Genomic DNA, 53,491 nt, shown 5'->3' with positions numbered 1-53,491 from the left:
CGCATCGTTAATTAACCTTTAACACTACCTGCCGTTACGCCTTCAATGATTTTCTCCTGCAATATGGCGTAGATCACAACAACCGGTACAACACTGTATACAATGCCTGCTGACATCTGGGCATAATTCATCTGATACTGATCACGAAACTGGACCATGCCGACAGGCAGTGTACGCAGTTTATCAGTGGATAAGAAATAGTTGGCGAGTAAAAATTCGTTCCAGTTGCCGAGGAAATTCACGATAAACACCGTAACAATGGCTGGAACTGTAAGGGGTATCACTATTCTAGCAAAGATACCCGGAGCTCTCAACCCATCCATAACCGCCGCTTCCTCAATTTCTCCAGGGAGCGACCGCATAAAGGCAGCCAAAATAATAATCGTGAACGGAATTGCATTCGCAACATATGGAATAATCAACGCCAGATGGGTATCCAATATGCCGAGCTTGCGTACAAGTAAGTATATTGGCAGCATGAGCGCATTGTTTGGAATCAGCATGCCCGCCAGAATGAGACTGTAGAAAAACATGCTCCATTTACGGTGTCTCATACGTGTTATAGCAAAAGCAAACATGGCACCAAGCACAATGGTTCCGATTGAGGACAAGACCGAAATGTACATACTGTTCCAGAAATACGTTCCAATCTTGGCATTTACCCAGGCTTCCACGTAGTTATTAAACTCCCAGGTGGAAGGCAGACCAAACGGATTCAGTGCAATCTCGTTGTTATCCTGCTTAAATGAAGAAAAGATTACGAATAAAAAGGGAAACAGAATTGCAAGTAGATACAACATCAACAACACATGAGGTATACTGCCTTTTATGCTCTTTGCCATCAATATTCCACCCTTTCGTTGTGTCTCGCCACCAGCAACTGATATACCGCGGTGAGCACAAGCGTCAGAGCAAAGATCAGAACCGCAATCGTATTGCCATAGCCGTATTTAAAGTTGGTAATCGCATATTTGATCATATACGTAGCAAGCACTTCGGTAGAGCCTGCGGGTCCACCTTTGGTCATAACCAGAACAATGTCAGCTGCCTTCATCGCTCCGGCAATGGACAACATAATGACGACGGAAATGATAGGTCTGATTAGTGGTAATGTAATTTTAAACGCTCTTTGTACAGCTGTGGCACCATCAATGGCTGCCGCTTCATCCAGATCTTTTGGAATAGCCAGAATGGCCGCCAAAACCATGACAATATAGAATCCCGTCCATTGCCAAGCATTGGTTACGAGAATAGATATCATTGCGAACCGGTTATCAGACAGCCAATAGACCGGCGAAATGCCTACGGTTCCAAGTAACTGATTCAACAGGCCGATGTTAGGCTCGTAGATGAAGCCCCACAGAATACCGATGACTGCCGTTGACATAATGGACGGCAAAAAAACGGCTGTTTTGTACAATCCTTTCAATTTCTTTACGTTCGCAATGAGCAGGGAAAACAGCACAATGATAGGCACCTGAATCAAAACGGAAAATGCGATAAAGAAACCGTTATTACGAGTAGAAATCCAAAAACGTTCGTCTGTCAGTGCTTTTGCATAATTGGACAGTCCCACAAAACGCGGCTCTGCGGATACCCCGTTCCAACTGGTCAAACTGTAATAGAGTGAACTGCCGATAGGATACAGGAAAAACATGATAAACAAGATCAGTGCCGGCAACACAAACAACGTATAGATCAACGGGCTGCGGAGTGAAGTATTCATGATCTACCTCCTTCAGTGACTTCAACTTCTTATGCTCATATATAGAGCAGATTCCTCAGCAGTAATTCTTTAGAACGGACCAAGGGTTATACCCCGGCCGTGTTCCAACCGGGGTAAACCAGCATGGTGTTAATAGGTACGCTTCTTTGCTTGAAAGATCATTTATTCTACGGAAGCATTAGCCTCTTCCTGAACCTTTTGCAATTCTTCAGCCATTTTCTCTGGCGTCGTCTGTCCACCAACCAGCTTCTGAATTTGCAGGTTGCCGATCTCTGTCGTAACATCAGCTTGAACGAGTGCATCAAATGCCGGGAACGAAGTCTGGGATGCATTCAGAACAGCTACGATTTCTTTCATCAAATCGTCGGTGATGCTGTCTGTCAGCACTTTTTCATCCAGTTTCATCGCCGGTAACACACCATCTTCTACGAGCCCACGTACTTGCATATCTTCGTTGTAGAAGTTTTTGATAAAGGCTTTAACAGCCGCCAGCTTCTGCGGGTCATCCGCAGCCGCTGCGGAGAAACCGTATCCATTATTGACGTCACGCATCAGGGCTGTCTGATCTCCTACACCGTTCTCTACCGGAGGCATATTGAAGAAACCAACTTTGCCAATGAGCGACTCTCCGCTCTGCCCTTCCTTAAATACAGATGATTTCCACGTTCCGTCATACATCAGAATCGCTTCACCGCTCGTAAATTGAGTTGTATATTCAGCATATTCATAGCCAAGCTCGCCTTTTTTGAAGTAACCTTTATCCACCCATTCCTTATGTTTCGCAAATCCAGCTACAACGCCTGGATCGGTCCATTTCGCTTCACCTGTAGCAAACTTCGCTGTAATATCAGGTCCGGCGTAACGGGACCACAGATGGTTCGTTAACATGAGTGGAACCCAGCCTGCTTTGGAAGCAGAAGCAAGTGGTACCTTGCCATCAGCCTTGATTTCAGCGAGCATATTATCCATCTCAGCCATTGTTGAAGGCGCTTTCCAACCTTTTTGCGTAAAATACTCTTTGTTGTAGAAGAATCCTTCACCCGATCCCCCAATAGGCAGTCCGTACACTTTGCCTTCATAGGTGAATGGTTCAAGTGATGAAAATTGGTCCTGAATGCCCAGTTCTTGCAGAATCGGCGTGAGATCCAACAACATGCCTTCTTTGGCATATACTTTGGAGTCCGGACTACCAAACAATTCGAAGATATCCGGCGGATTGCCCGCTGCCATCTCCCCACGAAGTTTCTCCTTGCGGTTTACATCGGATTCAACTCCGTCCAGTGTAAAGGTAAGGTTAGGTACTTCGCTCTCCACTTTGGCCACGACGTCCTGCAGAATGGCCAGCCTTTTTTGTTTGTCGGCACCCACCTGAGTGTGACGGAGAAGCATCTCAACCGGTTCCTTGCTTGTCTCTGCAGGCGTATTGCCTGCTCCCTGCTGTGGTTCGCTGCTTGAGCTTGAACATCCCGCCAGCGTCCATGAAGTGATAAGCAATAATGAAAGCAGTAATGTCATTCCTTTTTTCATTCGTATGACCCTCCTCAAGATATTGAGCATTTGGCTTTACACTCTGATTATAAAAAGTTGTAGCTTACATCGTAAGGATGACAATTCATCAATTGAGGGATAAAATCCTTCACTGGACAAATAATCTTGCATTTACAATTGATAACAGCAAAAAAACAGCCCCTGCGAAACATGTTCGCAAAGACTGCTTGGTTGGTAAAACTGTATGTTACGTTTACTTATTGGAGTAAACCATGCCAGCTGTTTCCGTACGACCTTGTTCAATCAAACGATACGCCCGCTCTACTTCCTCATCACTTGGAGAAGGAACACCATCGAGCGGATATGCTTTCCCAAGCGCCTGCCATTTGTAAATACCCATCTGATGATAAGGCAGGATTTCGAACTTTTCGACTCCATTTAGCGTTCCAATAAACCGCCCCAGATTGAGCAAATCTTCTTCCTCGTTGTGAATCCCCGGCACATACACGTGGCGAATCCACATTTTTCGTCCATTGTCTGATAACCACTGTGCGGTTCGCAACGTTCTCTCGTTGGATTTGCCTGTCAGCTTGATATGTTTCTCATCATTGATGTGCTTCAGATCCAGCAGAACCAAATCCGTGTTATCTAACAAATCATGAATCCGATCCGGTTCATTAAAACCGTTACTATCCAGTGTAGTGTGCAATCCCCAGCGGCGTTTCGCTTCTTTGAAAACTTCGGCTACAAAATGAGCCTGCAATGTCGGCTCCCCGCCGGATACCGTAAGTCCTCCGCCAGAACTGCGATAGTAGGACAAGTATGGCTCGATTTCAGCCAGTACCTCCTCCACGCTCATTTCCCTGCCACCATCCAATGCCCATGTATCCGGATTGTGACAATACTGGCATTTGAGCAGACATCCCTGCATAAAAAGCACGAAGCGGATGCCTGGGCCGTCAACCGTCCCGAAAGTTTCGAGTGAATGAATATGTCCGTTAACCATGCTGCCTCTTCCTTTCTGTATCCGCATCCGCTGTGCGTTATTATGGAGATTCTACTGCTTTGAACCGTTGAGTTAGGTCCAAATTACATCGAACCGTGGAAGGTCCGGTTAATAACATCGAGTTGTTGCTCACGCGTCAGTTTGATGAAGTTAACCGCATAACCGGATACCCGTACAGTCAGCTGTGGATAGTTTTCTGGGTGATCCATCGCGTCAATCAACTGCTGACGATCAAATACGTTCACGTTCAGATGGTGTGCCCCTTGACCAAAATAACCGTCCATCATGGCAACCAGATTGGATTTGCGTGTGTCTGACTCTTTTCCCAGTGCCTTAGGCACGATGGAGAATGTGTTAGAAATTCCATCAAGGCTGTGTTCATACGGCAGTTTGGCTACAGAGCCTAGAGATGCCAATGCACCTTTTTTATCACGACCATGCATTGGGTTTGCCCCTGGTGCAAACGGTTCGCCCGCTTTACGACCATCCGGTGTTGTACCTGTTTTCTTGCCATACACCACGTTGGATGTGATCGTCAGTACGGATTGAGTTGGAACCGCATTACGGTATGCTTTGTGTTTGCGAATCATGCCCATGAAACTTTCTACCAGTTCTACTGCAATGTTGTCCACACTGTCTTCATTGTTACCGTAACAAGGGAACTCGCCTTCAATTTCAAAATCAATTGCGATGCCTTGTTCGTTGCGAATCGGTTTAACTTTGGCATATTTGATCGCACTCAGGGAGTCTGCTGCAACCGAGAGACCGGCAATACCACAAGCCATCGTACGAACGATGTCGCGGTCATGCAGGGCCATTTCGATACGCTCATAGCTGTATTTGTCATGCATGTAGTGAATGACGTTGAGTGAGTTCATATACAGTTTGGCAAGCCACTCCATCATCGGTTTGAAACGTTTCATAACTTCATTGTAATCCAGTACTTCACTTGTGATTGCCGGATATTCAGGTCCAACTTGTGCTCCCGATTTCTCGTCACGACCGCCGTTGATAGCATACAGCAAGGCTTTTGCGAGGTTTGCACGAGCGCCGAAGAACTGCATTTGTTTCCCGATCTTCATTGCAGATACGCAGCAAGCAATACCATAATCGTCTCCGTAGATCGGACGCATCAGATCATCATTTTCGTACTGGATGGAACTCGTTTCGATAGATACTTTCGTACAGTATTGTTTGAACGATTCCGGAAGCTTGGTGGACCAGAGTACCGTCAGGTTCGGCTCAGGTGCAGGACCAAGGTTGTTCAGGGTGTGCAGGAAACGGAAGCTGTTTTTCGTAACACGGGTTTCTCCATTTACGGACATGCCTCCGATAGATTCAGTTACCCATGTTGGGTCTCCACTGAACAATTCATTATAGTCCGGCGTACGCAGGAATTTGACGATCCGCAGTTTCATAACAAAATGGTCAACCAACTCTTGAGCCTGTTCCTCAGTTAACAAGCCTTCTTGCAAATCACGTTCAATGTAGATATCAAGGAACGAAGAAACACGTCCAAGGGACATCGCCGCACCGTTTTGCTCTTTGATCGCAGCCAGGTAACCGAAGTAGAGCCATTGGAACGCTTCTTTTGCGGTTGTGGCTGGCAAGGAGATATCGAAACCGTGCATTTCGCCCAGTTGTTTTAACTCTTGCAATGCACGAATCTGTTCGGACAGTTCTTCACGCAGGCGAATGACATCTTCATCAATCACGTCGACTTCAAGTGCATTCAGTTCGCCTTTTTTATTCCGAATCAGGAAGTCTACGCCATAGAGAGCTACCCGACGATAGTCACCGATGATGCGGCCACGGCCGTAAGCATCTGGCAGACCGGTAATAATGCCTGCTTTACGTGCTGCACGCATGTCGGATGTGTAAGCATCGAATACGCCTTGGTTATGTGTTTTGCGGATGTTCGTAAATATATCAATGACGCCTTGAGGCATTTCGAAGCCATATGCTTCACAAGCATCAATCATCATGCGGATTCCGCCGAATGGCTGAATGGAACGTTTGAATGGAGCATCCGTTTGAACACCAACAATCTGCTCTTTGGATTGATCCAGATACCCTGGTTGGTGAGAAACAATGGTTGCTGGCGTGTTTACATCAACATCGAGTACCCCGCCGTTATCGCGTTCTTTTTTGGTTAGATCGGATACGATATCCCATAAATCTTTCGTATTCTGGGTTGCACCTGCAAGAAATGCTTCGTCGCCATAGTAAGGTGATAAGTTGCGTACCAGAAAATCATTCACATCTACGGATTTCGTCCATGTTCCTTTGGTAAAGTTTCTCCAGCCTGTTTGTTGTTTGACATCTTTTTCGATCACCGACATAGTAATCCCTCCACAAATTTGGATTTCCGGACACATGACAGGATGCTTCACTCGTCTCATCTGTGCCCAGAGCCGCGATTAATGTGATTAATTTCACATGTGAGCCGGAACATGTTCTCTCTACTTGGGAACCGGAACCGCGGATGAATGTTTTTCTTACATTTTCAGTATACTTCTTCGTTCTTTCAGCATCTGTGATTTATATCACAAAGTCCGTGACCATCCTCACTTCACCTATGCTGTATCAAGGTGAAGGTAACAATTTACACAGGATCACTGCGTGGCAGAACACTCTTCCGATCGCTGTTATCCCCAGATTTTTTTGATTCTCTTTGAAAAAGGTAAAATCCGGGGATAAAGGCGAACGCTTCGCTTTTTCAGGTTATTTCTACCCCTCCGTTGTCGTGTAAAGCGTTAAATTCAATGGCTACCCCAAGGATTCCGTTTACCTTTTACGGGAAAGACGGCAATCGGGGCTCCCCTTACGGGGAACCCTGAGTATATCTGCCTAAACCCTGCTGTTGCTTTAATTGTTATTCAAACTTGCCGTAGAAAGCATTGCGGTATACATCTGCCAGTTCAGTTACGAGCGGCATTTTTGGATTGGCGGTTGTACATTGGTCCTCGAATGCACGGTCTGCCAAATAATCCACATGTGCTTCAAAGTCTTTGGCATCAAATCCGATTTCCTGGAACGACTCTTCAATACCCAATGTTTTGTTCAGTTTGCGAATCGCATTGATGAGGCTGGTAACGCCTTCTTCTGTCGTACGTGCAGGCAATCCCAGAATGCGGGCAATTTCGGCATAACGCTCATCTGCAACAAAGTGCGAATATTTAGGGAACGATGCAAACTTGGTCGGTTTTTTCGCATTGTAGCGAATGACGTGCGGCATCAGGATCGCATTGGTACGTCCATGTGCGGTATGGTACTGACCGCCCCATTTGTGTGCCAAGCTGTGGTTAATACCCAGGAATGCGTTGGCAAAAGCCATACCGGCAATCGTCGAAGCATTATGCATTTTCTCACGAGCCAATTTGTCACCTTGCAGCGCCGATTGCTCGAGGTATTGGAATACCAGTTGAATCGCTTTGATCGCGAGACCATCCGTGTAATCATTCGCCATGACAGAAACATACGCTTCGATCGCGTGAGTCAATACGTCCATACCTGTGTCCGCAACAGCGGTTTTAGGCAGAGAATATACGAATTCCGGGTCTACGATGGCGACGTCTGGTGTCAATTCGTAGTCGGCCAGCGGATATTTGGTATTTCCTTGATTTTTGTCTGTGATAACCGCGAACGATGTTACTTCCGAACCTGTGCCCGAAGTTGTAGGGATGGCGACGAATTTCGCTTTCACGCCGAGACGTGGATATTTGTAGATCCGTTTGCGGATATCCATGAATTTTTGTTTCAAGTCGTTGAAGTCCGTGTCCGGATATTCATAGAACAACCACATCGCTTTGGCAGCATCCATCGGTGATCCCCCGCCAAGTGCGATAATGCAGTCTGGCTGGAAGCGACGCATCATTTCCGTTCCGCGGTCTACCGTTGTTGTAGATGGATCGGGTTCTACATCTGAGAACACTTCAATGGCTACCGGCATTTGACGTTGACGCAGATAGTGCTCTACTTTTTCCACATAACCGAGTTTGACCATCATCGCATCCGTAATAATGGCTACACGTGTGATGTCCGGCATTTTGGCAAGATACTGTGTTGCACCTTTTTCGAAGTAGACTTTGTTCGGCACTTTGAACCACTGCATATTCACGGTACGGCGAGCCACCCTTTTCACGTTAATTAAGTTCACAGCGGTTACGTTGGAAGAAGTCGAGTTACGTCCGTACGATCCGCAGCCCAGTGTCAGTGACGGCATGTTGGTGTTGTATATGTCACCGATGGCGCCGTGTGTGGATGGTGAATTCACGATAATCCGTCCGGTTTGCAGACGATCTGCGAATTTGCCAATCACTTCTTCGTTCGTCGAATGAATAACGGAGGAGTGACCCATGCCGCCAAAAGCAACCACTTCTGCTGCACGCTCAATCCCTTCAGCTGCCGTTTTCACTTTGTAACAAGCCAGTACCGGGCTTAGTTTCTCAGCCGACAATGGAAATTTCGTGCCTACCCCTTCAATCTCGGCAACGAGAATTTTGGTGCCAGCAGGAACCTCGATGCCGCACATTTTCGCAATGCTGACTGCAGATTGACCTACAATCGCCGGGTTCACCGCACATTTCTCAGCGTTAATCGCACCTGCGGTCAGTTTGGCAGCCTCATCCTTGTTAACGAAGTAACAGCCATTGGCAATCATTTTCTTTTTCACTTGATCGAAGATCGGTTCTTCAATGATGACCGCTTGCTCGGAAGCACAGATCATACCGTTATCAAACGATTTGGACAAAATCAAATCCGTTACCGCTTGGTTGATATCTGCACTTTTCTCGATAAAGCAAGGTACGTTCCCTGGCCCTACGCCCAGTGCCGGTTTACCACAGCTGTAAGCGGCCCGTACCATGCCTGATCCGCCTGTCGCCAGAATGAGCGCTACATCGTTATGATTCATCAGGGCGTTTGTACGATCCATGGAAGGATCATCAATCCATTGGATACAGTCCGCTGGAGCGCCATGCTTCACCGCAGCTTCAAGCAGAATTTTGGCGGCTTCCCGGCTACAGTTCTGTGCAGATGGGTGGAAGCCGAAGATGATCGGGTTACGCGTTTTGATGGATATCAGTGCTTTGAACATCGTGGTGGATGTCGGATTCGTTACTGGAGTAATCCCCATGATGATGCCGACAGGCTCCGCAATTTTCTGGAAGCTTTCGTATTCGTTATCTTCAATAACCCCTACTGTTTTGTCATATTTGATGCTATGATACACATATTCTGTTGCAAATATATTTTTGGTGATTTTATCCTCATACACACCCCGGCCTGTTTCTTCCACAGCCATTTTGGCGAGCATCATATGTTTGTCCAGACCTGCCAGCGCCATTGCTTGCACGATGCGGTCAATCTGTTTCTGATCCATGGACATGAATGCTGCGTGTGCTTTATTCGCTTTGTCAATTAACGTTTGAATATACTGACCTGCTGTCGGTTCTTTTACTGGGGCGACTTCGTTCTTTACAGCCATCTCCCTCATCCTCCTAAAGGTTCGTATTGGTTTGTCTCTCTTCTTTACATTCACATCGTATCATGGGGAAAGGGTAAATTATGTGATTTTTTTCACAAAGTATAACAAATTTAATTTAAGTTTTTTAGTGTCCCTCATCTTGCCATTTACACTTCCTATTTAAACTATAGGGCTGTTAGATTCATCCTCTCCTTTAGAAAGTGAATTTAATCACAATGTTTGAAATTTCGCCATTTTTGCACCCTTTCCATGCCCCTCAAACGGCAAGATAAGGTATATACTGAACTTAAAAATTGAACCACCGCAATTTGTACCGTCCTTCCCGGCCGAGAGATGACCCTGATCAGGACGGCAACGGTTTGCGGCGAACCACGGGGGCCAGTCCAAGCTGCAGAAGGCCGTCCGATGGACACAAAAGGGGAGATAGACTTATGAGAGAACAACTGAGTGTACTGGAAAAACGCGGCAATACCAACTGTTTCTCGGAAGCGAATTTCAACCATCTGCTCGTAACGATGAAGGACAGAACCTATCCGGAAGGAACCCATCTGTATTGGGAAGGAGATGTCTCTGACAAACTTTATTATATGAAACGGGGCCGGGCACAGATTACCAAATCCACGGATGAAGGCAAGGAATTGATTATGTACATGTATCAGTCCGGGGATATGATTGGTCAGGCTGACCCGTTCTTTGGGTCCAAACACAGCTTCTCGGCGGAAGTGCTGGAGGATAGTGAGATCGGAGTACTGGAGCACAAAGACCTGGAGATGCTGATCTGCCAACATTGTGACTTCGCCATCGATTTTATGAAATGGATGGGTATCCATCACCGGTTGACCCAGACGAAATTCCGCGATCTGATGTTATATGGCAAACCGGGCGCGCTCTGCTCTACGCTGATTCGGTTGTCCAATTCCTATGGCGAGCCTCATGGGGATCATGTCATCATTCATAAAAAAATAACCCACACGGATTTGTCCAATATGATTGGAGCGACCCGTGAAAGTGTCAATCGCATGTTAAGCGACCTGCGCAAAAAAGACGCCATTGAATATGACAACGGCATGATCGTCATCAAGGATCTGAACATGCTGCAAGGTATCTGCCACTGCGAATTGTGTCCTAACGAGATTTGCCGGATCTGACGCTTTCCCCGTCCTGTAACCATCTTATATGCAAATAAAAAAAGCCCATCTTCTGAGTCGAAGATTGGGCTTCTGTTATGCTCAGGATACAGTAGTCAATTCGAGCTTTACTGCATCACGTGGATTCAACTTCATGTCCAAACCGTTTTCCATCAGTTCCTTGTCATTCACCATGATCATCCAGCGTTGGTTCATCCGGGGAATTACATTTTCAACTGAAACAACAAATTTGTTGTTCTCCGACATCCTTACAATTCCACTGGACTTTAATACATCACGCACCGTACACTCCTGAACATACACCCCGGCATATTGACGATTGAGATTCGGCATAATATTTCCGCCGCTCACCTTGAGCAATGTTGTTTGGTAAGCAACATCGTCTCCCCCATTGTCAGCGGCTTTAACATATATGATCACTTCATCTTTGGCATGAAGCTCCATGTCCCAATTTTCGGGGTCAATATCCTTGCCATTCAGTTTGACAGCCCAGCTGAGTGAGGAATCCAGCGAAACTTCCCCAACGGATTGGATCCGCTTACCATCTGCCGTAAAATCGACAAGTCCACTGTTCATTAGTGCTTTCTTGAGCGTCAGACCTTCACTGAAATCTCGCTTAATGGACTTTGTTGCGTCAGGTAAAAAAGTACTGCCATCCACTGCCACTGTAATTGTATTCTGTGATTCGGTCTCTTTGACGATAGGCTGTTCGGAAGGCTGTGTCTCGCTGCACCCGGCCAATATAACCAGAATAAACAGACATATACCTATGTAACCGGGGATTCTCTTCTTCATGTAGGTAACACCACCCTGCGTAAAATCATTCACCCTGTTGTCCATAACCTCTATTATGGCACAAAATTCATGCAAAAAAAGTGTCAATGCCGTTACTTTTCATCCAGCAGCGTCCATAAGTGGTTGGTACAACACAAAGAGCCTGCAAGCAGGCTCTTTGGCTCGAATCATCACTACAGTCAACTGGTTACGTTATTACTGGACACAAGCCTGCATATAGGTACGGCCTCCGTCTCCATCCTTCAGATACGGATTGAGCCCAAAGAACTGTTCCTCCGACACATAAACGCCTGTCAGCAAACGCCCTTCAAGTAATCCACCATCCACCTGTACACAGAATGAAGGTGCATCCACATATTCCTGGTAGAGCGGAATCTGACCAGCTGAATGGTGTACCTTGGATGCCTTGCCCTGCTCATGCAGCGGCCGTTCAGAGAAATAGGTAGGTACAATATAACGGGCAATCACATCCAGCTCCTGTACAGTGTAAAAGGTGTCATCACCTAGCCAGGGCGCAAACATACGGATCTTCTCATATTGTGACCATACAATCGCCTGAATCAGCATCTCCGCTTGAACAAAACGACCTTCGCCCACATTCAGATATACAGGTTCTTCATGAAAGTTGGATTCGGCCTGAATTCCGATGGAATCGGGTTGTCTCAGTTCACATCCGATACATTTCCAACCTCTTGCTGTCTGAATCCATTTTTGCAGTACCGCCGGAGCCATTACCTGACCATTGCTATTGTTGGAATGAGTCTTCTCTCCTGCAACATCATCCTTAACCGACGGGGAATATGAAATTCGCTTAAATAGCTCCGCAGCTTTTTTGTAGATCAGATGTACCTGGATGGATGCGCTCTCAAGTTCTGCAATATCTTGTTTGCCGTAGCGTACTTCACGGGATAAGCTTTCTTCTCTCATGACAAGTGGCCTCCTCGCTCCGGCCGCCTGCGGCCATTTTATTTTACAATTATACTACAACTCGCGACAACATGTGCAGAACCCTTAAGACAAAAACTCCTGATTTCCACTGGAAATCAAGAGCCTTTATCCCATCACTTCCTTTAGTTTGAGCCGGGGAAGCTGTTATTAATCAACCCACTGCTCTGCCCAGTCTTGAATTTGATTCATAACGGGCTGCAGCGCCTTGCCTTTCTCTGTCAGTTCATATTCAATACGAACTGGCGTCTCCGGATAGACATGGCGGATCAGAATTCCTTCGCTCTCCAGATCCTTCATCCGTTCTGACAGCATCTTATCACTCATCGATGGAATCAGGTTGGAGATATCCTTGAATCGCTTCGAACCACTCATCAACGTTTGAATAATCAGACCGTTCCAGCGCTTACCCAAAAAAGAAAACGCCGTCTCAAAGCGCGGACACATCCGCAGATCTTGGCCTTCCACATTAATCACCTCTTTAGAGATCACTCAACTTACGTTTAGTTAGTATATTTCATAATAACATATTTAAGTCTCAAAGAAAACGTCTGCCGCTAAAAAGTTAAAATTTTAGAAGCATAACTCAACTTCGATGATACAACTCAGTATACATCACATGGGACAGAGGAACCATGGGAAAATATCGTCTAACTCCCATGTAGCTATCTTACCCAAAAAGAACCCAGCTGCCACAGTCATATTTGACTTGGAGAAGGGTTCTCTGGAATAGGTTTTATTATATGCGTTCACACAGCCAATTTGTGGCTTAAACCAGCACGTTACCAAGTGATCTTACAGGTTCGCTAAAGCCAAATTCCGGCTTAACGTTGCGCGCAGGATATGCCCACTTCACTCCATTGCTGATCACTTTTAAAATTTCCGGATTGTAGAAGGTCGGGTATGTTTCATGACCTGGACGGAAATAAAAGATTTTGCCTGAACCGCGGAGGAATGTACATCCACTCCGGAATACCTCTCCGCCTTGGAAGTTGCTTACAAACACCAGCTCATCCGGCACTGGAATATCGAAGAATTCCCCGTACATCTCTTCTTTTTCCAGAATAATCTTGCCATTGATGCCCTCGGCAATCGGATGGGACGGATTCACACACCAGATAATCTCCTGCTCATTGGCTTCACGCCATTTCAGATCACAACTTGTGCCCATCAGCGCCTTGAATGGCTTGGAGAAGTGACCGGAGTGCAGCACTATCAACCCCATACCATCCAGGACCCGCTGTGCAACCTTCTGTGAGATCTCGTCGCTCACACGATCATGCGCCATATGTCCCCACCATATAAGCACATCTGTAGAATTCAGCACCTCATCACTTAATCCATGCTCGGGCTGATCCAGTGTTGCTGTACGAATAGCAAAGCCTTCGCCTCCCAGTCCGTTTGCCAACGCCATGTGCAAACCGTCTGGATAGACTTCCCTTACTTCATCGTGAATTTTCTCATGGACAAATTCATTCCAAATGGTGACGTTAATCATATTCAATTTCCCCCTAGTGTAACTCTAAACCCACCACATATCTCCCAGCGGTTCTTCAATCAATACTTGTTGGAGATTTTGCACAGCTTTAGAGAATCCTTCTTCTACCGACATCAGACCATCTTCGTGTTCAATACTTACAACATAATCATATCCGACCAGACGCAGAGCGCTAATAATATCAGCCCAAGTCTTGTTATCGTGACCGTAACCGACCGAGCGGAACTGCCAAGCACGATCAAGCATGTTTGTGTAATCCTGCATATCCGTTACACCATATTTGTTCACGTTAATTGGATCAATAGTTGTATCTTTCGCGTGGAAGTGATGAATCGCGCCTTCACGTCCCAGAATGTGGATCGCTTGTACCGGATCAATCCCTTGCCACCACATGTGGCTTGGGTCCAGGTTGGCGCCAATCACTTCACCTGCTGCTTCACGCAGTCTCAGCAAGGTAGCTGGTGTATGCACCGAGAATCCACCGTGCAGCTCCAGTCCCACTTTCACATTGTGATCCGCAGCGAATTTGCCCCACTCTGTCCAGTAAGGGATAACTTTGTTGTCCCATTGCCATTTGAGAACTTCTTGGAAGTCATTCGGCCATGGCGCAACAGGCCAGTTCGGATATTTGGCATCCTCATGGTCTCCCGGACAACCGGAGAAAGTATTTACAACAGGAACTTCCAGTTTCTCAGCCAGTTCTACCGTCTTAACGAAATCATCGTGAAATCCCTTCGCAATATCCTTTTGTGGATGAAGCGGGTTACCGTGACAGCTCAATGCGCTGATGGTCAGACCGCGGGATTCTACTGCATTTTTGAAGTTTTTCAATGCTGTCGGGTTGCTCAGCAGCTCATCCGGTTTGCAATGAGCATTCCCTGGATGTCCACCTGTTCCGATTTCTACTGCTTTCAAGCCTTTGGATGCTACATAGTCGAGTGCATCCTCCAATTTACGTCCTCCGAATAGTACCAAAAATACGCCGAGTTTCAAGTGCGATTCCTCCCTAGATTAGATATCATATTAATTGCTGGTTTTATGAACAATGAACTGCATAAATATACCGTTCAGATCACATAATTGTATCATTATTGTGGAAAATCAAGAGCTATTCTATCCTGAAATTAATCGTAAGAATACTGGTTATTTTCATTGGAAATGATACCCTGCCGGTTTAGTCGAAATAAACCGCTTTGCCTGTCTGAGCAGACTCGTAGATTGCTTCAAGGATTTGAGTAACCACGATGGCTTGCTCAGGTTTTACAACTGGATCCTTGTCTTCAATAATCGCGTCAAGCCACATTCTCGCTTCACGATCCGCTTCATTTTCTGCGCTGCCGGAATAAAAAGCAACTCCACCTGCGTCCAGATCCACCTTGGTTTCATACAGACGACTGCGCTTCTCGCCATTGATCCGCAGACCATCCTTCATATCCGCGCCACCTTCTGTACCGCAGAGCAGTGATTTGGCTTCACCGAACTCAGCTACATTCAATGCCCAGCTGGATTCGATAATGATCGTGGCACCATTCTCCATCGTCACAAATCCGAATGCAGAATCCTCCACCTTGAATTGTTCCGGGTCCCACGGTCCGAAAGCGTTCGCCGCATTTTCACGCTGACCCAGCTTATGGAATGTGGAGCCCATAACACTCTTCGGCTTGTAATTATCCATCAACCAAAGCGTCAGGTCCAGCGCATGAGTACCGATATCAATCAACGGTCCTCCGCCCTGCTTTTCCTCGTCAAGAAACACACCCCAGGTAGGTACAGCACGGCGGCGAAGTGCAATCGCCTTACCGAAATAAATTTCGCCCAGCTCGCCTTCTTCACACATTTGTTTCAGGTATTGGCTGTCATTGCGGAAACGGTTTTGATATGCAATGGACAGCTTTTTGCCTGTACGTTGTGCGGCTTCAAGCATAGCCTGCGCTTGTGCAGACGTCTTCGCCATTGGCTTTTCACACATTACATGTTTGCCCGCCTCAAGAGACGCGACCGTGATGACGGAATGGGAGTCGTTTGGTGTACACACGTGTACCACATCAATGCTCTCATCCTTCAGCATCTCGTTATAATCCGTATATACTTTGGCTCCCTCAGCACCGAATTCTGCTGCGGCCTCCTCCGCACGTTCCTTCACAATGTCACAGAAAGCGACCATACGGCCCTGAGATTGTTTGGACAAGCTGGGCATATGTTTACCTTTGGCGATTCCGCCACAACCTACGATGGCGATATTAAGTACTTTAGACATGAACAAGTCCTCCATTAGCGGCATATTTTCTAATCCAGTTCATACTGCTCTCGATGCTTTGCAGTGGAGGATTCTGGCATACATCCTGTTCCACAACAAGCCACTCGGCTCCCGCTTGATCTGACGCTGTAGCTACAGCCCCCAGATCTATCTCGCCTTGGCCAAATTCCACTGTCAGGACTTGACCTTCTGAACGGCGCATATCTTTCCAATGGACCAGTGGCAGACGTCCCGCATACTTCGCGATGACCTCTGTTGGAGGGTATCCTGCGGCGTGAGCCCAACACGAATCCAGCTCTACTTGCAGATGGGAAGCGGTTACGGTATCATACATCGCGTATAACGCCGGCTGACCTTCAACCTGCTCCGTAAATTCAAAATCATGATTGTGATACATTAACACCATGTCCTGGGCTGCACATTTCTCACCAATCTCATTCATGGAAGCAAATACGTTATCCCATTGCCGTTGTTCTTCCGACAGATAAGGGACAATCAGGTTTCTGTTTCCGATGGCTTTGTGATAAGCGATCACGCCATCGAGATCCTCAAGCAGACTATTGTACTGAACATGGGTACCAACGATTTCCAGACTGAATTCATCCAGAATGGCCCTTACTTCTTCCGGACTATGCCCGTAAAAGTTGTGGAACTCTACGCCTTGATATCCAAGCTCTGCAACCTTGGCAAGTGTACCTTTGAAATCGAGCTCCAGTTCATCACGTACCGTGTATAGCTGTAATCCAACCTTCAACATTTACTGGTTCACCTCATCCGAAATCAATTAGTTTGACTTTACAGCCTCTGACTGATTTTCATCTGTATTGTTTCCTGCTCCTGCTTCATAAGTGCTCTCCAGCTGGATGTGTTTGCCCTCAAGCGAGGAGCGCTGGAACGCATGCATAGCTTCAAGCACATGGTAGGCGAGCTTGCCACTGGCCTTGTGTTCGCGTCCGGCTCGAATGGATTCAACCATTTCAGTAACGCCGATCCCGCGCTCGTTCTGTCTGCTTTCAAAAGCAGGCGTCACAGTCTCCCATGTGTCCTGACCGAATCTGCGCAGCTTCACTTCCCCATTAAAAAAGTTGGGGTCCGGTATGCTCAGTGTGCCTTCGGTACCGTAAATTTCAATTCGCGGCAAATCCGAAGCGCCCCGGATATCGAAGCTGGTGATCATTGTTGCAATGGCACCTTCCTCAAAATCAATCGTTCCTGCCAGATGTGTTGGCGTCTGTACCTGAAGAAGTGTACCTTCCTTCGGTCCGGAACCAATAACGCGATCTGTGATCTGTACACCCGCCGAGGAACTGATTCTACGAATCGGTCCAAGGAGAGTAATCAAAGCGGTCAAATAGTAAGGCCCCATATCGAACATTGGTCCACCACCAGCGACATAAAAGAACTCTGGATTCGGATGCCAGGCCTCCGGCCCTCCACCCATGAAGAATGAAGTTGCCGCAATCGGCTTGCCGATCAGTCCTTCTTCAATCACCTTGCGTGCAGTCTGAATGCCCGATCCAAGGAACGTATCCGGTGCTGAACCGACATACAATCCTTTTTCCTCGGCCAGTTCGATTACCTTGCGACCATCCTCAAGAGAGATTGCCAGTGGTTTCTCGGCATACACATGTTTGCCTGCTTCAAGCACAGCCAGATCCGTCATGGCATGACTGCCAGGAACCGTGAGGTTTAGCACAAGCTCAATCTCGTTATCTTGCAGCAACTCATCTACATTGTAAACGTTTGCGATATTGAATTCATCAGCTCGTTCTTGTGCCCGTTCACGGATCAGATCCGCAACAGCCACCACTTCAATGAGAGGATTATCTTTTAAATTCTCCAGATAAATGGCGCTAATGTTACCGCAACCAATAATGCCTGCTTTCATTTTCTCCACAGTGGTGTTCATCTCCTTATGAATGGTGAGAACCTGTAACTCGCATGTTTGTAATTGAAGGTTTTGCACTTGATTGTTTGCACTTGAATTTAATACTATGGTATTCCGTTTCGGCTTCAATTAAAATGAATAATATGATCGAAACATGAACTATCTGGTCATAATTTTCAAATTGCAAGGAGTATGCCAATGCCGACTGATTATTCCTGCCAGGTTCTTACAGCAGGCTTCTCGTTTCATCGCAAACCATATATAGGCTTGCATCCTGAGGGAGTAAAGAATTACCTGATGAGGCTCCAGACGGACGGACGGTGCAGAGCCCGTGTAGACGGCGTCATGTCGCTTGTTGATGCGGGTGATCTGCTTCTTTATAATCCCGATGAACCGTATGAACTAAGAGTAGACAAAGAGAAAAACCCAATGGGTGAACGAGTTGTGGAGAGTGGTGATTACCACATTTTCTTCAATGGGGACTGGGTGGATGAGTGGTGGAAACATCACAAGAGGCCGAACCGGATCAAGGTGCAGCTGACCGAAAGCCTGCTCACCCTGTTTCGTCAGCTCGTACTGGAGCAGCGCCGTATTTCCAATCCTTACCCTGAAATCTCCAGTTATTATATGCGCATTCTATGTCTTGAAGTGGATCGTTTGCTCTCGGAGCATCCGACCAATACCAATACCAACTATGTGGCGTATGAGATTAAAAGTTACATCGAGGAGAACGCTTCTTCTCTATTCAAGCTTGAAGATATAGCTACCCATATTGGAATCAGCGTTTCACGGGGAGTTCATCTCTTCAAAGAAGCGTTTGGTAAAAGTATTATGCAGTATACGCTTGATGTACGGCTGAACATGGCCAGAGAACGGATTATTTTTAGTCCTATGACGCTTGAACATGTAGCTGAATCTTCCGGCTTTAACAATTATACGTATTTTCATCGGGTGTTCCGCTCCCGGTTTGGCATGTCGCCCAAAGAATTCCGCGTCATTCACCGGGAACAGATGTAATCGCTTCATTAATACGTATTATTCGTAACCGAAATTTATTTGCGCGCGGCAATCGCCTCGGATACAACCATAGCCAGATCTTCGTTGCCAAACATGGACAGTACGCCCAATACGGTATCATCCGGAATGTCACCGGCTTCCTCCTTGGATACAACCAGCTTCAGCACCTGCTGCAAACGCTCGTTGCTCAGTTGTTCCGGGTAGGCTTGCCGGTACATCTCTTCCGGATCCAGTTCCTGATTTACACACCACTGGGCAAATACCAGAATCATCATTTCCTCTTCCTGTTTATACGTCTCGATTACCACTTCCTCAATCTGTTTGCTGCGTTCTTTTTCATATTCATCCATGGTGTTATTGTTCCTCCAATATCGTTTAATGAATCATCGGTGCGGAAGCCTACATTCACACTCCCGCACTACCCTTCTGCAAAATCAACCGCGGATCAGCTGTTCAGCCAAGTCATGGCTGTCCATGACGTGACTCGCACTGATCGCACAGTCATCCGGGGTTTCAAGATTTGCCAAAAATTGATCAATGGCTCCTGTGAATCCTCTTCGGTTCAAAATACTTTCCCAGCTGCCAAAGGTTACCTTGCGTTCCTGTGCGCCGCGTTCCTCATACTTCGCCATGTCCATGTTGACCACTTCTACCGATCGCCCCCCGCCGTACAATTCAAGTTTCTCCAAATCTGCTCCAGCTTGGCGTACCATATCAAATCTACCATACGCCGTTCTGCCCAGCTTGGCTGATCCTGCCGCATGCAGCAATCGGTCCAGTTCATTTTTGCGTATCCACTGATGGAGCAGCTGCACATTGTGATCGGAATACCATAACATCAGGTCAAGGATATGAATCAGATCATCATAAATGGTTTCCGCAGCCGGACGATCCTGAATACCTGTCCGATGCTTGGTGACTGTCAGGGATTCGAAGCCTTGTCCAGCATGCATCCAATCTTTCGCATTTTGATACAATGGTGCAAATCTCCGGTTAAATCCTACGGCCAACAATAGGCCTTGCGCTTCGGCAAAAGCGGTCATTTCTTCCGACTCCCGCAATGTATAGGACAGAGGTTTGTCCACATATACAGCCAGCCCCCGCTCCAAACATTGCATGACAATGTCAAAATGGGCTTCTGTCGCTGTATGTACAAACACCGCATCCAGATCCCAGGACAACAATTCTTTCATATCCGTTGTGCCATTATTCAATCTATAGGTATGCTGAATTTCCTTCACCGGCTCGGGAGAACGGTTCATAATCCCCGTGATTTCCACGTTCGAGTGGGCAGTCAACAGCGGCAAATATACTTTACGTGCAATATCCCCGAGTCCGATGATCGCAGCACGGGTTCGCTTGGTTGTTTCCATTATGATCATTCCACCTTCAGATGAGTTCTATATTTCTACGTCCTATAGTGTAACCCTTCAGGCAGCAACATGCCAGTGATTGAAGCCAGAGCCAGCACGAATTGTTCATCCGTTGGTCGAACGTGGTAAACTTTAGAGAGAAAGCCATACGGATTGGGATGAAGGTGGGCTTTCCTGGTCTGAAAGGAGCGTTTGGGATTTTGCGAAAATGGTTATGGCTCCTCTTATATGTTTTACTTGCCGGAGTCACGTTTATTTACAGATATGAACTGCTGGCCTGGACCGATCTGCATCAGTCCATTCCACTTTTACTCGCCATGGCGACGTTGTTTGCTCTTGTACCCGTAATTCCGTACAAAATCGTCATTATTGCCTTTGGCTACAGTTACGGTACCACAACAGCTGCCTGGATATGCTGGCTTGGAACCACGCTTGCTGCACTGCTGGTATACACCGGAGCAAGAACGATATTCAGAAATCAATCCAGGTCCTATCTCGAACGCATTCGAGGTTTGAATCGATTTACAACATGGATGGAGGCTCATCCCTTCATGGGTATCATGTCTATGCGACTGTTGCCCATCGTGCCCCAAATGGCGGTTAATATCTACGCGGGCATTACCTACACCCCATTCTGGGTATTCATGGTCGCGACGGCGATTGGCAAACTGCCTGCAATTTTTGTTTTTGCCTACGCGGGTGCGCAAGCAGAATCATCGATCTGGCTGAGTCTGTTGATCCTTGCCGGTTATCTGGTGTTCATGACGATAATATTGCTCTTGTTTCGCTTGCGCTCTCGTAAAAAAATCTAAATCGGGCCAGTCAGAAACAGTACAGATTCATCCTCTTTACGATCCTGCTTGGTTGGCTTGCCAATTCAGGATATAATAGAAGAGTAAGCCAAAATATCGATCTTCATCAGAAATGGAGTGACTATAGCATGGAACAACATTCAAGTGAAAAAGCAACTTTTGCAGGCGGATGCTTCTGGTGTATGGTATCCCCCTTCGAGGAACTGCCCGGCATTCATAAGATTGTATCGGGGTATACAGGAGGACATACCGAGAACCCAACGTATGAGGAGGTCTGCTCGGAAACGACAGGTCATGTAGAGGCCGTTCAAATTACGTTTGACCCGGCCATCTTCCCTTATGAGAAGCTCGTTGAATTGTTCTGGCAACAGATCGACCCAACAGATACGGGTGGACAATTCCACGACCGTGGATCATCTTATCAGACGGCCATCTTCTATCATAGTGAAGAACAGCGCCAGATCGCAGAAGCTTCCAAAGCAGCTCTGGCACAAAGCGGACGCTTCGACAAACCCATCTTCACACCGATTTTGCCAGCGAAAACGTTCTATGAAGCAGAGGAGCATCACCAAGGTTACCACCACAAAAACCCTGCGCACTACAAACGGTACCGCAAAGGTTCTGGACGCGAAGACTTTATCGAACGCACGTGGTCCGGCAAAGTGGATAAAGACGGCCTGAAAGAGCGTCTGACGGCGCTGCAATATGAAGTTACCCAGAACAACGCAACCGAACCAGCGTTCCACAACGAGTTCTGGGATCACCACGGTGACGGAATTTACGTGGACATCGTATCCGGTGAGCCGCTGTTCAGTTCCACCGACAAATACGATTCCGGCTGCGGCTGGCCAAGCTTCACCCGTCCACTCCGGGACTACAATGTGAAGGAAAAAACGGATCTCAGCCACTTCATGATTCGGACCGAAGTGAGAAGTCGTGAAGGAGATTCCCATCTGGGTCACCTGTTCAACGACGGCCCTGCCGAAGCGGGTGGAATGCGTTATTGCATCAATTCCGCGGCGCTTCGTTTTGTACCCAAAGAAGATCTAGAAAAAGAAGGATACGCCGAATACGCCGTACTGTTTAATTAAGTAACGGTTCAATAAAGTAACGGAATTGAATGAAGCGCTAACGAATCGACCGCTGCGCAATACACCAAAAAGGGGATTCCCATCATGTTTATGACATATGGGAAATCCCCTTTTTAGTGTGCCTTTTTGTATATAGATCGGAATCAGGGTTACTTCTCTTCTTACCTACCTCTTCACATCGGCTATCACATCATACTTACAATCCAGCCGATCCAATAGGCAAATGGAATCAATAACAACTGAGCCAACAATGTGCCGAATAAACGAGATATGAGCATACAACCATAGATCTGATTCATTCGATCCAGCCGGATTTCACCGCGCAGTGATTTGTCGCTGAGCAACGAAATACGAGGATCGATCAGGATCGTTAACAGAATGGTCGCTACTCCATTAATGAGTCCGGTGGATTGTGAAGCAGCTACAGCCTGCCCCGGATAAAGATACGCAGCGTAAAGACTGGACAGGACTCCGGTCGTATAAATTGCTGTCACCGCTATGTTCAACATCATTAGACGTCTGGGCATGCCATGTTGTACTAATCGTTTCGCCATCTTCCAAGATGGTGGGGTAATATAATACGTTGCATTTTTGATCTTGCTGCGCTTCAGCATGCCTCTAACCATGGAAGGAATCGACCCTGCCGCCTCAAAATGAACAACCATCCGGGAAGCGAGTTTAACCATAGTTGGAAAACATAATATCGCTATGGCTGTTCCTACCGTAGCCGCACCCATTAGCCAGTGCAGCTGCGCTGCAAAATGTGGGTTTCCTCCACTTGTCGCTGTGTCCACCAGATTACCTACCATCGGCCCTTGGGCCATATTGGAGGTACGCGAGACCAGCAGCAAAATTCCGGATAGGGACAAGGCCAGCGCTATTCTGCGAGTACGTAATCCCCCAAGGCGCAGCGCATAGGACAGACTGTCAGCAGCATGAATAAGCATGGTAAACAACATAGGGATGGCTAGGCTCAAACTAAACATATGTAAATCTCCTTGTCTTTTCCTAATGTGCTTCTATTGTACCTTTAAGTATGGAAGCATTATACTCCTCATCCACATAAAAAAGTATAGAAAAGTGCAGAGAAGTTGAACGGTAGAATGTACAAAATCCACAGCAAAAGCTTCGAGGTTCTCCAAAACAATCGTTTATTCATCCGGGTACAGGGTAATATACAAATAACTTATATTGTACAGGAGGGAATCAATATGCCGTGGAACAAACAGGATTATCCCGTTTCCATGAAAAATCTGGAGCCTCGTGTCAGACATAAGGCCATCGAAATTGCCAATGCACTGCTGGATGACGGTTATGAGGAAGGACGCTCCATTGCGATCGCTACTGCAAAAGCAGAAGAATGGGATGAGAATCATCTCACGTCGAAGAATTCGAAGCAGGATACGAAACATTCTTCATCAGACAGCAAATCGGAGCATGGAAAATCCTCATCTCCACGCCGTCATTCCGAGCCTGTCTCTTCTTCCAAGAGCCCATGATAATATTCATGTCGTTCCTGCCGACTCTGGCTGGGCCATCAAGGAAGAAGGTCAATCCAAATCTCTGGCTACGTTCCGAACCAAAACCGAGGCTGTGGATGCTGCCAAAGAAAAGAGTGAAAAACAGAACATTCGGGCTATTATCCATAATGAAGATGGTCAAATTGCTTCTTCCATCAAGCCTTAATTGGATCTGTTCTAAAATAGGATATATGTGAATGTACTACGTCTATTTATATACTAGAGCAAGCAAAAAGCCCTTCGCCGCTAATGGAATGATTCCCATCAAGCATGCAAAAGGGCTTTATGTTTGGTATGAGGCAAGCCCACCTTACCCGAACAAGATTCATTCCGGATAGGGTGAGGGTTAAGTTTAATGCGAAACCCCTCTAGCCACCGGAGCTCGTTGTGAGGCACCGCTGACCACTTTGGCTGCAGTTGACACGGGTAGCTTCACAGCAGAAGTCGTAACTGTCCGACGAGCCGGGAAACTGACCATATACGTTATAACTTTGCTGGCAATCCATACCGCCAGAATGGTATATAAAGTTTCTTTTACCGGTAGAAAGAAAAGCGACAATCCGAGTACAAACGCATCGCTGACAAAGAAAACCGTTCCCAGCTTCCAGCCCTTCCAACGGCTAATGAGCACCGCCAGAATGTCGTCTCCGCCTGTCGCTCCTCCGAATCGAAGCACCATGCCAGCTCCCACACCGGTGATAACACCGGACAGGACTGCCGGAATCCACAGATTACCGTGAAACGGAATGACCAGGGTGGAGTACCGCTCAAACCCGTCATAGAACAATGAGAATGCAGCCACACCTAGCAGCGCCTGAATCATGAACTTCCAGCCCTTGATGAACCAGGCCAGAATCATAACTGGAATATCCAGCAGCAGCATGCCGATGGCAGGTGATAAGCCTGTCGCGTATTTTCCAAGCAGGGCCAGACCGACAAATCCGCCCTCCGATAAATGATTCTGAAAATTAATGTGATAGTAGGCAAATGCCAAAATAAACGTTCCGAGCAGCATAATGGCGAATTTACCCGCCTCTGTCTTAACTTGTTGTAAGGTTAACGATGTTCTCTTCATTCAGGTTCCCTCGCAGTTTGTAAAGGTTGGTTTGCACCGACCGTACCCTGCAAAAGGCAAGCCTGGAAGAAATCATCGTATTTGTCCTTCGAATATTATTCATTCCAATCCCCTCTTTCGCAGAGTCAGCCGTTTTTTTTCTTTACGGTGGTGTACTCTACAAGGGGCGCTAAGTGTAAGAGAGATCGTAACGTTTCCAGATCGTCCTTGGGGAGATTATCCTTCGGGAACTCATGGTATCCTGATCCTTTCTGTCTGTTGGTGGTTAGCTATGCCAATTAAACGTATACTTTACACTAATCACTTCGATTGTAGCACCCTCTTCCAATCGCTGTTATCCCCGGATTTTATTGATTCCCTTTTCCTAAGGGAAAAATCCTGTGATAAAGGCGAACACTTCGTTTCTTCAGACGGGTTCTACACTCTCCGTTACCGTGTAAAGGTTTAGTTTAAAAATCTAAGCTAACTTGCTTATTCTTCTATTATATAACACCGATGTGATTGGGTCGAAACAGCAGACCCTTCAAAAATGCGCAAAAAGCACACTTTGTCCTGCATAAGTCGCCAAACAGCCACACCAGGACAAGCTTCTCTACCTAATGGTGCAATCTGCTCCTTCATTCTATGATTGAAGCTTCCAAATATAACTGTCCAGTCACCCAACTGTGACAATTTGGGTCCATTTTTTATTTTTCCGCGGATTTTAAAGGAATCATTTCCCTCTTGCACATACACTATAGCAGATGTAATCGGCTTATCTTTGGTTCAGCGAAACGTTTCCAGACTTACTCTGCTTTTTATGGTATAATATAACAATTGATTCCCACTACCGTTTAAGCGAGGCGGATTGATGAAAACGTTAAAGCCAAGAGTCTTTATTGGCTGCTCGCTGGAAGCGAAGCCGATTGCAGCCGCAGTACACGAAAACTTACGTTTCTCGGCCGAAGTTACCCCTTGGTACTCCGGAGTTTTTAATCCAAGCAGTTATACCATGGACGATCTGGAAGCAGAAGTTCGTACGACTGACTTTGCCATTTTTATTTTTCATCCGGATGATATATCGAAAATTCGTGGGAAGTACTATGCTTCTGTTCGTGATAATACAATGCTGGAAATGGGTTTGTTTATGGGCCGGCTAGGACGAAAGCGCATTTTTTTCATTCTTCCTGAGGATATTACGGACATCAAAGACGCCTCCAAAATTGAAGGTTTACGCATGCCTACAGACCTGCTGGGATTAAATCCACTCGTTTATGAAATTCGTTCAGATGGGAAATGGGCGCCAGCCGTCTCCGTGGCCTGCTCCAAAATCGCGGACAGCATCGAAGAACAGGGACGCTGGAGCGATCCCGAAGTGGAAAAAATCATTGAGAAGCACAAAAGGTCTGAGGGGGAGGCACGGTTACAACTGCTCAAGCTGCTGCGATTCTTCAGGGAATTGCTGCGAACCCGCAAAGCAGACTCGGTAATGTTGGAGCGAATGAGCGACGCACTCCGCAGTGCCTTTGTCTCTCATCCTCCATTCGCTGTACGCGGAACAGCCATATACCGTACAGATGACAGTGGTCATATTGAGCAATTATGTGGTAATGTTGGGGAACCGGGGAGAAAATATAACTTGTCCGCCAATGACGACAAGCAGCCCAATGATCCGAAGCGTATTCTGGTCATTGATTCTTACCTGGAGAACAAAATCAAGATCAATCTCTACGACGATTACCTTGAGAAAGAGTATCTGCTATGCTATCCTGTAGCCAAGAGATATGTAATTACAGTCCACATTATTGGACATATTGAAGCGGATGAGGCGATATTTCAGCAGATTGACTTGGAGAATCGTCATCTGTTCAACGCCATCAACGATTTGTTAGGAGGCGAACCGGAATGAAACCGGAAACGAAAAAAATAAGCAAGCGCTGGGGCAGCGAGAAAAAGGTACGCCTCAGTTCTGCGCCCGAAGCATCACGACCGGTTCCGGAACCTAAGGAAGAAGATCGTTTCCACAAACCGGCCGTACCGCTGACTACGATTGGCCCTTCCCTGAAGGGTAAGGAAAGACCTTACAAAGTGATTCTGGAAAAAGAGGCTCTTTACGAGAAACCTCAGTATCTGGCTTAACCGCTTTATGCTCATATACAACTCTGCCGTCTGGTTCGGCAGATCATCTGGCCCCGCCGCCCAAGGCAGGGCCTTTTTTGTTGCAATGCTTTGGCAATCCTCTTCATAACCGTCGGTAGTACCAACGGACCGTCCCAAAGGCACTTCATCCATTCCTCTGTTACATCAAGTTGTTTTCTTTATGCCCTTAGGTTTCCTGCAAAACCCAAAAATTATACCTTATTTTGGAGAAGGCTTGTCCTGAATGATGTTTTTAAAAGAAGAGAAAAAAGGAGACAATGTAGGCTGTTACTAACACTTTCCTCTCCATTCCTATTTCCAATTATAATATAAGAACATATGTTCTGTAAATAACAAATTATAGTTTTATCGACAAGTGTGTAGAAGAGAAGTTTTTTTGTATCCTATCTATAGTGCAATACCATATGCAAAAAACAGGCAACGCATATCTCGCGCTGCCTGTTCCACATATGAATACCGAAGATATTTAGAAAATATATTGTTATGAACCTAGATCAGACCGGACTGCTGAAGCAACCTACGTATGATCACTGCAGTTTCGGCACGGGTAATCGATTGTTTCGGGGCAATCGTATCTTTTCCACGTCCAGACACAAGTCCAGTGTGGATGCTGGTTGATACTGCTTCCTCCGCCCAACTTGCTACCTGCTCGGCGTCTGCGTAATCAGACCAATCCTTAACATCCCGACCACTCACAGTTGTATCCATTCCAGTCAGTTTCGTAGCACGTTTAATGAGCACCATAGCTTCCTGACGTGTAATCTGTGTCTGTGGACGGAATGTTCCATCTTCGTATCCATCGATTAAACCGTAGCTGGACGCCGTTTTCACAGCATCTGCGTACCATTCGCTTCCATTCACGTCATTGAAGGAGTTAATCTGTTCTTCAGGTTTCAATCCTAATCCACGTACCAAGATGGTAGCGAATTCCGCACGTGTAACTCCACGGTTCGGTTCAAATGTGGTGTCCGTAATGCCCTCGATAACCATACGTGAACCCATATCATTCACGTCTATCTCGGCCCAGTGTGTGGCAACATCGGTGAAGGTATGCGGGTGCCAGATAACGGCATACACACTGTTGGTCAAGCTGTTAATCTGTGCATGGTATATTCCATTGACCTGTGTAATTTTCGTTGGTATATGACGTACAGTACCATCTTCATCTACTACAACACCCGTGGTGATCTGATTTGGATCTACGTTACTTGGTAATGCAATCGTACGGGATACATAGCTATTGAACTTATCCACGCTAACAGATTTGTTATCGAAGGTGGCTGTTACTTTGAAATCAACCGGTGATCCCAGAAGAGTATATCCATTGTGCTGAGCTGCTGTCTGTGCTGTCTGTATGACAACTTCTGATGGCTGTGAAATTTCGATGCGCAATTTGATGTTCTCCAAAGAAGTGCTGGAATTCAAACCAAGTTGCTGGGCGAGTTGCTCAATATTAACCTGCTGTGCAGGTAACGTGTAAGAAGCAATATCCGTTTGAAGCACCAGTACTGCTTGTTTGTCAGCCATGAGTTTGACCGTCTGACCCGTCAGCTCACCTACAATCTGATCTCCTTGGCTGTTGCCTGTCACGGGAATCGTGACGATGGCGTTGTTCCCCTCGGTTTGGAGCTTTTGTGCAATAAGGCGTGCGTCCACTGCAAGGGTTACGACTTTTCGTCCGTTCACTTCAGTAGTGGTCAAACTTCCAGCGTTCTCGGCTTTACCGTTCACGAGCACCTGAGCACCTGTGGATAGCGGAGTTACGACTGTGTTTGTCCCTGGTGTACTTGCATTGCTTCCCCCAGAACTGGAACCACCCGAGCCGCCAGATCCCCCACCGGAGTTTCCATTTCCACCCGATCCACCTGAACTATTACTATTGCGCTTGATGTTCAGCGTATAGGTTTTCTTGCTTACTCCATCCAGTGCAGTCACTTCAATAGTGATTGTATTCACTCCACTGACTAATGGCACAACTGTACTATTGGCGCTAACACCATTAATTTTCACAGTAACACCTGTTTGATCCGGTTCAACGCTAATCTCAGTCGCGCTGACCGAATTGCTGACCGTCGCTTCGTACAACTCCACATCCGAACTGAACACCGGAGAAAATGTGACGTTAGTTAGATTCATTGTACTCAGTTTGGCGTTAGTGATGTCGATGCGGTTAATATTAAGGGTGTAGCTATTACTACTGCCGTCCTCTGCTTGAACGTTTATGACTACGGGGTTCGACCCATATGCCAGCTCCGAAACGTTATATGTGTATATATCATCCGTCATCGACTCATACGTAGCACCTGTCACGGTTACGTCTTGTCCTGCATCTGCTTTACCCAAGGAGAAGCTCACACTCGTCACGTCAGATTCGACATCCATATGATAATCAAGCTCCTCTGCAGAGAAGTCCGGTGTCAAAACCCCTGAACTTACCGTCAGGCCTGAGAGAATTGCTGTGGAAGACTTCCACTTTGCATAAAGCATAATATCTTTCGTCAAATTGGTATTAAAATCAAAAGCCTGCTGTAGCTGACCATCCTTATACCAACCAAAGAACGAGTAACCCGTCTTTTCCGGGGCGGTAGGGATGATTGCCGAGCTATTATAGCTCACCTTTTGACCTTCAATCTCTGTTCCCCCGTTAGATTCAAAACTGATATTTACATAAAGGGGTTGCCACTGTGCATACAGCGTAACGTCATTATCATTCATGGAGAAAGTATCCCCAGCGCTGTAGCTGGTGCCACTCCCGTCTGCGGCTGTGTTCCACCCTGTAAACTGATAATCTTCCTTCTCAAGTGCTTCCGTGTTATCCAACACTGTCACTGTTGTATCTTTTTCATATTTTAGATGGTCTACTGGAACACTTCCAGTGGTCGCACCATTAGCATTGTAAACCACTGAATGTTCCGTAGAAAGCGTCATGACAGTCATTTTATTCCCTTTAGTGTTGTCTGCATAAGCAACATATGGCATTCCGTTCGGACCAAAAGCAAGCGAAGATTCGTCCATTTGACCTGCAGAGTACGGCTTGCCGCCAACCATAGTCCACTGATTTCCGTCAAGCTTCATCATTACACCCTGCGGTTCCATGCTATGATTAACTATATTTCTAAAAGCTGTGTAAGGGACACCTTGCGGATCAAAATCCAAAGACAGATTATACGATGCTCCTGATGAGAAACCCGCGCTCCCTACCACTTCCCATTGGCTGCCATTCAGTTTCATTACGGTTGCTTTGTAACTGTTGGCCTCGTCCTGAAAAGCAATATAAGGCACATTATCGGGACCAAAAGCTAGGGAAGGATATGACACTTGTCCTGGTGTGAATTCTGCCGCTCCTACAATTTCCCACTGATTGCCTGTAAACTTCATTACAGTGGCTTTACGATTATCTGAATCTATAAAAGCAAAATAGGGAATTCCGTTAGCATCGAAAATCAGTTTGGACATCTCGAGTGCAATACCACCTGTCGTAAAACCGGCCGTTCCAACTGTCTCCCACTGATTTCCATTCCATTTTTTAACCGTCACTTTAGTATCTGCAGCATGATCCCGGTAACCAATATAGAGCGTATCATCAGGACTAAATGCAAGCGTAACGTACACCGCAGCTCCAGCTGTAAAACTAGCACTGCCCACAACCTCCCACTGATTCCCGTTGAATCTCATAACAGTTGCCTTATCTCCATTATCAACATCCTGATAAGCAACGTATGGAGTATTTTGAGAATCAAATGCGAGCGATGAAGTCCAAGCTTCCCCAGCAGAAAAGCCGAGTGGTCCAACGGATTGCCATCCGCCAGAAATGTATTTCATAACTGTTGCTTTATTGTTATTACCTATATCCCTGAAAACGGTGTACGGTGTACCCTCCCGATCAAAAACAAAAGTAATATTTTCTACCTGTCCTGATGTGAAGCCGGCTCCGCCTACATCTGTCCATGTCCCACTTGCGGCATAGGCGCGATCCACGCTCAACGTCTGAAATCCGGGAACACCTCCGAAAATTAACAGACACACCAACAGCATGGTAACCGCTTTTTTAACCTTCAGCACCTTCCTGATCATCACCCTCATCCTCTCCCTTTATACCATCCATGAGTTACTCCACAACCAGTACTCTATCTGCATACACATCCTACGAAATCCACTAAAAACTATCTATTTTGCTGGTAGACGAATTAGCTACTTATACTCTTCTGGTATGTATCTCTGACTTCTGCTCTCCTCCTCCTCCAGTGTAACTAGATAATGTACGGACATTATAACGATTGATTCTGAACCGATTCTGAACATTATGCTAAAGTGGTGAGTTCTCTAATACATAACGGTGTTCTCAATATGACCTTGGACCCGCACTATATAAGGGTTTCTAGCGATCAAGCCTATGTTAAATAAAGGGATTGTAAAAAATTTCAGGTTGAAACCAGTATGAGTCAAGCTTATGCTGACTATAATACAGAACAGGAACATTTGTTCTTAATTAGTCGATTTATATTCAAGGTTAAGGAAGTGAAAGTATGTCATCCTCCCCTTCCGCCCCATCCCCTGCGGATGAAGACCACCGATTGATTAAAAGTATGGTTGTACGCACCTTGCTGCTGGATGTACTTGAACGGGATATTCGCACGCTGGATACGTTGCAGCTCAAGATGCCAGAAGTCTACATCCTGTCCCTGACCCGTATTCAGAATGAAGTGCTCAAGGAAATGCTGACGCTTCGCAAACAGATGAGAACTCGTGGCGTCAAGGTTCTGGAGGAGAAACGGCAGGTGGACGGGATCGAAACCCAGTATCTGTGCAGAGGATATTTGCAGCGGTTCTATATGCTGTGGACGTTCGCGCGGAATGAAGTCAAAAAAGAGCTTAGTCGGCATTTGGATATGGATTTGGCGCAGCCGTTATAGCTGATTCATCTGCTTGATGTACCCGTCATAGTTTGAATTCACATATTTAGTCCACTTACTCCTCCGGCTCCCCACCCATGTGCCTAATTGAAACAGGTTGACCCCGGGAGGCTGCGTTCATTAAGATGGAATAGACTTGTCTGTACATTCCGTTCAGACTTGTAATGAAAATTGATTCCTATAAGCAAACAAGCCTGCCAGCCATTAACGGCGGACAGACTTGTTCATTGGGATTAGCTTTCAACGTCTTATCAATCAAGGAGTTGGACTTCATGGACTTGAATTCGCATCTAATTAAAAATCAATCACCCGCACATACAGGCATTGCCGCAGATGTGACCGAACTGATCGGCCAGACACCTGCCGTTAAATTGAACAGACTTACAGGCAGCGATTCCGCTGACGTATACGTCAAACTGGAATATTTCAATCCCAGCGGCAGCGTCAAAGACCGTGCCGCCTACAACCTGATCGTTCAGGCTGAACGGGCAGGACTGCTGCTTCCCGGCGCAACCATTATCGAACCGACCAGCGGCAATACCGGCATCGGTCTTGCGATGAACGCCGCAGCCAAAGGATATAAGGCTATTCTGATCATGCCGGATAACATGTCCAAGGAACGCATCAATATTCTGAAAGCCTATGGCGCAGATGTGGTACTTACCCCTGCCGCAGAGCGGATGCCCGGTGCGATCCGCAAAGCCAAAGAGCTTCAGGCCGACATTCCGGGAAGTTTCATTCCCCAGCAATTCGAGAATCAGGCGAACCCGGATATCCACCGGATCACCACCGCTCCCGAAATTATGCAGCAGATGGAAGGCAAGCTGGACGCCTTCATTGCCACGGCGGGAACTGGCGGTACGATCACCGGAACGGGAGAAGAACTGCGCAAGCAGCTGCCGGACATTCGCATCTATGCAGTGGAGCCGAAAGGTTCTCCGGTGTTGTCCGGTGGCGAGCCCGGACCTCACAAGCTCGTCGGTACAAGTCCGGGGTTCATTCCGGATATTCTGAATACCGACGTGTGGGATGCCATTATCCAGGTGTCCGATGAGGATGCACTGGATACGATGCGGCAGCTTGCTGCCCGGGAAGGGTTGCTGCTCGGCCCTTCCTCTGGCGCTTCGGTGTGGGCCTCCCTGCGCATCGCGCGGGAACTGGGGCCGGGTTACCGAGTGCTCTGCATTGCGCCCGATACCGGGGAACGGTATTTGAGCATGGGTATTTTTTAACAAAGAAAAACTCTTACAACAAGTCAAAGGCTCCCCTCCAAAATGAGCGCTTGATCACAGCCGGACGTTGAATCCGCAGCGTACAAGTACTTACTCTGGAAAGGGAGCCAGTTAAGTTAAATATTCTAAATATGAATGTGAACTAGTGAGTCAGGGTTGTCCATTCTACACCTTCGGGAAGCAGGGCCGCAATGCGGTCTTTGGCTTCTTTTTTGCTGTACAACGATTCGTCGAGAATCGCGGCTGACCCCGAGTCACTGCTCGTCCGAATCAAACGTCCCAGACCTTGCTTCACGCGCAGCAGCATGTACGGAAGATCGATCTCCTCGTAAGGCGCTGCCGATGCACTGCGTTTTGCATTAAAGACAGGATCTTGCGGTGGGTATGGAAGCGACCAGATCATGACATTGGATAATGACGGTCCTGGAACGTCCAGACCTTCCCACAGATTGACGGAGCATAGCACACTCTCCTCATCCTGCTGGAAAGCGGCAATCAGGTCACTGATCTCCCGATCTCCTTCATACATAAAGCGTAACTCTTGAGCCTCAGGGACTTGAGCGATGTCTTGCTTGAATGCGCGCAGCTCCTCCATCGTACGGAACAGAATCAGCGCACGGCCCCCACTCTCCTGAAGCAGCGATACGGCGTCACGCAATCGATTTTCATTTTCCGGGTGACCGGGTACCGTTTCATCTGTAATCTTCATCTGCATTTTGTCCGCGTAGTCATATGGTGAAGCTACCGAGAACGATACAAAATCATCAATCCCCAGGCTGTCTGCCACATAACGGAATGAACTGTCCACGGATAACGTTGCTGATGAGAAGACAATCGGAATGCCTGTATTAAACACACGCTCGTTCAGAATTTCCTTCACGGTACGCGGCATGATGGATAACGTCGTTTCGTCTTCGCTCTCCTCAGCCCAACAGATGTACCCATCTTCCTTACGGAACAGCGCAAGTGCGGACTGAATCATGTCCAGATGTTCCTCCACGACACGCATCTGATAGCCATCAAGCGAGAACAAGCCGCTCTCAAATACCAACTCTTCGCCGATCGCATCCAATACGCTGGTCAGCCGTTCAATCTCACGCAGCAGCGGCGGTTCTACCCTTACTTCTTTCCGTTCCGATCCGGGAATAGCCACCGTATACGTATCCAGCAGCGCGAACAGTCGTTCACTGCTCTCAATGGCTTCATCCACACACTCGGCGAGGGATTCACGAATCTCTCCTTCAAGCAGGCGAGTCACAAGTTCCTCGAAGATACGGTGTTTCAATTTGTAGCTCAATGCGTTCAGGGCTGCTTCTTCCAGCAAATGTCCTTCATCAAATACAACCGAGCTGTGATCTGGCAACAGTGGCAATTGACCCTCACGTTTACGCGCTTCATAGGTCCACACATGCTCCATGTAGTAATCATGGGAACAGATAATGATGTCCTTGGAACGACGGTAATGGTCACGCGATAGCGTCAGGCCGCAGCGTTGTCTTTTTGGACAAACGAAGCAGTCTTGAAAAGGGTCCCAGTTAATTTTGTTCCACTGGCGATCGTTCAGATGCGGATACTGTTTGCGGTCACCATACGGATGGAATGCCTGAAGCGTACCCGGTGTATTCACAAAGTCCGGAAGGCTCTCATGCACTTCTTCAATGACAGGCGCATCTTCATCCGCAAATCTCACCGCACTTAATTTGTTCAGACAGACGTATTGGTCGGGTGATTTGCCCAGACGTGCGTCCACTTCCAAGTCCAGATGTGCAGCCAGCTTCGCAATATCTCCGCCCGGCTTAACGAGCTGTTCAATCAAGGACTCATCGGCACAGGCGATCACCGCCGGTTTACCCGTATAACGTGCATAACAGACCGCGTAGAGCAGATAGACTAACGTCTTGCCTGTTCCTACACCGGCCTCAGCCATAATGGTCTTTTTATCTCCATAGGCCCGTTCAAGCTGGTACGCCATAAAAATCTGTTCATCCCGTACCTCGAAGCCGGACTCAGGTAAAATATCGTAAAAAACATCGGCAACCCATTCCCCTAAACGGGATACAAAGGGCTCTGCCGGATCATATGCAAAAGGATAACGTTGTGTAGACAATCCTAGGTCAGCCTCCATTCTTAGACAAGCGGTCCGATTTCATTTTTCCGTTCAAAAAGGCCGCTGGGCAAAAGTTAATTATCCCACGCCATGAGGTGGGTGACAAGCTTTTTTTAATGAAAACGATGTATAGAACCGCCTTGCAGGGAAAATATATATTCGAATCCATCATAAGGAAAGGCGGTGCTCCATGAATCATCAGTCTTCACAACCTGAGCATTCCTCAGACGCGGCTCCCGAGACATTAACGGATCGGCAGGGCCATCCCATTACAGACAATCAGAATGTTCGAACCGTCGGCAGCCGGGGACCGACTACACTGGAGAACTATCATTTTCTCGAAAAGATCACCCATTTTGACCGCGAACGTATTCCAGAACGGGTGGTCCATGCCCGCGGTGCTGGCGCTCATGGCGTATTTCAGGCTTATGGAACGGCTGGGGATGAACCGGTATCGAAGTATACTCGCGCACGTCTGTTTCAGGAAAAAGGCAAAGAAACGCCCGTATTCGTTCGGTTCTCCACGGTTATTCACGGCGGACATTCCCCGGAGACGCTTCGGGACCCGCGCGGATTTGCTGTGAAATTTTATACTGAGGACGGCAACTGGGATCTGGTGGGCAACAATCTGAAAATCTTTTTCATTCGTGACCCGCTCAAGTTCCCGGACATGGTACATGCCTTCAAGCCGGACCCGTTGACCAATGCACAGGATATGGAACGGTTTTTCGATTTTGTCTCCCTCAGTCCTGAAGCTACCCATATGATTACGTTTCTCTTCTCCCCTTGGGGAATTCCGGCCAACTATCGGCAAATGCAGGGGTCAGGCGTCAATACATACAAATGGGTGAATCAGGAAGGCACTGGCGTGCTCATTAAATATCACTGGGAACCGCTCAATCAAGGAATACGGAATCTTCTTCAGAAGGACGCCAGCGATATTCAGGGACAGAACTTCAACCATGCGACACTGGACCTGTATCAGGCCATTGAACGCGGAGACCATCCCGAATGGGAACTATGCGTTCAAGTTATGGAGGATGGCGAGCATCCCGAACTGGATTTCGATCCGCTGGACCCAACCAAGCTATGGCCGCCAGAGCAGTTTCCATTTTTGCCGGTTGGAAAAATGACCTTAAACCGTAATCCCGAGGACTACTTCAATGAAGTGGAACAGGCAGCGTTTGGCACAGGTGTGCTGGTGGATGGACTGGATTTCTCGGATGACAAGCTGCTGCAAGGACGCACCTTCTCCTACTCCGATACCCAGCGTCACCGGGTGGGTGCCAACTATCTGCAACTGCCCGTCAATGCACCGAAAAAGCGGGTAGCCACCAATCAGAGCGGCGGGCAGATGCAATATCAGGTCGATCGTGCGCCAGGTCAGAATCCACACGTCAATTATGAACCTTCCTCGTTGGGTGGCTTGAAGGAGGCAACTCCACGCGGCAAGGAACATGAACCTCTTATTGAAGGTCGTCTTGTTCGTGAAAAAATTGAGCGTACCAATGACTTCGGACAAGCCGGTGATACCTACCGTTCATTTAAGGATTGGGAACGAGACGAGTTGATCAGCAATCTGGTAGATGCTTTAGCTACATGCAAACCGGATATTCGTGAGCGGATGATCTCCCATTTTACACAAGCGGATGCCGATTATGGACGTCGGGTAGCCGAAGGATTATCTTCCGTTTCAACCGATGACAGCGCTACTGTTCAACCCAAACATGAGCCTACTATTGAACAGGCTGCCAAAGACAGCCATGAAGCAGATCCGTATTAAAAGACTGGCTGATTGAGCTAATGCTTATTTAAAAGCAACGGATATGTTTTATAGCAACATATAGGTTCGTTTCATAACCCCTGGTAGCTAAGACTGCTTGATGCAGCCCTGCTATCGGGGGTATTTGGCGTTCCAACCCATGCAGCCTGTGAGCTGAACATGTGAGGTCCTTCTTTTTAAAAAATTTATAAAGTTGATTTCGGCGGATTGGAGGTATGGATCATGCCGTTTGCTGGGAAAAGAGGCTCTTTCTACGTTCATTTCAGATGATCCCCTGTTAAATGAGGGACATGAACTGAGCGCAAGATTATGCGTTACTCATATGAATTTCCATTTCCGAACAGTTATACGAGGCTTGTCAGCAGGTTGAGTCCATCTGATCAAATGATTATTGATGATAACGTTTACAACATTTACCATGAACCTGTGTCCTTTAGGACTTCATTTCCCAATTACTAAGGAGGTTTGCTTAATGAAATTATTCCCTATTACTTCTGCTCATTCCTCATCTCAACGTTCGCTGAAATCGAAAATGACTAACATCTGCCTAAGTGCCGCGTTCCCTCTATTATTGCTCGGCGGTGGATCGGCTGGTGCGGCGGAATTGATCGAGAGTGGACTGCAAAATCCCTCTGATTCTGTAGCTGCCTCCAGTACTACACTCGCTGCAGGTGATCTATATGTCGCTCCTGGCGGCTCGGCCAGCAATCCCGGAACCCTTGCGAGTCCTACATCACTGGCTAACGCGCTGACACAAATCGCACCGGGTAAAACAATATATCTGCGCGGTGGCACCTACAGCTTCTCGGAAACGGTTACGATTGAGCGAGGCAATAGTGGTACATCGGGACAACGCAAAAATCTGGTGGCGTATGGATCGGAAAAGCCTGTCTTTGATTTCTCGGCCCAAACCTTCACCTCCACCAATCGCGGGCTGCAAATGTTCGGAGACTACTGGCTCGTCAAAGGACTTGAAGTAAAGGGTGCTGGTGACAACGGTATCTTTATCGGGGGCAGCTACAACCGCCTAGAACAGATCGAGGCTCACCATAACCGGGATACCGGGATCCAACTGGGGCGTTATGCTTCGACTGCGGCAAACAGCGAATGGCCTGCCTATAATGAAATTATTCGCTCCTATTCCCATGATAACTATGATCCGGATGACGGAGAAGATGCGGACGGCTTTGCCGCCAAATTGACGGTTGGCCCGGGCAACCTGTTCGACGGTTGTATCGCTGCCTATAATGTAGACGATGGCTGGGATCTGTACAGCAAAACAGATACGGGCGCCATTGGCGTCGTAACGATTCGCAACAGCATCTCCCATCACAATGGGCAGACTTCGGATGGTACATCCACCTCCAATAGTGACGGTAACGGCTTCAAGCTGGGCGGCGAGAAAATCGCGGTGAATCACATCGTGGTGAACAGCATTGCTTTTCAAAATAAAAAGCACGGCTTCACCTATAACAGCAATCCCGGTTCAATCCAGATGAAAAACAATACGTCCTGGCAAAATGGCCAAAGCAACTTTGCCTTTGATGTAGGCACACATATCTTCACCAACAACCTGTCCTTCGAAGGCGGCGCCAGTGACAAAACCAGCGGAACCGACGTCAGCAGCACCAACGTCTGGTGGAAGAACAAAAAAAGCGAGAACGCCAAAGGCCTGCTCGCCAGCGCAGCTGATTTTGTCTCCCTCGTGCCTTCGGTAACCCGTGCCGCCGATGGCACCCCTGTACTGGGTAACTTCTTGAAGCTTGCCACAGGCAGTGATCTAATCGGCTCGGGTACGCCATCGGGTACAAATATTGGTGCGCGGTAGGTTGAAGATAGTAAGATAAAAGAATATTTTATAAAGCAAACTCCCCTCCCCCATGCCAGCCTGATCGGTGGTAATAGAGAAGGGGATTTTTAGGTTTGAGTTCGTAGTGTGCTGGTTTCTAGGCTGATAGATACTCACGGTTTACTCAAAACCTCAATCATCAGTCTGCCGCCTGTGCGAAAACCTTGCTCGAATGCCGCTTCCACATACATGGATGTGGATTGTCCGATTAAGTCTATCAGTTGCTCCAAAGCATCGTATTCGCTCTCGGTAAGCTGTGTTTTGTAGTCTTGCATCAGGTCTGATATCTGGCGATTGATCTCCTGATATTCGGAGTGCTCAGGATGAATCGACTCGTCCAACCGCAGGTTCCCGTGAAACAAATCTTCGATCAGGTTTGACATGTTATCCCCACCTAGTCTTTTTACCAACTATTCTCACTATACTTTAGCGGATTTTCCGCTAAAAATCAATAGCGGATAACACGCTAAAGTATGATAGTGGTGAGGTGATGATCATGTATGCTCGTATACGCAATTTGCGTGAAGACAAAGACTTATCCCAAACACAAATGGCCGCTTATCTCGGTTGTAGCCAACGTGTATATAGCAACTATGAACGTGGCGAGCTGGACATTCCAACGGCTATATTGATTAAGCTCGCTGATTATCATCAGACCAGCACAGATTATCTTTTGAATCGAACAGATGTAAGAAGACCATATCCATCAAATAATTCGGCTTGAGTTTTACAGACCCGTGGCTAAGTCCTTTCATGATGAAAGTAGAGCTAAAATAGTACCCTGGTAATGAATTCACCCTTTCAATTTTGCTAAGGCGTTCGTCTGTAAGGGTCATCAACCATTGAGCAAAACATTCCTCACCAGCAAGAGGACGTGGATTTTTGACGTATTTCCAAGGAATAAGTTGATTCGTACCCTCTTCTCTCCTGAACCAAATCGTCGAAGGGTCAATAGCATAATATCAACCACATCGTTACAGTGCTCGTTAAGAACCACCTCACCAGCACAAGCCCCACGTACCATGATTATAATGCGCTGAATCGTATCAAGCTTATCCAGCGACCTTCCAAGCTGATAACCAGATGAAGGAAGTGGAGAATCCAATAAGTTCTTAATTGCATCCAAAGACCTCTGTCCATTCTTATCGTCACTACCATTCTGCTTCTTTGCTGTAAATGTAAGTGGCGTGTCTCCCATACGCAGAAAGTTGTAGAGCGCATGCGAAATATCAGGATGAACAGATACAAGAATCGCAAGTAGTTCCTCTGCTGTGTGATTCTGTAGTTTGGTCAGATCAATATTATGAGCGCTCTGGTACTTTTTCGGGAGCCAATTGAATATATCCCATCCGTTTGACGATCTTGGTGAAGTCATCCTGCCAAAACCCATCATCTGTCGCTTTACAGCAGCCGGAAGAACTGAATTTGCAAATGAATAAATGGCTTTATGATACCATTTCAAAGTTTCACCCCCAGACACAAAAATAGAAGGCAGGAAATGTTTCCTTACCTTCTAAAGTTCTTCATACTTCTATGGATAGTTACTACGGATTTACTCAGCAAACCTCATATGTTCATCACCACCCCCAAAAGAAAAGAGCCCGATATCTCGGACTCTTTTCTGGAACTATTTACTTTCAGCTAATTTTACAAAGAGTTGGTCATCAGATTTTATAAGTTCTATATGTCTAGACTTCTCTAATCCCTTCAGCACTTCTTCTAATTCATTAATTTCTATACGAACACCATTTTCGAATAAGTTCATCCAGAGCACCTGGATATGAATTGTTTTATCTTCTCCAACCAAGTTTTTTATTGTATTAAGTAGTGCCTGAGGGCCAAATATAACTAAACCTGAGTCTAAATCAGACTCTTTTAGTTTATTAATTTTTTCAACTACTTGCTCAATTTCTGAAAAATCAAACTTCTCATTGCTTGCCGAAAGTTTAGTTCCTATTTCTTTCAAATAACTCTGGAGCTTGTTCTCTATGTTTTCAATTTTCCCGATCTGCTGTTTGTTTACATTTTCCAAAGAATCACTTACTCTCGAAAGACTTTCGACTGTACTTGTCATTTTCGCTATTCTATCAATCAATTTTTCAGATTGCCGAGAGCTACTTGATGATTGGATAAATGAGAAAATGATTGCTACAACACCTAATAATATTGACAGAATTGTTCCACCCAATGCCAACTCAGCAGATAATCTCCCAGGATCTTCTGTTTTCCAAGTTGCAACGACAGTAAACAAAATTAATAATATGAGAATCCAGTACGTTAGATCTTTTTTATCTGGAAAACGTTCATCTTTTTTATCTTTCATTCAATAAAACTCCTTCTCTTTAAGACAAATCAACATGATATATTTGTAATTACTGTTGCTGGTGCCACTCAAAATATATTCGAGTGTTGTCGTTCCAATGTTGGCATTGTCTACTTTCAATTTGAACAATTTTCTCCAATAGATGCGGAGTATAAGATTTTTTAAAATTTCTAAGTACCTTGCCATCAACAACTATAATATAACCTTTCTCAAACAAGTCATCGCACCCAAATTTACACATTGGTATAACAATGTTCTTGTAATCTAGACGCTCTTCCCTGGAACACTTCGATCTCTTTTTGATATGTGCTGCAACCAAGAGATCCACCGGATACCGGTTCCCACAAATACCACATGTGCCTACTTTTTTATTCTTGAAGAGCTGTTTCCTAAGGAAAGGTTGTTCTTTCCTTCCTTTACCCGTACGATATGTGTCAAGATTATCATGATCTTCGAACTGGAGTATTTCCTCTTCATAACTCTTCTTCAGAAACATCTGGTAGATAGATTTCACTTTTCAAATCGAATGATGATAACATTCGTTCGCTTAATTCTTCTCTCATTACATTAAATCCCTGAATAATATAATTATCAGCATATCCAACAGCTCGATTAAATTCTATGTAGGGTATTGCGTGTTGCTTGATCTCATCGAGAAAATAAACATACTCCCATGTTTGACCGGACTTATCGTAGCCCCATAACCTAGTAGCTAGTTCTTTGTGTTGCAACTTCAATACAACCACACCTGGAAGCAAATATTCGCCCATTAGCAGAAAACACTGTAACATCACCTGTTTGGATCTTTTCCCACTTATGGACGTTAACATTGTTTTTGCCTGGAGTCACTCCCCACGTAGGAACCAATCCATCTGGATAAAAAGTTTTTAACTGCTCTATAGTTTCCTCGGGTAGATACTCCGATAATACTTGGATAGGTACTGGACTCTGAATTGTGTTTTCATAATGTTCTCGAGCGTCTTTGTTTCCTGATGGCTGTAAAATCACCTTACTCATTGGTACCTCCATGTAGCTCTGTATATTTCTTGTTTGATCCATAAGACTTTTCTACAGGATATTTTTCGGCGTTTTTTTGTAACTTATGAAGTAATGCTTCCTTTGGATCAATATTAAGATCATGGCACATCAGTAGCACATAATAAAGTACATCTGCCAACTCATCCTGAAGCTTGTCTTTATTTTGCTCGATTGCTTTCTCACTGTTCTTCCATTGGAAGAGCTCAAGCAATTCGCTCGCTTCCAGATTTAAAGAAATTGCAAGGTCCTTTGGATTATGAAATTGTCCCCAGTTTCGTTCATCTCTAAATGCTGTTATCTTCTCTATTAATTCATCCATAATTAGCCACCTCGAATTATTCATTCGACAAACAGTGTCAAATTCCTTGCTTTTTTTGAGCTAAATTCATTTTTAATTTATGAATAACCATGATCTTGTACCGTTGATGGCCACCGACCACGTGCCCTGTTCGTTCCAGACGATTGGCTCAACATAACCAAATTCCTCTATGCTGCGGCGAAGCTTCTCGTATTCAACACCCCCTGGTTAAAGTACACACGAGGGTTGTAGACTGCTGCATTAATCTGATCGACTAGCACGATTCTGATGTTCATGTCTATACCTCCATAAATAATTTATTTAAAAGCCTCCTAAAGCTTTCATATTAGCGGCTCCCGTATAAGGTTCCTGTGGGGAATTCAAAACACACCAGCACCTTTTATCGATCTTAGGACGACTACTATAAGGAGTGGGAAAAACGCTATTGTAGATGTTTATTTATATCATCTCAACTTTTTTTCGGAACAACCCCAACTAAATGGTTGGTTATTCCGATAGTTAGGGCGCACTATGAACAGTTAGGAGGGAAAACGCCATGTTGTTGTCAATTCTATTCGCAATCTCGGTAATCTTTGTAGCCACAGCTTTTAGTATCAATGCTGTTTGCAACTACAAAACTGCCAAACTCAGACACGGCCAAGGACAGTAAATAAGAAGGGCAGATCGTTATGATCTGCCTTGATCATTCAATGTTCATGTTCTGCAACTACACTTACTCCACAAAAAAACACCCAAGGTTATTACTTGGATGTTCTGAGTCTGATATTTTTAGGTAATCCGGTTTTATATTCTTCTTTGTCATAGTCCATGCCTAGTTCCTTTTTCAATTCATTATAATCTTTTACAGCTACTTTAACGAAGCGCTCTACAACCTCGTCTGGGGTTTTTACTATAGATGAAACATATTTGCCCCAGGCATCCAATAACTCAGTAGAAGCATATGCAGATTTATCAAACATAAGCTTATCTGTGAATTCTTTGGTTAAAAATTCATGGTCTTTGATACTTCCGAGCACAACCGGACTCTTGGAAGGAACATTAAATGTTTCGAAAAGATACGCTCGGGCAACAATCAATGCATACAAAGGACTATATAAGATATGTAACCTATCGAACTTCCTCCTCTTCTTTTCTTTGTATGGTTCAATAAAGAAATGTAGAATTAAAAATGTTGTTACTGCTATTAGAGCTGAGACACCTGCGGACAATAGTGGAATAGGAATTGAATTCATTTTTCACCTCACTTGCATATCACAATTCGACATAAACTGGCCCATTCCTTCTGCCCTAATTAAGTTGAGTTGGTTTCCGCGTTTGGGTGACCATCATATGCATGCGTACGCTCACTCAGACGCCGTTCTCCGCTCTTCAATGGACTGATTAATGCAAACATAAGTTCTCATGTTAAAAACTCAGAACGGCTTACATTCCGTCATATGAGAGCAAAAGAAAAAAGCACCCTTTAAGGCGCTTCAGAAATACCATAATCAATATGATTAATCTTTAATTTATGGCTATTCTCAATATTCATCGATTCAGGATCGAATAAACAATAGTTAACTCCTTTCGAGTCCACAGCACTTTGATATCGTATACCGTCAAACCCTTTTAACTTTACGTACTCAGCGATGCTTTGTGTTACAAGGTATTCTACATCAGAGATATTAGGACGTACAGGCTGTGAAAACATTTGACTCACTTGTCTTCTATAACTTTTCTCTTTGTTCTTCTCTTCTTCTGTAGGGACGAAATTCAAAACTTTCAATTCACGTTTAGGTATGGCTTTACCAACAACAACCACTGCTGAAATCCACGGCCTAAGTTCTGCAGCTGCTGTATGAGCAGTATCTGTAACGTACAGATATCTGACCCTCCGAGGATTCAGCCTCCCAACACCAACTAAATTAATCGGTGGTGCATGCAACTCACTGTCAGTATATTCCGTTTTACCTTCATCCAAAATACGACCTCTATAGAACACATCTTCCTTAGAAATATTAAATGTATTCAATGAACTAATAAAAATATCCAAAAGACGAGATTCTTTATCGATAAAAAAACGTCTCTCTTTAATCTGATCTATATACTCTTGAATTGCCATATCAGTATCTTCTGGTTGAGCAATATACATTCAGTCACCCCGTTACAATCATTTTGGTTTATTTTACCTCTTTCGGACAAACAGGTCTACTATAAAACTGTTTCACTCCATCCCATCTTCCCCATACAACCTTTTGCACTTCTCCCGCTGCTTTCTGGGTCGAGTTCGTTTCCATTTTCGTCTCATACTGCTGATCACTTCAATTCTCTAATACAAAAAGCCGATCCAGTAAAGGAACGACTTTGGCTGTAGTATGACTTAATAGGAATACAAAAGAGAGAAGAACAACAAGTCAATTTCCCGCTTTTTGCAACTTATGTTCTCCTCACTCTCATCAAGACCATACGCCATACTAACAATTATTGGACACTGGTGACTAAAATTCATTATTCAATTTCCTTTTTCATTGTAGCAAATGCTTTTAAGATCGGCTTCAAGTCAGGTAGACGCTTGTCCAAATTAGCATTTATAGTACTGAAAAATTTATCTGTGTCATATTTTTTTTCTGCTTTTGAGAGTTTTCCATTTGTGTACTTTTCTTGCAAATAGTGATCATCCTCAATCGAATTAATAACACTATTATATGGTATGTACCCATAACTTGATGTCTTCTTGTATGAACCAGTTGAGTAAGTTGCCCCAGATGATTCGGGTTCATAGCCATAATCATACCCTTCATACAACCCATTTGACTTTTTCTTATAGTAAGTAATTGATGTGATTAGATCTTTCCCAGTTTTACCACTTAGCACTTTATTTAAATTTTCTTCAAAAGTTATTAAATAAACATATTTTGCGTCATCTTCATACGAAAACATATAATAATCATAAACTACACTTAAGCTAGTTCCTTTTTTGAACTGATTATTTTCAAAAGTTCCTTTTTCTATAGAAGATATTCCGGTAATGGTCTCCGATTCATCAATTTTACGAGTCAAAGTACCTTGTCCGTTTTGTTTATCATTTTTCCATGAACCTGTATAAGTAATGATATCAACTGCCCCTTCGTAACTTACATCATCTTTTAACACATACTTACCTACCCCCGATCTCTTCCCATTAATCCAGTCACCAGAATAAGTTTTATTCTCTCCCCAACGAGCAGTCCCTTTTCCGTGAGGCTTACCATTCTTGACTTCTCCGTAGTATGTACCTCCGTTTGAAAGCTTCAATGATACCTTCTTTGAAGCTGCTTGAGTTTCATTAGTAGTCAACGTAAATCCGATGACTAATATCAAAACCGAACATAGCACTCCTTTAAACCATTTCAATTCTCTGCAACTCCTTTATGTATGTTATAGGAAAAATGTCCCATACCATTATATCGACAATTTATTCAACTTCAACAGTCACAGAAAAAGTTGCAATTAATCAGGAGTACTTATCACTATGTCTTTCCTTAAATAGAAAAAGCGAGAAAGAGGAACGCCCCAGTCATCTGCCGCTATTGCAGCTATGCGTTTCATTCTCGCTCGATATCCACAATACAAATATATCCCGTCTGATGTTCAACTAAAGATCATAAAACTATCATAATTAAGTTAAAAATCATTCAGAAAATAATAAAGAAATACCCAATTAATATCAGGTCAAATGTACTATTTTTAACCATAATATAAAAATATATGTTTATTTTTTGATATTTTTACTATACAATGTGAAAAGTTACCAATTCATAATTTCTGGAGGAAGACAACATGAAAAAAAAAATTATAACTAGTGTCGCTTTATCAGCAGCAATTCTTTCTTTACCTATCTCTTCAGCAGTACAAGCACAACCTATACAACCTGAAATCAGCATAACTGCAACTAACAATGAAAATGAGCAAATCGTAAAAGCTTTTATTACTACAGAGAACGGTTTAGAAGAGATTACTCTTGATGAATACAACGGGCTAATTGCTTCAGAACAGACATTTCCAATAACTCCATACGCTCAAAATTTTGCTGATAATTTCAGAAATAATGATAGTGTTATTAGTCCAATGGCTGATAACCCTAATTTGATTGTTACCTCCCGTAAATTTTTGCAGAGTGGATATTGGCCTGCACAATTACAAACTGGAATGAAAACTGATATGACTGATTGGATCAAAAATCCAGGTTATAAAACCATCGCAACTACAAATGTGAATTGGCAACGCGATTGGGGTTGGGTAGCAAGTGCCACTGTTACAAGTACCTGGTATAAAGCGGTTGAAGTTGCATTAGGAGGGGGATGGGAAGACAAAAAAAGTTACAGTTACAGTGCAGGCTTAGAAGTACAGCCACGTACAATGGCTAAACTTACATTCACTCCAATTTATAACGTAACAAAAGGAGATCTTGTAGGGTACAATAGATTCGGTAACGAACTTTCTAGACAGAGCGATGTAACTATTAAATCACCCGTTACGCTGCCTGGAGGTAAGACAAAAGGTGTGGTTGTTGTTGTGGAGAAACTTTATCAATAAAAAAAAGGAAGGCTCTATGCCTTCCTTTTTTTTATTATTTGATATTCTCCAACAATAATGTATATTACGCCTAGCAATATTGATATCAGTGATAATTTAGGTAATATTTCTAAAGCAGGATCATTAAATATTTCAAGTTTGCCTGCACCTAATATTGAACGACAAATAAAATAGGTTGAATACATCAAGGCAGAGATTAAACAGAATACACTCCCCGTAATAAGTCTGATCAGAAAAATCATTCCTTTGCACATAAGATAATCTTAATAACTATTTATACAATAATTATCATTAATAGTAAAGGTTTTCTGTAAATCCAGTACTAATGCCAGGATCTTTACCCCTTCTTTTTTATTCCACGGAAGGTGCTATCTCTTATTCCCTTCTCTCCGCAATAGATATAATCAAACTCCCCTTCATGATCCAGATAGCTCCGTTGAATTACTTCCTGCTGAATCTGGAGAGTCTGCTCATTGCAAAAGTAAGTTTATCAATCCATGCTTATGAGTGGGGCTTCCCTGTGAATGGAAGGTAGTTGTTTCATTTTACCCTTTTATTGACACGCCGCCTATTGTTGGAAGCATGATAGACTGAGGTGCTTCCAGCAAATATTCACCGAAGGTAAGAACATATGCGTCTGCTCTGTCAGGCGACTTTAATCCGCGCTTCTTCATGTCCTTTTTACTTTCAAGGAGTATTTCCCCCTTACTGGTCATTGACCATTTTCTTTCAGTCAATTGGGGAAGTAAATACATTGTCATCGGGTAATTGTAGAGTCATTATTTATATAATTTGCTCATATTTTTGTTCCAGAAGTCCCTTAATATAAGCCCACATTTCCGTAATATTCATCCAAAGACGATGATCCATTGTTGATTGGAATGACTTCATACGTAAGTCCTTCTTCTGCTATAATTTCATTTAGACGATCAGTTACATCAACACCAACACCTACACCGGTATCATCTATTCTGATCCGCACGTAGACCATTTCTGGATATTGTGGCAGCAACTTATTTATTAAATTCATTCTCCAACCCCAATCAGCAGTAACCATGGTATCTTTTTTGAAATGATGACTATGCTACTGTAGCGGGAACAGTACCTGCGTATTTGAATCTCATTAGAGCCAAAATAACCCACGTTACGTTTATTAATTTTTGTCTTGTAAAGTGAACCTCTTAAAGTACCAGATACCAAACCAATAAACCCCGGCAAATGCTACTTCAGCAGTGCCGGGGTTCATAATTTATAATTTCATTTTCTTCTCCTGCAAATTTCTACCTACCTCATCAAGTAATAGTCATGCTGCTCAATCGTTAGCAACTTCGGCCTACTCTTACTCATATCGATATCGAAGTAGAAATCTTCGAATTGCAATAAAAAAATGCTCAGTTTATGAACATTAAACCCACCCGTTGTACAGCAGTCTACTTTCCCCCTGATTGTATGAAAACATACGTTCTCTCGTCGGATAGCTCTTCTGAAAAAACAAAACCTAACCGATCAAAGCTCCTGACATACTTTACATCTGTAATCTTCCGCTCTGCCATATAACGTACCATTTCACCTCTGGCCATCTTGGCCCGCGTTGCCTTTTCAACAAGCTTCCCATCGACCATTTGTCCAAATACACAAGTGATAAACCGGGTTTCCTCGCTCAGAAAAGGCGAGATGTTTTTGCTATACTCTTTGGAAGCCAGATTCAGAATACAGTCGCTTTCCGATTGAAGCTGATCCGCCAATTTGCTACCCCAGAATTGATAAAGGGATTTGAACCCCGGACCTTGCAGCTTGCCCTGCATCTCCAACCGATAAGGGGTAACCCCATCCAAAGGCCGTAACATGCCATAAAAACCGGATAATATACGTAAATGCTGCTCCAGATACTCCAGTTCCTTATTTTGAAAAACACCCGGAGCCATATACTGATACTGAATACCTTCATAGGCATAGATGGCTGGCGTCAGATTATTCTTTAAATTCATATTCCGAATCCGATCCATATTTAGTTCGGCGATTGCATCGTTACACTTCCACAACGCTTTGAGTTCGTCATAGGATAACTTTTGAAGCAGACTCAACAGCTGTTCTGACTCGTTTATAAAATGCGGCATCTGTGCGATAGCCATAAGATCGGTATCAATCTTCATCTTTTTGGCTGGTGATATAATAATTCTCATCGTGCTGATCCATCCTTAATCTACCGTTGTTATTGTCGTTATTCATTGTACAGGATTGGCTAGGTGAATCCAATGTCAAGGCTTAAATAAATCCCTCATGGTACCTTTGAAAAGACTCAAAAATGAACAAGTCAGCCCACGATTGGACCGGCTTGTTCATTGGAATTCAACACATTAAATTGTTGAAAAAGCAAAACGTGCATTTCAAACCGCTAATTAGGGTGTTACGCTCCCCGTGCCGCTATTTTGCTCTGTTTTTGTAGTCGGTAATTGAATCATTGGAGTATTTGACCCACTTACATATGGAAGTGCTCCATCCCATTTCTTGATGGTTTCATATTCAACGAGTTGACTCGATAATGATTGTTGAAGCTCTTTGTTTGCTTTAGCTTGACCTTCTGCTTCGATCAATAGTTTGTCTGCATTACCTTGCGCTTCAACGCGCTTACGATCTGCTTCTTTCTTGGCGATCTCAAGTTCAGTCGTTTTACGTTCAAGTTCTTGAGAGGCTTCGACACGCTTATCTATTGCTTCCTGAGTCTTAGCGTCAGGTTGAGGAACACCTACAGTAACGTTTGATACAATAAAGCCTAACTCTTTAACGTCATCAGAAAAACGTTGTTGGACATCTACGCCAGCTTCGGATGACTTTTCACCATAAACATCAATGACTGTAAACTTAGAAATACCTTTACGAGCTGCATCACGGAAACGTGTTTTGAGATATGTATCCTCAATTTCTTGAATGCTAATTGGCCCAAATGTATTAAAGATAGAAGATACTTTACTTGGTTCTACTTGGTAGTTGTAAGCAAAATCGATTGTGATGTTTTTCCCGTCAGAAGTAGCAATCTGAATATCTCTGTATTCAACAGTTTGAATTCGGATAGGATATTTCGTCACTTTATCAAACGCTCCAACTAGTTTCCACCCTTGACTCAGTGTACTATCTTTTACGCCTCCATTTGGTGAATAAACGACCCCAACATATCCATTAGGAATTCGTGTTAAAAAGAAGGTCACCAGTAACACTCCCACAATAATAACTAATGCAACTGCAATTGCCCCTACTCTAAACGTCTTTGAATTTTTCATCTACATTCTCCTCTTGTTTGAATTTATTATATTTCTTCAACACTCTACTACCTATTTTATTGAATAGCGGGAACATTAATGACCATAGAATAAATGCTAGGATAAAGATTAAAATGATTCCCCCAATAAATGGCATATTCGTCCTCCCCTCTATGGATGTAACCAAGCACAAACTTATAAATAGCAACTAATTATATCCTCCTTTATATATACTTTGTAAAATCGTATTCGGTTTCAATGATATCCAGTGCTTGAACTACCATTAGGGTGAGTGAGAGACGTCCAGTACCCGGTTATCCCTATCAAGAAAGTGATCAACAATTCATCTGGGTATTATGAATCAGAAGTAAGTTGTACCCATTGCTCTTCTCTGTAGGTGTATGCAAATGATATAATATGACACTCTTTATACGTATGTATTTTTATAAAAAGCTTATCCCTATTGCTATAGAATATACAAATCAAAATCAAACTCTGCTTTCAAGTCATAGGCTATACTGATTGCCTTTTGCTCGATAGAAATCGCAGGGCTTTCATTATTCATGACCCTGATCGAGAAGCTAAACAGAAAGTTCAAATTATGCTTTATTCTCAAGGTTTTCAACTTTTCAATATTGGGCTCCAAAAGATTGAGTAAGTAGTTCAATTGCTGATTGACATCAAAAGATTCCTGATAGTCCGTCTCCAAGAACCAACAGGTTTCTTTTCGATACAAATCTCTATCATCAACCTTTTCTCCTTTTATATAGGTTCCTGATGGTTCGATTCCAATCTGTTCTGTGATTAACTTCGGTTCGAAATGATCTCCGGTAATGATAAATTCAGCCATGATATTCGTTTTCTCCATATACGATCCTCCTAACTTGTTCATATTCATTTATCAGAAACCACTGGAAGTATATTTCTTGTGACATCCAGCGGACTGAAGTTACCTCTTGACCCCTTCTGACTTGGTGATGACCTTTCCGTTTTGAATATTCGCCCAGTTAGCATTCTGTGTACAGTAATAATCCTAAGTTAGAGTAGTTTTAACAAGATGGTCAGCTTGTCTAGTGGTTTCAGGCAACCGATACTTAGGTGAAAGTTCCAGTATCCATTTACATGAAGTTTCTAAAGAGATACGGTGACCAATTGACACGAAAATAGGCTTAACATTGTTTTGAGTTCTCAGTACCTTGCCAATTACTTCACTGTTATCGATTAAAGGTGAATAACTACCGCGTTGGGATTCGGGTTCCACAAATGTTCCTATCAATCTAGTTTTCCCACACCCGATCGTTGGTGTATCTAAAAGTACTCCTAAGTGGCAAGCCAAGCCAAACCTTCTTGGATGAGCGATGCCTTGTCCATCACAAACAATTAGATCTGGCTTAATTTTTATTCGCTTAAACGCCTTAACAATTGGAGGTAACTCTCTGAATGAGAATAATCCAGGGACATATGGAAATCTAACTTTATCTTCAATTACTACTGATTCTACTGGTTTTAGCGAATTAACCTCCAAAATAACTACTGCAGCAATTAAACTATCACTTCGTTTACTATATGCTACATCAACTCCAGCAACATAATTCACCTCTGTAAATTCATCTTGTTTAATGACTTTTTCAGCTAAACTATATTGAAGGACAATGGCCTCTTTCTCGCTTATTTCCCATGGATGATTTAATATTTGCTCCATTATAATCACCTTTCAATTTGTTATCCTGTTATTGATTTATTTGTTCAAGTAATCATTGATTCCCTTAGATGAGTAACCACAAGTAAGTAGTATGTAGTGAAGTTGGCGAGAATGAATTTACTCACAGTTCCTATTTTCCATTTTTGAAAGTAACTTTAAAACGATCAAGAAACTGATGTTGATCTAATCTCACCATTCTTGAACCAAGAAATAGACTTTCCAGCAATTGCTCCCTTACGCATACGTTTAAATCCTTCTATTTTACCATCTACGTAATACGTGACATAATCACCATCAGGAACTCCATCCACATAGTAACAATAGTGAGCCAAATTCCCATTGCTATACTTTTCGTAAACAAGTCCTGTTACTGGATTTCCTCCATCTTCAATAGACCTATCAAAAACTTGGTCCCCGTACTCTCCATCAAAACAAACATCTCCTGTAAATTCTAAACCGTTTAAAAGAACTTCTTCCTTCGAGAGTATATTTATTTCCTCCATTGTTGTGCACTCCCCCCTACTGAATAAAATACTATAAGTCAGAAAGAACATTAAAGCCAGAAAGAATATAATTACAGTGCGGACATGTATGAAATGCTATATCCGTTACAGGTTTTGTTTTGCTTCCTCGCTTTATGACATACAAGCCTGCTCCCAACTGTACGCAACATCCCAAACAGGATGGAAATAGTCGGAATAATAAGTTCCCTCATACTGATTAATAAGATTTTAATGTTTAGTTAGAATCATATGTTCCTTTAAAGTTTTTGCTTTCTTCAAGACTTAATCCTGTATTTTTAGCAAATGTCTAAATTCCATCTATATCTAACCTGTCGATCTAACTTTTCATATGTGTGAAGGTCGCACTTCTATTGAATAATCGATCGGTTACCTCTTGGCTCCAGTTCTACTTTGCTTTTCTTTTCCGGCTCTGCAGCGGGCTGATTGATATATTTTTGTTGATAAATTGTTTTTTGTTCATCGGAAGACATGGTGCTCAGCCAGTTCTTGGCTTGATCCTTCATTCCGGGTTCACTCTTAGCCGTCTCGGCTACCTGATTACGAATGTCGGATCGTTGCCCATCTGTTAGCTGAACTGCAGTCTTGAGTTGTAGCGATAGATCGACCTCCTGTTTTGCAATTTCC

48 protein-coding genes and 1 pseudogene are annotated in these 53,491 nt (G+C 44.6%); 14 read left to right on the top strand and 35 right to left on the bottom strand.

Annotation, left to right across the window (positions count from 1 at the left end; all coding sequences use genetic code 11):
• Positions 1-11: 11 nt before the first annotated feature.
• The 6 genes from AMS66_RS30760 to adhE all read right to left on the bottom strand — a co-directional run bounded on the left by AMS66_RS30760 (position 12) and on the right by adhE (position 9,708).
• Positions 12-842 (bottom strand): carbohydrate ABC transporter permease, encoded by an 831-nt coding sequence (locus tag AMS66_RS30760; RefSeq protein ID WP_053784385.1) that lies wholly within the window; start codon positions 840-842, stop codon positions 12-14.
• A complete protein-coding gene (locus AMS66_RS30755) occupies positions 842-1,726 on the bottom strand; it encodes a carbohydrate ABC transporter permease (protein ID WP_053784384.1) in 885 nt (294 codons plus the stop codon). Before AMS66_RS30755 ends, AMS66_RS30760 begins: the two co-directional genes overlap by 1 nt.
• Positions 1,727-1,888: 162 nt before the next feature.
• Positions 1,889-3,253 carry an extracellular solute-binding protein gene (locus tag AMS66_RS30750; protein WP_053784383.1) on the bottom strand — a complete coding sequence of 455 codons (1,365 nt, stop codon included), beginning with the start codon at positions 3,251-3,253 and terminating at the stop codon, positions 1,889-1,891.
• 214 nt (positions 3,254-3,467) lie between these two features.
• Positions 3,468-4,220: a pyruvate formate-lyase-activating protein gene (gene pflA / locus AMS66_RS30745; RefSeq protein WP_053784382.1), complete on the bottom strand. Its 753-nt coding sequence runs from the start codon at positions 4,218-4,220 to the stop codon at positions 3,468-3,470.
• A gap of 83 nt (positions 4,221-4,303) precedes the next feature.
• On the bottom strand, positions 4,304-6,562 hold the full coding sequence (pflB, locus tag AMS66_RS30740; protein ID WP_053784381.1) for a formate C-acetyltransferase: 2,259 nt from the start codon (positions 6,560-6,562) through the stop codon (positions 4,304-4,306).
• 533 nt (positions 6,563-7,095) lie between these two features.
• On the bottom strand, positions 7,096-9,708 hold the full coding sequence (gene adhE, locus AMS66_RS30735) for a bifunctional acetaldehyde-CoA/alcohol dehydrogenase (protein ID WP_053784380.1): 2,613 nt from the start codon (positions 9,706-9,708) through the stop codon (positions 7,096-7,098).
• Positions 9,709-10,139: 431 nt separating this feature from the next.
• On the opposite strand from adhE, the gene AMS66_RS30730 reads away from it, so the two are divergent.
• Positions 10,140-10,856: a Crp/Fnr family transcriptional regulator gene (locus AMS66_RS30730; RefSeq protein ID WP_053784379.1), complete on the top strand. Its 717-nt coding sequence runs from the start codon at positions 10,140-10,142 to the stop codon at positions 10,854-10,856.
• An 81-nt stretch (positions 10,857-10,937) separates the two neighbouring features.
• Here the strand turns inward: AMS66_RS30730 and AMS66_RS30725 are convergent, their stop codons facing one another.
• The 8 genes from AMS66_RS30725 to AMS66_RS30690 form a co-directional block, all read right to left on the bottom strand.
• Positions 10,938-11,651: a hypothetical protein gene (locus AMS66_RS30725; RefSeq protein ID WP_053784378.1), complete on the bottom strand. Its 714-nt coding sequence runs from the start codon at positions 11,649-11,651 to the stop codon at positions 10,938-10,940.
• A 195-nt stretch (positions 11,652-11,846) separates the two neighbouring features.
• The gene (locus AMS66_RS30720; protein ID WP_053784377.1) at positions 11,847-12,578 is read right to left on the bottom strand and encodes a hypothetical protein; all 732 of its coding nucleotides are present in this window, start codon (positions 12,576-12,578) and stop codon (positions 11,847-11,849) included.
• A gap of 168 nt (positions 12,579-12,746) precedes the next feature.
• Positions 12,747-13,043 (bottom strand): winged helix-turn-helix transcriptional regulator, encoded by a 297-nt coding sequence (locus AMS66_RS30715; protein ID WP_148565210.1) that lies wholly within the window; start codon positions 13,041-13,043, stop codon positions 12,747-12,749.
• Between the two features lie 322 nt (positions 13,044-13,365).
• Complete coding sequence (locus AMS66_RS30710; protein ID WP_053784375.1) at positions 13,366-14,094, bottom strand: ThuA domain-containing protein; 729 nt, start codon at positions 14,092-14,094, stop codon at positions 13,366-13,368.
• Positions 14,095-14,118: 24 nt separating this feature from the next.
• A complete protein-coding gene (locus tag AMS66_RS30705) occupies positions 14,119-15,087 on the bottom strand; it encodes a sugar phosphate isomerase/epimerase family protein (RefSeq protein ID WP_024631039.1) in 969 nt (322 codons plus the stop codon).
• Positions 15,088-15,268: 181 nt separating this feature from the next.
• Entirely contained in the window at positions 15,269-16,351 is a 1,083-nt protein-coding gene (locus AMS66_RS30700; RefSeq protein ID WP_053784374.1) for a Gfo/Idh/MocA family protein, read from the bottom strand.
• Positions 16,344-17,108, bottom strand: coding sequence for a sugar phosphate isomerase/epimerase family protein (locus tag AMS66_RS30695; protein WP_053784373.1), 765 nt, complete (start codon positions 17,106-17,108; stop codon positions 16,344-16,346). The genes AMS66_RS30700 and AMS66_RS30695 overlap by 8 nt, the downstream gene beginning before the upstream one ends.
• Before the next feature lie 27 nt (positions 17,109-17,135).
• Entirely contained in the window at positions 17,136-18,248 is a 1,113-nt protein-coding gene (locus AMS66_RS30690) for a Gfo/Idh/MocA family protein (RefSeq protein WP_053784372.1), read from the bottom strand.
• 189 nt (positions 18,249-18,437) lie between these two features.
• Here AMS66_RS30690 and AMS66_RS30685 point away from each other — a divergent pair, with 189 nt between their 5' ends.
• Positions 18,438-19,256, top strand: a complete 819-nt coding sequence (locus AMS66_RS30685) for an AraC family transcriptional regulator (RefSeq protein ID WP_053784371.1) — start codon at positions 18,438-18,440, stop codon at positions 19,254-19,256.
• Positions 19,257-19,291: 35 nt separating this feature from the next.
• Here the strand turns inward: AMS66_RS30685 and AMS66_RS30680 are convergent, their stop codons facing one another.
• Both AMS66_RS30680 and AMS66_RS30675 read right to left on the bottom strand, forming a co-directional pair.
• Positions 19,292-19,606, bottom strand: coding sequence for a hypothetical protein (locus AMS66_RS30680; RefSeq protein WP_053784370.1), 315 nt, complete (start codon positions 19,604-19,606; stop codon positions 19,292-19,294).
• 84 nt (positions 19,607-19,690) lie between these two features.
• Complete coding sequence (locus tag AMS66_RS30675) at positions 19,691-20,629, bottom strand: Gfo/Idh/MocA family protein (protein ID WP_053784369.1); 939 nt, start codon at positions 20,627-20,629, stop codon at positions 19,691-19,693.
• Positions 20,630-20,829: 200 nt separating this feature from the next.
• On the opposite strand from AMS66_RS30675, the gene AMS66_RS30670 reads away from it, so the two are divergent.
• Both AMS66_RS30670 and msrA read left to right on the top strand, forming a co-directional pair.
• The gene (locus AMS66_RS30670) at positions 20,830-21,441 is read left to right on the top strand and encodes a TVP38/TMEM64 family protein (RefSeq protein ID WP_053784520.1); all 612 of its coding nucleotides are present in this window, start codon (positions 20,830-20,832) and stop codon (positions 21,439-21,441) included.
• A gap of 128 nt (positions 21,442-21,569) precedes the next feature.
• Positions 21,570-22,532: a peptide-methionine (S)-S-oxide reductase MsrA gene (gene msrA, locus AMS66_RS30665; RefSeq protein ID WP_053784368.1), complete on the top strand. Its 963-nt coding sequence runs from the start codon at positions 21,570-21,572 to the stop codon at positions 22,530-22,532.
• A 185-nt stretch (positions 22,533-22,717) separates the two neighbouring features.
• Here the strand turns inward: msrA and AMS66_RS30660 are convergent, their stop codons facing one another.
• The gene (locus tag AMS66_RS30660; RefSeq protein ID WP_053784367.1) at positions 22,718-23,518 is read right to left on the bottom strand and encodes a lipid II flippase Amj family protein; all 801 of its coding nucleotides are present in this window, start codon (positions 23,516-23,518) and stop codon (positions 22,718-22,720) included.
• A 225-nt stretch (positions 23,519-23,743) separates the two neighbouring features.
• Between AMS66_RS30660 and AMS66_RS34885 the strand changes: the two are divergent.
• Both AMS66_RS34885 and AMS66_RS34835 read left to right on the top strand, forming a co-directional pair.
• Positions 23,744-23,920 (top strand): annotated as a pseudogene (locus AMS66_RS34885) (DUF2188 domain-containing protein); the annotation flags it as partial.
• Between the two features lie 49 nt (positions 23,921-23,969).
• Positions 23,970-24,218: a DUF2188 domain-containing protein gene (locus AMS66_RS34835; RefSeq protein ID WP_236703696.1), complete on the top strand. Its 249-nt coding sequence runs from the start codon at positions 23,970-23,972 to the stop codon at positions 24,216-24,218.
• 186 nt (positions 24,219-24,404) lie between these two features.
• On the opposite strand, the gene AMS66_RS30650 is transcribed toward AMS66_RS34835, so the two are convergent.
• Entirely contained in the window at positions 24,405-25,127 is a 723-nt protein-coding gene (locus AMS66_RS30650; protein WP_053784366.1) for a YitT family protein, read from the bottom strand.
• 850 nt (positions 25,128-25,977) lie between these two features.
• Between AMS66_RS30650 and AMS66_RS30645 the strand changes: the two genes are divergently transcribed.
• Positions 25,978-27,015, top strand: a complete 1,038-nt coding sequence (locus tag AMS66_RS30645) for a nucleotide-binding protein (protein WP_053784365.1) — start codon at positions 25,978-25,980, stop codon at positions 27,013-27,015.
• Complete coding sequence (locus AMS66_RS30640) at positions 27,012-27,245, top strand: hypothetical protein (RefSeq protein ID WP_053784364.1); 234 nt, start codon at positions 27,012-27,014, stop codon at positions 27,243-27,245. Before AMS66_RS30645 ends, AMS66_RS30640 begins: the two co-directional genes overlap by 4 nt.
• Before the next feature lie 510 nt (positions 27,246-27,755).
• Here AMS66_RS30640 and AMS66_RS30635 read toward each other — a convergent pair.
• Positions 27,756-31,340, bottom strand: coding sequence for an S-layer homology domain-containing protein (locus AMS66_RS30635; protein ID WP_053784363.1), 3,585 nt, complete (start codon positions 31,338-31,340; stop codon positions 27,756-27,758).
• 452 nt (positions 31,341-31,792) lie between these two features.
• Here AMS66_RS30635 and AMS66_RS30630 point away from each other — a divergent pair, with 452 nt between their 5' ends.
• Positions 31,793-32,179: a hypothetical protein gene (locus tag AMS66_RS30630; RefSeq protein WP_053784362.1), complete on the top strand. Its 387-nt coding sequence runs from the start codon at positions 31,793-31,795 to the stop codon at positions 32,177-32,179.
• Positions 32,180-32,451: 272 nt separating this feature from the next.
• Positions 32,452-33,411, top strand: coding sequence for a cysteine synthase A (gene cysK, locus AMS66_RS30625; RefSeq protein WP_201782248.1), 960 nt, complete (start codon positions 32,452-32,454; stop codon positions 33,409-33,411).
• A gap of 142 nt (positions 33,412-33,553) precedes the next feature.
• Here cysK and AMS66_RS30620 read toward each other — a convergent pair whose 3' ends face one another.
• On the bottom strand, positions 33,554-35,536 hold the full coding sequence (locus AMS66_RS30620; RefSeq protein ID WP_053784361.1) for an ATP-dependent DNA helicase: 1,983 nt from the start codon (positions 35,534-35,536) through the stop codon (positions 33,554-33,556).
• A gap of 172 nt (positions 35,537-35,708) precedes the next feature.
• On the opposite strand from AMS66_RS30620, the gene AMS66_RS30615 reads away from it, so the two are divergent.
• Together AMS66_RS30615 and AMS66_RS30610 are read left to right on the top strand one after the other, a co-directional pair.
• On the top strand, positions 35,709-37,301 hold the full coding sequence (locus AMS66_RS30615; protein WP_053784360.1) for a catalase: 1,593 nt from the start codon (positions 35,709-35,711) through the stop codon (positions 37,299-37,301).
• A gap of 472 nt (positions 37,302-37,773) precedes the next feature.
• Positions 37,774-39,129, top strand: a complete 1,356-nt coding sequence (locus AMS66_RS30610; protein WP_144424651.1) for a right-handed parallel beta-helix repeat-containing protein — start codon at positions 37,774-37,776, stop codon at positions 39,127-39,129.
• Between the two features lie 134 nt (positions 39,130-39,263).
• Here the strand turns inward: AMS66_RS30610 and AMS66_RS30605 are convergent, their stop codons facing one another.
• A complete protein-coding gene (locus tag AMS66_RS30605) occupies positions 39,264-39,533 on the bottom strand; it encodes a DUF6809 family protein (RefSeq protein ID WP_053784359.1) in 270 nt (89 codons plus the stop codon).
• A gap of 113 nt (positions 39,534-39,646) precedes the next feature.
• Between AMS66_RS30605 and AMS66_RS30600 the strand changes: the two genes are divergently transcribed.
• A complete protein-coding gene (locus AMS66_RS30600) occupies positions 39,647-39,874 on the top strand; it encodes a helix-turn-helix domain-containing protein (RefSeq protein WP_053784358.1) in 228 nt (75 codons plus the stop codon).
• 111 nt (positions 39,875-39,985) lie between these two features.
• On the opposite strand, the gene AMS66_RS30595 is transcribed toward AMS66_RS30600, so the two are convergent.
• The 7 genes from AMS66_RS30595 to AMS66_RS30555 form a co-directional block, all read right to left on the bottom strand.
• Positions 39,986-40,612 (bottom strand): hypothetical protein, encoded by a 627-nt coding sequence (locus tag AMS66_RS30595; protein WP_236703695.1) that lies wholly within the window; start codon positions 40,610-40,612, stop codon positions 39,986-39,988.
• A 165-nt stretch (positions 40,613-40,777) separates the two neighbouring features.
• Positions 40,778-41,473, bottom strand: a complete 696-nt coding sequence (locus AMS66_RS30590) for a hypothetical protein (RefSeq protein ID WP_053784357.1) — start codon at positions 41,471-41,473, stop codon at positions 40,778-40,780.
• A 473-nt stretch (positions 41,474-41,946) separates the two neighbouring features.
• The gene (locus AMS66_RS30580) at positions 41,947-42,243 is read right to left on the bottom strand and encodes a hypothetical protein (protein WP_201782247.1); all 297 of its coding nucleotides are present in this window, start codon (positions 42,241-42,243) and stop codon (positions 41,947-41,949) included.
• Between the two features lie 239 nt (positions 42,244-42,482).
• A complete protein-coding gene (locus AMS66_RS30570) occupies positions 42,483-42,830 on the bottom strand; it encodes a nucleotide pyrophosphohydrolase (RefSeq protein WP_053784353.1) in 348 nt (115 codons plus the stop codon).
• Positions 42,831-43,570: 740 nt separating this feature from the next.
• A complete protein-coding gene (locus tag AMS66_RS30565) occupies positions 43,571-44,062 on the bottom strand; it encodes a hypothetical protein (protein ID WP_144424650.1) in 492 nt (163 codons plus the stop codon).
• Positions 44,063-44,292: 230 nt separating this feature from the next.
• Positions 44,293-44,961: an RES family NAD+ phosphorylase gene (locus tag AMS66_RS30560; RefSeq protein WP_053784351.1), complete on the bottom strand. Its 669-nt coding sequence runs from the start codon at positions 44,959-44,961 to the stop codon at positions 44,293-44,295.
• A 356-nt stretch (positions 44,962-45,317) separates the two neighbouring features.
• The gene (locus AMS66_RS30555) at positions 45,318-46,202 is read right to left on the bottom strand and encodes an MORN repeat-containing protein (RefSeq protein WP_053784350.1); all 885 of its coding nucleotides are present in this window, start codon (positions 46,200-46,202) and stop codon (positions 45,318-45,320) included.
• A 426-nt stretch (positions 46,203-46,628) separates the two neighbouring features.
• Here AMS66_RS30555 and AMS66_RS30550 point away from each other — a divergent pair, with 426 nt between their 5' ends.
• Positions 46,629-47,384 (top strand): hypothetical protein, encoded by a 756-nt coding sequence (locus AMS66_RS30550; RefSeq protein WP_053784349.1) that lies wholly within the window; start codon positions 46,629-46,631, stop codon positions 47,382-47,384.
• Positions 47,385-48,204: 820 nt separating this feature from the next.
• On the opposite strand, the gene AMS66_RS32580 is transcribed toward AMS66_RS30550, so the two are convergent.
• The 7 genes from AMS66_RS32580 to AMS66_RS33310 form a co-directional block, all read right to left on the bottom strand.
• Positions 48,205-48,441 (bottom strand): hypothetical protein, encoded by a 237-nt coding sequence (locus AMS66_RS32580; RefSeq protein WP_201782246.1) that lies wholly within the window; start codon positions 48,439-48,441, stop codon positions 48,205-48,207.
• A 373-nt stretch (positions 48,442-48,814) separates the two neighbouring features.
• Positions 48,815-49,567: a peroxide stress protein YaaA gene (gene yaaA, locus AMS66_RS30540; protein ID WP_053784347.1), complete on the bottom strand. Its 753-nt coding sequence runs from the start codon at positions 49,565-49,567 to the stop codon at positions 48,815-48,817.
• A gap of 216 nt (positions 49,568-49,783) precedes the next feature.
• Entirely contained in the window at positions 49,784-50,662 is an 879-nt protein-coding gene (locus tag AMS66_RS30535) for a prohibitin family protein (protein WP_053784346.1), read from the bottom strand.
• A 445-nt stretch (positions 50,663-51,107) separates the two neighbouring features.
• Positions 51,108-51,509 (bottom strand): DUF4279 domain-containing protein, encoded by a 402-nt coding sequence (locus AMS66_RS30530; protein ID WP_053784345.1) that lies wholly within the window; start codon positions 51,507-51,509, stop codon positions 51,108-51,110.
• Between the two features lie 165 nt (positions 51,510-51,674).
• Positions 51,675-52,343, bottom strand: coding sequence for a deoxyribonuclease V (nfi, locus tag AMS66_RS30525; RefSeq protein WP_053784344.1), 669 nt, complete (start codon positions 52,341-52,343; stop codon positions 51,675-51,677).
• 164 nt (positions 52,344-52,507) lie between these two features.
• A complete protein-coding gene (locus AMS66_RS30520; RefSeq protein WP_053784343.1) occupies positions 52,508-52,846 on the bottom strand; it encodes a toxin-antitoxin system YwqK family antitoxin in 339 nt (112 codons plus the stop codon).
• 368 nt (positions 52,847-53,214) lie between these two features.
• Positions 53,215-53,491 (bottom strand): hypothetical protein (locus AMS66_RS33310; protein WP_201782245.1); only part of this gene is annotated, 277 nt, incomplete at its 5' end.

Source organism: Paenibacillus xylanivorans (assembly GCF_001280595.1).
Lineage (GTDB): Bacteria > Bacillota > Bacilli > Paenibacillales > Paenibacillaceae > Paenibacillus > Paenibacillus xylanivorans.
This window is presented reverse-complemented; position numbering and strand designations above follow the sequence as displayed.

Excerpts from the sequence above, each read along its gene's own strand:
- AMS66_RS30760 (WP_053784385.1), bottom strand. The coding sequence starts at position 842 with ATGGCAAAGAGCATAAAAGGCAGTATACCTCATGTGTTGTTGATGTTG.
- AMS66_RS30755 (WP_053784384.1), bottom strand. The coding sequence starts at position 1,726 with ATGAATACTTCACTCCGCAGCCCGTTGATCTATACGTTGTTTGTGTTG.
- AMS66_RS30750 (WP_053784383.1), bottom strand. The coding sequence starts at position 3,253 with ATGAAAAAAGGAATGACATTACTGCTTTCATTATTGCTTATCACTTCA.
- pflA (WP_053784382.1), bottom strand. The coding sequence starts at position 4,220 with ATGGTTAACGGACATATTCATTCACTCGAAACTTTCGGGACGGTTGAC.
- pflB (WP_053784381.1), bottom strand. The coding sequence starts at position 6,562 with ATGTCGGTGATCGAAAAAGATGTCAAACAACAAACAGGCTGGAGAAAC.
- adhE (WP_053784380.1), bottom strand. The coding sequence starts at position 9,708 with ATGGCTGTAAAGAACGAAGTCGCCCCAGTAAAAGAACCGACAGCAGGT.
- AMS66_RS30730 (WP_053784379.1), top strand. The coding sequence starts at position 10,140 with ATGAGAGAACAACTGAGTGTACTGGAAAAACGCGGCAATACCAACTGT.
- AMS66_RS30725 (WP_053784378.1), bottom strand. The coding sequence starts at position 11,651 with ATGAAGAAGAGAATCCCCGGTTACATAGGTATATGTCTGTTTATTCTG.
- AMS66_RS30720 (WP_053784377.1), bottom strand. The coding sequence starts at position 12,578 with ATGAGAGAAGAAAGCTTATCCCGTGAAGTACGCTACGGCAAACAAGAT.
- AMS66_RS30715 (WP_148565210.1), bottom strand. The coding sequence starts at position 13,043 with ATGTGTCCGCGCTTTGAGACGGCGTTTTCTTTTTTGGGTAAGCGCTGG.
- AMS66_RS30710 (WP_053784375.1), bottom strand. The coding sequence starts at position 14,094 with ATGATTAACGTCACCATTTGGAATGAATTTGTCCATGAGAAAATTCAC.
- AMS66_RS30700 (WP_053784374.1), bottom strand. The coding sequence starts at position 16,351 with ATGTCTAAAGTACTTAATATCGCCATCGTAGGTTGTGGCGGAATCGCC.
- AMS66_RS30695 (WP_053784373.1), bottom strand. The coding sequence starts at position 17,108 with ATGTTGAAGGTTGGATTACAGCTATACACGGTACGTGATGAACTGGAG.
- AMS66_RS30685 (WP_053784371.1), top strand. The coding sequence starts at position 18,438 with ATGCCGACTGATTATTCCTGCCAGGTTCTTACAGCAGGCTTCTCGTTT.
- AMS66_RS30680 (WP_053784370.1), bottom strand. The coding sequence starts at position 19,606 with ATGGATGAATATGAAAAAGAACGCAGCAAACAGATTGAGGAAGTGGTA.
- AMS66_RS30675 (WP_053784369.1), bottom strand. The coding sequence starts at position 20,629 with ATGGAAACAACCAAGCGAACCCGTGCTGCGATCATCGGACTCGGGGAT.
- msrA (WP_053784368.1), top strand. The coding sequence starts at position 21,570 with ATGGAACAACATTCAAGTGAAAAAGCAACTTTTGCAGGCGGATGCTTC.
- AMS66_RS30660 (WP_053784367.1), bottom strand. The coding sequence starts at position 23,518 with ATGTTTAGTTTGAGCCTAGCCATCCCTATGTTGTTTACCATGCTTATT.
- AMS66_RS34835 (WP_236703696.1), top strand. The coding sequence starts at position 23,970 with ATGGAAAATCCTCATCTCCACGCCGTCATTCCGAGCCTGTCTCTTCTT.
- AMS66_RS30650 (WP_053784366.1), bottom strand. The coding sequence starts at position 25,127 with ATGAAGAGAACATCGTTAACCTTACAACAAGTTAAGACAGAGGCGGGT.
- AMS66_RS30645 (WP_053784365.1), top strand. The coding sequence starts at position 25,978 with ATGAAAACGTTAAAGCCAAGAGTCTTTATTGGCTGCTCGCTGGAAGCG.
- AMS66_RS30640 (WP_053784364.1), top strand. The coding sequence starts at position 27,012 with ATGAAACCGGAAACGAAAAAAATAAGCAAGCGCTGGGGCAGCGAGAAA.
- AMS66_RS30635 (WP_053784363.1), bottom strand. The coding sequence starts at position 31,340 with ATGATCAGGAAGGTGCTGAAGGTTAAAAAAGCGGTTACCATGCTGTTG.
- AMS66_RS30630 (WP_053784362.1), top strand. The coding sequence starts at position 31,793 with ATGTCATCCTCCCCTTCCGCCCCATCCCCTGCGGATGAAGACCACCGA.
- cysK (WP_201782248.1), top strand. The coding sequence starts at position 32,452 with ATGGACTTGAATTCGCATCTAATTAAAAATCAATCACCCGCACATACA.
- AMS66_RS30620 (WP_053784361.1), bottom strand. The coding sequence starts at position 35,536 with ATGGAGGCTGACCTAGGATTGTCTACACAACGTTATCCTTTTGCATAT.
- AMS66_RS30615 (WP_053784360.1), top strand. The coding sequence starts at position 35,709 with ATGAATCATCAGTCTTCACAACCTGAGCATTCCTCAGACGCGGCTCCC.
- AMS66_RS30610 (WP_144424651.1), top strand. The coding sequence starts at position 37,774 with ATGAAATTATTCCCTATTACTTCTGCTCATTCCTCATCTCAACGTTCG.
- AMS66_RS30605 (WP_053784359.1), bottom strand. The coding sequence starts at position 39,533 with ATGTCAAACCTGATCGAAGATTTGTTTCACGGGAACCTGCGGTTGGAC.
- AMS66_RS30600 (WP_053784358.1), top strand. The coding sequence starts at position 39,647 with ATGTATGCTCGTATACGCAATTTGCGTGAAGACAAAGACTTATCCCAA.
- AMS66_RS30590 (WP_053784357.1), bottom strand. The coding sequence starts at position 41,473 with ATGAAAGATAAAAAAGATGAACGTTTTCCAGATAAAAAAGATCTAACG.
- AMS66_RS30580 (WP_201782247.1), bottom strand. The coding sequence starts at position 42,243 with ATGGGCGAATATTTGCTTCCAGGTGTGGTTGTATTGAAGTTGCAACAC.
- AMS66_RS30570 (WP_053784353.1), bottom strand. The coding sequence starts at position 42,830 with ATGGATGAATTAATAGAGAAGATAACAGCATTTAGAGATGAACGAAAC.
- AMS66_RS30565 (WP_144424650.1), bottom strand. The coding sequence starts at position 44,062 with ATGAATTCAATTCCTATTCCACTATTGTCCGCAGGTGTCTCAGCTCTA.
- AMS66_RS30560 (WP_053784351.1), bottom strand. The coding sequence starts at position 44,961 with ATGTATATTGCTCAACCAGAAGATACTGATATGGCAATTCAAGAGTAT.
- AMS66_RS30550 (WP_053784349.1), top strand. The coding sequence starts at position 46,629 with ATGAAAAAAAAAATTATAACTAGTGTCGCTTTATCAGCAGCAATTCTT.
- AMS66_RS32580 (WP_201782246.1), bottom strand. The coding sequence starts at position 48,441 with ATGGTTACTGCTGATTGGGGTTGGAGAATGAATTTAATAAATAAGTTG.
- yaaA (WP_053784347.1), bottom strand. The coding sequence starts at position 49,567 with ATGAGAATTATTATATCACCAGCCAAAAAGATGAAGATTGATACCGAT.
- AMS66_RS30535 (WP_053784346.1), bottom strand. The coding sequence starts at position 50,662 with ATGAAAAATTCAAAGACGTTTAGAGTAGGGGCAATTGCAGTTGCATTA.
- AMS66_RS30530 (WP_053784345.1), bottom strand. The coding sequence starts at position 51,509 with ATGGAGAAAACGAATATCATGGCTGAATTTATCATTACCGGAGATCAT.
- nfi (WP_053784344.1), bottom strand. The coding sequence starts at position 52,343 with ATGGAGCAAATATTAAATCATCCATGGGAAATAAGCGAGAAAGAGGCC.
- AMS66_RS30520 (WP_053784343.1), bottom strand. The coding sequence starts at position 52,846 with ATGGAGGAAATAAATATACTCTCGAAGGAAGAAGTTCTTTTAAACGGT.